This window comes from Streptococcus chenjunshii (genome assembly GCF_003086355.1).
Lineage (GTDB): Bacteria > Bacillota > Bacilli > Lactobacillales > Streptococcaceae > Streptococcus > Streptococcus chenjunshii.
Genome location: NZ_CP031733.1, coordinates 2,130,027 through 2,184,645 on the forward strand (window position 1 = coordinate 2,130,027; position 54,619 = coordinate 2,184,645).

Sequence of the window (54,619 nt, forward strand, 5' to 3'; positions counted from 1 at the left end):
AGAGCTCGTTTATGTCCTCTGTTTTTCGGACAAACTCGATATTATCGCCATCGCGCAAAACAACATCTTCCCTTAGCTTACCGACACCCTGTGTTTTATCGCCGTCATTTTGTTTGTAAAAGTGGACTTTAAAGTTTTTGATTTTACCATTAGCGGTTAACTCAATCTCAAATTCATGCTCCGCGTCAAAATTTTGAGCAATAGAGATTAAGCGCTTGAGCTTACTCTCCTCTGCCGTCCACTCTAACGTTAACTTTTTGTCTGCAACTTCGTTTTTACCAATCTGCAGGTTATTGTTAACGTTAACTATGTTAAGCTCTTTTAAGTACTCCGCTAACGATAAGGCTTTTTCAGCGGTGTACGCTCTAGCGTACTCATTGAGTAGTTCTAGATTTAACGCTTCAGACTCAATTTGCAGGCTATCGTCGTCCTCTTTAATGTGCATGATTTTAAAAAGATAGTCTTTATCTTTATATTTAAAAGACAAAAACGCCCCGACTTTTAAATGCTGGAAGGCATATTTACCGTTTTTATCAGTCGCTAACCGCTTTTTTAAAACCGTAACGTTATAAGTTGAGGAGCCGGTCTCTAAGTATCTGTGCCACTGGTCCGCCTCAAAGTTGAGCGTTCCTTGCTTGCTATTGTCTAAGGTGGTTACTTGATTAAGCTTATTATCATGTACGGTAATAATCATTTATAACCACCTTTCCTCAAAAACAACCTCTATTAAAGGTTTTGTTTTATTCCAACTAGACTGCCTGAATTGTAGCTCTGACGTGCCGGGTGGAATTGTCATAAATTCAGATCCGACAACACGCAAAGCCAGCTTATCAATGCCATCAACGCTTAGCGAGTTGTTCTCGCTGTTCATCACAACTTCAGAGGCTGGAGAAAATTTATTAGGCACATCTTCCCATACACTCATTTTGTCTTTTACATACTTAAACGCGTCGACGTACATATGAGTTACTCTATCAATCCCGTTAGCCTGTCCAAAGGTAATATGCACCTTTTTAGACTTCTTACCCTTGATACCCGGGACTGTAAAGTCTTTACGAGAGCCGAACCAATAAGCGCTGATTTTATCATCAGACCGGACAACATCAGAGTAACCGCGACCAGAATTAAAAGGATTGTCAACGTCTTTTTCAGTTGCGTTAAAATGCCAAGCATGCTGCACCTTATAAGCGTATGCTGCGCCCTCGTCTCTTACGATTAAAGCGTAATGCGTAGTGAGACCAGTTGACCGCTTCATTGTTTCAAAGCCGTACAGAAATTTGTCATCTTCGTCCGACACGGTGACTTTAATAAAACCGCGCTGTTTGAGGTCACCCGGATAGAAAATCTGCCGCCACCAGATATAGTCGTAAAGACTGCCTTTATCCCCGTTTTGGTCGGCTGGAATTTCCCAAGTGATGGACGAGGTAATCCATGGCTGGCTAGTAGAGACCCCTCTGTTCCAAATACCTATATGGTCCCGGCCAAAAGTGCCTTTAAAGGTCCCCATATCAGTCCGAGCGGTCTCTGTGCTGTTATCGTTGGTAATCCCAACCCTTTCTGTACCTTGTTTCAAAGAGTCGATGATTTTATCATTGGTAAAATTAAGCAGTGTTTGAGACTTTTGCACAATCTTTCCATCATCTTCTTCCCTATCGCCGGCCTCAAAGACGCCGTTTTTATTGACGATACCGATATATCCGTTTTCGTCAATGTTTCGATAAGTGATAACAGGCAACGCGTCTACGTTGCCCTGATTATCAATCTCAAAGGTGTATTTGCCGTTATCTTCGGTGTAATCTGTAAAGCGTCGGTACGTTGTACTGTGTGCCGTGCCGTCCGGGACTAAAAACTCCATAGAGCCTTGAGACCTGTAGTTAGACACCTCCAGCATCTCAATGTCATTAATCGGTAAAGCTAAATAGTACTTATCCGGCTCGTCCGAAAACATTAAGCGCTTAGGTTCGTCAACGTTAAATATGCCGGCTAAGTGGTGCTTAACGCGGTTACGGTCTTTAGACCAGATACTAAACTCAACAGTAATTGTTTTAGCCTCTGTATTGACTTTTTGGAGGTTAACCCCTAATTTTGGAGCGGCAGAACTGGTGATTGACCGTTCATTCCCTATGCCTCTTTGGATATCGTTAATCTCGATAGTTTCGTCGAGTTTTAACCCGTCAAAAGTCATAGTTACAATGCCCATGCTCTATCTCCCTCCAATCTTTTGGCTTGCGTCTCAGCTCGCTGCATTTCCTCTTTGAGGATTTCGCCGACCTTACGCTTATCCATGTAAATGGCTTGTGTGCCGTTCTTATCCTTTTTGTTAAGGACTAACAGCATTTGTCTTAACAACCGGATAACCTCATCATTGCCTTGATTATCCCCGGATACGACGGTAACATTTCTATCCGTACGCTCTAAGTCTTTTAAAAACTTAGCGTCCTCTGGTATACCTATACCGTTTTGGTACTTAGAGACACCCAACCGAGACATCAAGTCCCTTGTACGACTAGCCTTGAGGACTTTAGAGCCTTTAGGCAGTGGCAAGACTACGTCCCTGCCTTCTGGGATAAAGGACTGCCCAGATGGTAAAGTCACCATTTCTTTATACATAGGCCCCTTTTGGTCGTTAACCATTGCTAATCCGCCGGGGTGGTAATTGGTACCTGTAGCATTAGCAATAACACTTGCGCCGATGCTGATTAATTGACTGGATAAATTGGTTAGACTGCTTGCGATATTTGCAATTACGCTTGAGGCATTATCCCTAGCATTAATTGTTACGGTCTTATCTTTAACGCTATTAACGCTTTTAGTCGCTTTATCCACAGCGTCTTTTGTTAAATTGCTAGCCAAAAGCTTAACCGGTGTATTTTGCTTAGGTGAGTTAACGCTTTTATTCGCACTGCTTGCAGCCGCGCCGGTGTTATCCGTTGCGTTGATTGAGGTTGGGACCTCCTGTTTAACACCGTTAACCGTGATACCAGCCTCAAGTGCTCCTTGCTCTGTCTGGTTATCCGCGTCAATGATTACGCTTTTACCCGTCAGCGAGTTAATAGCCTGCTGCGCTTTATCCACATCACCGCTAGTCATATCTTTAGCCAGCAATTCTTTTTGTTGCGGTTGAAGCAGGTTCCATGTGTCCAGCGCTTTTTTAGCTGCATCTGCGTCATTCAAGAAGCTTTCGTTTTCAGCTAGTATCTTCTTGACCTCAACAGGTAAGCCGTTCCATTGCTTAAGCATGTCTTTGCTGGACATCAAAGCTTTAAGAGTTGGCTTGTTATCGGTAATAAGTTTTTTATCCTTTGGACTTAAGCTGTCCCACTGTCCAGTCGCGACTAGAGCTTCACCGATTGCTATTTTAGCGTTAGTTTCAAGGTTGGCGTTTTTAAGGTCGAACTTGAGATTCTCCCAGCCGTTCTCAGCCTCAAGTGCTTTTTGGATTTCGTCTTGAGCGTTAGTTTTGATTTCTCCTGTTTTAGGGTCTAACACAAGACCGTTCCAGTGCATATTTGCCGCTCTCATTTCGTCTGACATGTTAGCAACGCTTTTGGCGACTAAACCGGACGTGTTGTCCGCCGCATCCGCAAATCCCTCAAGCTTTTTCTGCATATCATCAAAGCTCAAACCTAACTTTTCCATGTCTTGTTCTACTGTGGTCCAATAGCCAGAGTTGTCAAGATTGCCTGTTACTTCAGCAATCTTCTTCCGCAAATCCATGTACTTATCACCGTAAGCTTCCATTTTGGCTAAGTGGTCCGCTTCTAGTTTTTCAAGTTCTTCTTTGTATGCCTTGTCACTTAAGCCTCCGTCCTTGTGCAGCTGCTTAAGCTCGTCTTTGGCGTCTTTGTAAAGCTTATTTTCTTTCTTTAGCCAGTCTTGCGTCGTGCTCAAAGCTTTGTTGAGCTGGGTTTCGTTAAGCTCGTCAAGTTCGCCGTTCATGGCTTTTTGGATTGCTGTCCGTTCTTTTTTAGACAAATCCATCATCTCAAGTTGTTTGCTGATAAGCTCTTTCTGGTTATTTAAGATGATTTCTTTTTCTTCTGCGGATAATTTCCGGTTGTTGTCACTGGCATTTTTATAAATTTCAATGACTTCATCAGACATGCGCTGAACGTTTTCTTTTGTCTGGTTAGCGTTATCTATCATAGCTTGCTTCTGCTCGTCTGATAGACCCCATTTTTCAGCCAGCTTTAAATCTTTCGCTAATTTTTCATCTGTCAATGCTGTGATTTCGTCTGCTAGCTCTTTAAATGCTTTTTTAACGTCATTAACATTTTGAGTACCGCCAGTCCCGAAGCCTTCCATAGCCCTTGAAGTTTCATCGACCTTATCTTTAAACTCGCTTAACTCGTTAGCTTGCGTTTTGCTAACTTCAGTCCCCCATTCCTGCGTCCGGTTTTTAGCTTCTCTGGCATGTTCAGACCAAGCGGTTATAGCCAATAAAGCACCACCGCCTAAAAGCACACCCCAAGTCACTGGGTTGCCAAGCAAACCAACAGCAGACGTAAGCCCGGTTGCTTCAGTGGTTACTGCTCCCATAGCCGGCGCTAAATCCTTAACTGCCATTAAACCTTTAAGCCCACCGGCTAACTTGCCTACGCCGTTCATCAGCTTACCAACCCCAGACGTTGTCGAGCCTAAAATTTTAAGTAAAGGAGACGCTGCAGCAGTTCCAGCAACCATATAAGCGATAAAACGTTTCATTTCCGGGCTGGCGTTAGAGTACGCCTTAGCCATGTTTTCAATGGTCTTAAACAGGGGCTTCATTGCGTCCAATGCGTCAGACGCCGCTTGCATTAACGGACCGCCTAGCTCAATACCTATATCATTAAGTTTGTTTTTAAAGATTTTTAACTTGCTCTGGAAGGTCTCATAGCGTTTCTCCGCCTCTTTAGTCAGAGCCGTATTTTCCTTGAAGCCTTTGTTTGCAGTCTCAAATGACTTGCTTAAGAGGTCTCCAGCGCCCGCTAAACGTTGCATGGTGTCTAACTCACGTACAGAGTTGATACCCATCTCTTTTAGCGCTCCGGTGACATCACCGCCGCCGTCTTTAATCTTGCCTAACCCTTTAACAAAGTCAGTGATCGCTTGCTGCGGGTCTTTCTTCCAGACTTCCGCAAATTGAGAAGCACTCATTCCGGCCGTCTCTGCGAATTTCTCCAGATTGCCACCGCCAGACATAACGTCAGAGTTAATCTTTTGCATGACTTTGCTAAAGGCAGACCCACCAGCTTCAGCTTCGATACCTACAGAGCTCATAGCGGTAGCCAGACCCATAATCTGCGGCTCTGTCAGTCCTACTAAATGCCCGGTACCAGCTAAGCGCAGACCCATGTTTACAATATCGCTTTCAGTCGTCGCAAAATTATTACCCAGCGCAACAATAGCAGAGCCAAGATTTTGGTATTTGCTCGGTGACATCTGGGTGATGTTGGCAAACTTAGCAAGGGCTTGCGCTGCGTCGTTAGCAGATAGGTTGGTGGACTCGCCCATGTCAATCATTACACGGGTAAACGCCAAGACGTCTTCTGTCTTAATGCCAAGTTGTCCTGCCGCCTCTGCTACAGCTGCAATCTCGGTTGTAGACGCCGGGATTTCCTTAGCCATGTTTCGGATACCTTGCGCCAGTTGCTCGTAAGAGTAAGTTACGTTACCGTTACTGTCTTTGACTTCGTCAACCGTCTTCTTGACCCCGGTAAACGCGCTTTCAAAGTCACTTGCTGACTTGATAGCAAAACCAGCACCCGCAGCCATACCTGCACTAACCCATTTAAGATTATCACCGGCAGTCTTTAACTTTTGCCCAAACTCATCAACCTTTTTCCCGCTGGATTGTAGCCAGCCAGTAAAGCCTGATTGGCTCGCTGCGTCCCTCATGGCTTTAGATACCGCCTGCAATTGACCCTCTAGGTCTTGCAGTTTGGCATTTTCACGCTCAATCTGCACAGCGGCCGCCTCCCATTTGGCAGTGCCGGGCTCAAGCTCATCAAAGTTAGCCTTTAGTCCTGTTAAGACCTTCTTCTGCGCGTCTATAGTTTGCTGCAAAGATTTGTATTTAGTCTGCAGCAGATTAACATTGTTACCGTTACCTTTTAGCGCCGAGTCCAGCGCTTTGGTTTCTGCTTTAAAAAAATTAACAGCGCGCTTAGCACCGTTAACATCGCTTGAAAATTTGCTGGTGTCTAACCCCAGCTCAATAAACATACTCCCTAAAGGTGTACCTGATGGCATAGCTCCTCCTTCCTATATTTGGCCGATAAATTCTTCTAGGCTCATAACTTCGTTGTTTTCTTTTGGTTTGCCGTCTGCCGTGTCTAAAATAGAGAGCAAGTCCCGCCAGTCTGTCTCCATAACATCTTTAATTGACATGCCAAGACCGGACTTCACGACATTACGAATAAAGCCGTAAAACTTATCCAGTGCTTCATCCGGCTTTATTTTTCGGCTTTTGGGTCAGGGTCGCCCCCTACCAGTTTGACAAAAACTGTACCGATAATTTTATTCAATTCGCTCATTTCTAAGCCGTTGTACATATCTTCAACGGTCAGACCCTCAAACAAACTAGCGATAAACTTTAATTGCACATCTAACTTTTCGGCTTCAGACCAACCTTTGTTAGCGATATCCGCCTCCATCTCTAAATATTCACGGTATTTAGAGACTGGCATATAATCATTTTCGTACGCTACTTTTTGGCCTTTTTCGTTACGCACCTTAATCTCAATAGTTGCCATGTTAACTCCTTAATATCAAAAAAACACTGAGTGGACTGCTCCACTCAGTACTAAAAAATTACGCTGCTGCAGTAAGTTTTACTTTTTGCCTCAACGTATCTACTGTTGCCTTACCTACGCCGATACCGACATACTGGCCGGCTGTGTCGCCATCGTCACTCGCAAGGGCTGTAAACGTAAGCGACTCTGTTTTTAGTTCTGGGTTTTCACCAGTCAGCGTTTCAATTTCGATACTCTCCATCGAGAATTGCCCCTTGAAGAAGCCGATCGCTACTTCCTCACCCTGTGCTGTCGTCGAAAACAGCGTTAACGAGCAGAACGGTGCTGTTGTGTCAGCGCCGATTGTAACAACACCATCTTCGCCTTTGGCACGGCCTAAAATCGTACTTTGTAAATCAAACGGCAGGTCAATCAAACCAAGTTCTGCCTTAACATCACCCACGCCTTTTTGAGTGGAGAAATAGGCAACGTCAGACCCATAAGTCTTTTGCGGTTCAGACGTCAGGCCAGTGATATTCGCTGTTTGAGTTGCACCCTTATCTTGCACACCAGCTACGGAAAAAACATTTTCATTTTCTGTAGGCTCTTTGCCGTCTAAAACACGGATTTCCATTTTCTTAAAACCAACTAAACTCATTAGTATCTCCTTTTATTTTTAATAATCTTCATAGAGTGGACTAAAACCGCGATAGGTCCTAGCGTCCACATAACGCTTAACATCACTAATAAAATCTTCCAGACCGCCAGCTATTTGGTAAAAGCCTAAGCTTTCCATCACCTTTTCAACCCGCCGCTGTAAGTCTTTAGCCTCTTTGCGGTCCACGCTTTCAACGTTTATTTGATAAACAAATTTCTTTGATAAGCTCGTGTTTGAGGCTCTCACGGCCTGTTCAGGGCTGATGATGGGTATGATGACAATGCTTGCCGCGTCCATAGCTAAGCCTTCCGGACGAACAAAGGACTTGATGGTGACATCACGCAAGGTCTTATCATCTTTTAATTTTGCATAAAGCGTTTCGAGCATGTCTTTAGTCACCGAACTCCTCCTTCAACTTCTCCGCAATTAGCTTAGGATAGACACCCTCCAGCTCGTTGGAAAAGCGCCTAATTACCCCAAATCCCCTAGGTGATGGGTTGCGTGAGTAACCCAATTCCTGCAAATGGACCAGATTCCAGCGCGGGCTGGTAAACCCTAGCTTAATACTAGGTATACCCATATCACGCTTAACCCCTGATATCACAACTGCATTGACAGTCGCGCCGGTGTCTTTATAACTGGACACAGCATCTTTAAAATCAGGCTCAATCAGCTTACTAGTCTCCCTTAAAGACTTATTAACCGCACGCTTAACCTTGTCTGGACCTAGCTTCTTTTCCATGTTACGGATTAACTCATCATAACCTTTTAATTTCGCACCGCTAGCCATCGATAGCACCCCCGACAACGACAGTTAAAAACTGCCGCTCATCAAAACTAGGTCTAATATCAATGATTTGATACTTAGTCCCAATTAAGCGCGGATCCCTAATCTCTATATAGTGCTTATTGCTAGGTTGATAAGCATTTAAAGGGTCTCGCATTTTAACCGTGTAACTAGCTTTGGTACTGATGGAATTTGCAATAGTGATGTCTTTGTTGCTTGGGTTATAAACTTCCGCAAATGTTGCATAAACTTGCTCATAGGCAACATCACGGCCGTCTATACCCTCATTAATTTTTGCTGAATAAAAAACAATAGGCGTCCGAAGGTCGCCGTTATTTGTTTGATTTCTTGGCATTAGTCTTCACCTCTTCCACATAAGAGGGTAATTTTGCTTTGATTTCATCAAAGCGCTTCTTGCTTGCCTCAAATTCTTCACCGGTACGCCGAATAAGATTTTCTTTGAGGTCTTTAAAATCTTTTAAAACCTTAACCTTCACTGTCTTCCTCCTTGTAAGTCGTCAGAGCCATTCGGGCAATTTCGTTTTTAAAATTATCATAAAACAAATCGAGGCTGTCATTATAAACATACCTAGCCCGTTCCATGATTAATTCCTTGCCTGCATCGCTGGACATCATATCAACGCCCAGAAGGCTGTTTAAGGCCTCTTCTGAGCTCTTTAACATAAAGGATAGGTTATAATCCTCCATGTCGTGAAAAACGCGCATACGGGGTTTAAAAGCCCCTAATAGCGCATGCAGTTGTTCAGCCATAGGCTTATGCTCCCGGAAGCGGTTCTGGAACATCTAATGTCCACACGGCCGCTGCGCGCTCATCTTTAGCACGGCCGTAAGCAAATTGCTTAGCAGTGTAAAGGTTGAGGTCTTCCATAGCGAAAGTTTCGGTGTAGCGGCCAAGCTCAATTCCGCCGGCCACATAAGCATCATAACGGCCTTTAACAAACGTAGTTACTTTCTTAGCCGTTTGAGCTACAGACTCAATCAGCGTCAAGTTGTAAGGCAAAGCAGTCACATACACACCTTGCGCGTTAAGCGATGTGTACTGTTTCTTAACGTCCCAAGCGTCAGCCGGATTAACAATCATAACCACATTGCCTTCAACAGCAACCGGTGTTTTACCGTCTTCCTTGACGGAGTGGTGTTTGTGTACCAGCGTCAATTCTTTAACAGTGGTTGCTGCGTCTGCAAACGTGAGGGTTCCTGTAGCGGCTTTATCGCTGTAAGTAGTAATTTCGCCTACCGCTTTACCAGTCAGAGATTTAGACAGGCCGATAGGTTTATTATTACCGTCACCATTAAGAAATGCTGCTTCGAGAGCTACTGCGAAGGCCTCGTTAATTTGAGTTGTAACAAAAGTTTGAATCCACGCAGGACCGAATTTTTCAGCGTCTTTAGGGATAACCACAAAAGCAGTCAGCTTGAGCTGGATTGCTTTAGACTGGCTGAATTTAGCAGTCAATTGACCTTTGATTTTGCCGTAAAGCTCACCCCATTCAGCCACTCCTGCTGTTTCAGAATCAATAAACTTCATGCGCAGGCCAGCGTTGCGAAGACCGATATGCTCCAGCAATGGGTGCTGTGTGACTAAGTCTTCAAAGATGCGGTCAACCGTTTCTTCTGGAATTAACTCAGTAAATCCAGGTGCTACTGTTTTGTCAATTTCATTAAAAAACTTACGTTCGCGGGCCGTCATTTTAGCTTCTTGCGGGGTAGTAGCAATTGCCGTTTCTACTTCTTTGTGCGCTACTTTCTTTGCTTCGTCAAACATAGACTCCAACATTTCACCGTAAAGTTCATTTTGTTTTTCTTGAGGCTCTCCAGCCGCCACCGCATCGATAAATTTTTGGCGGATTTCGTTAAATTCATTCGATAATTTCATTGTCATTTAAATTTTCTCCTTTTTTAAAACAAAAAAGCCTTAAATCCTTTAGGCTCTTCTTTTGGTTCTTTTTCATTTTCGTTTTGAGTAACCAGCTGTTTTTCCAGATTATCCAATCTAGCACTGACTTCTCGCTTAAAGCGGTCTAGTTCTTCACTTCTTAGCTTTTGAGCTAAGATGATTTGATTTGGCACGACATCAGATGCAGCAGCAACCAACTGCGCCAGCTCGTCTTCCGCAAACATCACTTTGTCCGCAAAACCTTTCTCAACCGCTTGACCGGCTGACAGCCAAGTTTCCTGAGCCATCAAATCTAATAGCTCGTCCGGCGACAGACCAGTCTTTAGGATATAAGCATTAGCAATAGACTTGTTATAATTCTCCAAGATTTCGGCTTCATGCTTTAGCTCCCTGTGGTCGCCTTCAGCAACTGTTGACACATTGTGTATCATCATTTGCGCTGTCGGGCTAATTTCCACACTGTCGCCTGCCATTGCTATCACAGAGGCAGCACTAGCTGCGATGCCAACAACCTTAATTGAGACAGCTCCAGAATAATCTCTTAATGCTGTATAAATCTCGCTGCCAGCAAACACATCACCACCGCCTGAATTGATGATGACTTCCACAGGCTCACCGTTTTCTGGCAAAACAATGTCTTTTGGTGCTGTTGCTGTTAAACCGTACTCATCATAAAACCATTTAACATCATTAGAAACAATCGTCCCTTTAATATCAATCTTCACCCTCTACCTCACCCCCTTTCCCTTCGTAAAATTCTTGATAGTTTCTAGTAATCAAAAACTCATCTCCGCCCTCAATAGCTGTATAGCCAAGCTCTTTTCTGACTTCGTTACGGTTAAAGGCACCGCTAGAAATCAGCTTATCAATGCTAGAGGCTAACTCGAAGAGGTCTCGACGTTCGACGCCGATTATCTCAATCTTAGCGCCCTTTTGATAATCTGCCGCGTCAATGATTTTAGAGTTTAGCTCATCTTCCACGCGCTTTATCAAGGGTTCAAGGCAGTACATGTTAAACGACTTTTGAGCGTCCTCAATACCAGCAATCTCACCATGCAGCAAGGCTACCGGGATACCTATCAAATCAGCGACATCATCTTCAAACTGCCGGCGCAGCTTTTTAAGCTCATCAATCGAGGTATCAGATACACCAACGCGGTTTGTCAGTTCGTCATACTCTATCTGATCTATCATAGGCACGATAGCAACTGACTTATCTTTAAACGCAGCAAACAGTCGCTCGCTATAATTCTTAAGCGTTTGAGTTTGCTCTTTGTTAAACTGGTTAGCACCTTTGACCTTAAGCGTCCCGCGGATTTGGTTATTTCTGGCAAGCGCCTCAACCATCCGACTATATAACTTTTGATAATCTTCAAACAGCTTATCTAAGTATAGACTTAGTCGGTTGTTGTTGTATTGCAGATAAATGACTTCGTCCATTTTAAAACTGCGCTTAAACTGATAGTTTTTTACAACCACAGATTCAAAGACATCACCATAAACTGCGTATTCCTTATGATTAAAAGCGTCCGCAATTAATAGCTGGTCGTCATCTGATAAGATAACCAGCACTTCATTTTGCGTGATTAACTTATAAACAAGTCTCTGCCAAAACCTAGAGCCGGCTTCGTTTTTATTTGGCTTAGCATTTAGGATATAAGACCATTGATTATCCATGCGCTCGTCATTGACCCGGTAATTAAATTCAGACCGCGAGAACACCCGAGATAAAAATTCAGCGTTTTTGTCAATCGCTAACAGCTTCAGGTGGATTTGCTGGAGATCAGAAAACAGCTCATCAAAATCATAGCTAACATCAGGGCTTTTGTTCTTCCTTATTAGTCCAAAGAAGGACTCGAACAAGGCCATTGCACCACCCCCTTTCTAGGTTTTTTTAGGCACAAAAAAAGCACCTAAACGGTGCTTAGGGTTATTTAACTTTTCCATGTAAAAGTCTTATCATCATAATCAAGACTAAATGTGTAAGACTTTGATATTACATCATCTTCACCGAAGACAGCCGTAAACACTCCCTTGCTGTAGGTACCTACAAAATCAGACTCACACACTTCTTCATCACCGTGCACTCCGTCAACCGTTCCTTTATCAAGTTCAATGCGTTTGAATTTAATATCATCACCATCAGCATTTTTCAACGTCATTTCCGGTCCGTACAGCAAAGGGCTCTTTGCTATTTCGCTTGAGTCCATTTCCACGTCAACCCTTACTTCGCCGGAGTCGTACTCTACCGCTAAAACTTTTACGTAAAAATGCGGTTCAAGCTCTTGTTTTTTCCCAATATCAGAGCAACCAGCCAAAAACACTGTAAATCCCAGTAAACATAAAATCCAACAAAACTTTTTCATTTCTTTTGCCTCCTAAAACAATTATAGCTCTAAAAATCCCAATCAGCAATAGCCTCCAAAAAGTCTGCTGCGTTTCCTTCCGCGATTAGCTCACGCTTATACAGTGCAGAGACTAAAGCATGGAACCCGTCTGTCTTGCGTCTAACCGGCTCTTTCTTGAGATATCGCTTGTTTCCGTTACCGTCCTCTTTAACAAACGTGTTATCTGTGTACCATAACATCATCTTGTCTTCAAAAAATACAAAGCGTTCATTCGCGAAGGCGTCCTCAATAATTGGTGCAACCTTAGACTGTATAGCGCCGGGATTACGCAAAAACTCATACTCAAAACCAGCGTCATCTAGTAGCGGTTTGAGCAAGTCCATTCTAAAACCATCAGCGCAGACAATTTCAATCTGGTACATCTCCCGCCACTCAATCAACTTATTAACTAAATGCCGGGGGTCTATGCTTGGCTCATTAACAATCGTCAACAGCCCCTGTTCCTCCCAGTCGCTGAGTGGTGCTTTTGGCCTAAAATCACGGATAAAATCTTGACGGACAAAACTGTGCTGCTTCCAGATAAACTCATCGCCATTCTTAAAGAGCAATCCTACACTGGCAAAATCTCGTATGCTGGCATAGTCAAATCCAGCGACACAAGACCGACCTGCCAAATCTATTTCAGGCTGCCTCAATGTTGCCAGCAGTTTTTCACGAGTCGTGACATCTTTTTCCAAGTCTGCTTCTGGCAAGTTCATGCGCTTTGTCATAAACTCTTGCCGCCCGCTAGGGTTAAGCTCCAGCTTATCATAATCCTTTTTGACTTGCGAAAAAAGCCGTTTGGCATAAGGCGTATCCTCGTCTAACATCGGATTTGCTTTAGGCCAGTTGCTGATATCGTCTACCTCGTCAGGCTCGTCTAGTTTGCAAATAAAAGGAAACAATTTAAAATCATCAACTTCACCTTTTAAAATCTGCATGGACTCTTCTACGAGTTTATCATAAAAACCACCGCGCACATATCCATTTGTCCCGTTGTAAAACGTGCGCGGGTGTGCAACCTTACCAAGTCCAGACCGCTGGACATCAACCGCTTTAGTATCTTCAAATTGGTGTATCTCGTCAAATTCCAAGCAGCCATCTCGGGCGGAGTCCATGGTTTTAGGATTATTAGTCCTAAAAGCAAAAACCGAGTTATTAGCCCGGCCTGTGATGCTCATTTTGGTTAAATAATAATGACTTTCAAGACCCTTTGCCTGTATCGTTTCATAAACTTCCTCAAAAGATACCTTTCCTTGCTTTTCGGAATTAGCAGTAATTGTAACATCGTAATTCTTTATCGGATAAAGCGGACTAATAAAAAACGCGCCCCGCGTTGACATAAAACCGTTCTTGCCACCACCACGCGCTAGGGTGATGAGGTATTCGTCGAAAAAAACTTCTCCTGTTTCTTTGTGAAACAAAAAAATAAAGGGCGTGATAAACTTTTGATATTTTGCTAGCGGAAAAAAGTTCTTTTCTGCAAATCTGACATAGTTATCTATCAGTTCTTCATCAAAATAAATATCATCACGAGACAGCACTTTTTCTCTCAACACATCAATCAACATTAAGCGTTCTTTGTTAACCTTAATTTCTCCAGTTTCAATCAGCTTAATGTAATCTTCAAAATAAGGGTGTGTTATCAAATCAAATCACTTCCGCTGTCATCAATTTTTGTTTCAACTTTAAAATCAAACGATCGTTCAAGTGCCAGAATTTGTGTGTTAATTTTGCCTTTCTCTTGCAAAGCAGGGTTGGTTTTTAAAAAGCGCTGACTGCCATTTACCGTTAAAACCAGCGGGCCTTCTGATTGGATATATTCATCAAGCTCATAAAAGAGCTCTACCAAATTCAAATACCGCTCAACCTTTTCAAGCTGTACTTGGCTTGATTGGTCTATCTTAGATAGCAGTTCTTTTTTCAACTTTCTTTGGGTAAACTTCATTCCTCTCCCCCCTTCACGTAAAAATTAAGCAAATATCTGTGCAATCGACCCCGTCCACCGGTACCCAAAAGCCTTTAACGACGCGGTTTTTCGAGACCGGGGGGATTGATTGCCAAAAAGTTATCCACAGAGTTATCCACAGGACTGTAAAGCGTGTCAACCGAACCACTCGTCCTCACGATAGGTCTTAGGTTCTTTCTCTTTCGTCCGCTTAAACTGGAACCGCTCATGCCTCATGTTGTGATGATACTTGCATAATGTCCTGAGATTTTCTAGCTCTAGCGCTTTGTCTGGGTGGTGCTCCAGCTCTGCGACGTGGTCCACCTCGAGTGCTGATGCTGTCACTCGTCCCTCACGCTTACACCACAAGCACTCGTAATGGTCGCGCTCCAACGCTCTTTGCCTAAGCCGCTTCCAAGCAGTGGATTGATAGAATTGATGGCGGCTTTCTGCGGTTGATGTATCAATGTGTATACTCTCACTCACTAGCTCCGCCCTCCTGCTTAATCTAAATATGATAAGTATTTTACTTAAACCTTTGCATCAATCCTATCCCTTAAGAAACCCCCAAAGGTCGATAGAGCTTTGGGGGTTATGCTTTCCGCCTCACTTACTATTGCCATGCTTAAGCAAGTATAGTATAATAAGGATAAGTATGATTTGTTCCACGCTATCACCTCCTTTCGCTCAGCTTAACCACGCTTGCGTGGTATGCTGTAAAGCGAAGGAGTGATGGCTGGAACTGTCACAAATCATTGTGGCGGAAAGCGTAAGAACTTACTTGCGCTTTTTTTGTTGCCAAATTTTAAAAACGTTTTTTAAAAGACAATTTTAAAAGGCGCGTGATTAAATAGTCCGGCAGGAATTGAACCTGCTTTCCTCCGGATGGAAAGAAACCTTTTCCAAACTACCTCGTGCTCTTCCAGCGCTAGAAAGGCCACTCACGCTGTATGTGCTTACCCTGATTGCACATGTTTTTTTGAAAAGAGCGCTTGGCCAATCTGCGTCACCTTTTCGCCCTTGTTTTTACGTACTCTTACTGCAGATTAGATATACGCCAGGGAATATGTGTTTGAGGCCCTGAACCCCATCTCCAGACTAAAGTCTAGCGTTTTACCTCTTACTTTAAACTAAAACACACAAAAAAAGTCAGCGGTTAAGCTGACTATAGATAATCAATGCGTAGAACAAAACAAAGAACAAAAAAAATAAAGAAAGACGAGGTCACACCATCAATTATCTATGTTACTATCTTACTACTTATCAAGCGTTAAAAAGTCCGCTTTTAGTCCGGAAAAAGTCCGCTTTTAGTCCGGTTTTGTCACGAGCAAAACCCCACTTCGATATAATTCAGCAAAAGCAAGCAGCGCATTATCGAGCATCTCATAATATTGCGTACGCTCGTAGCCTAACTCGGTATAGATTTGATAGTCTTTTTTTGGATAAGCGGCTAAATACTTATCAAACAATATACGCCTATGCATCGGCTCAAACAGTCCAGTGATAGATTGCCTAATAGCTAGCAGCTCACTCTCAGCATCCACTTTTCTGATTGCCAGCTGCTCTACTGGCTGGCTAGGTTTTGAGTGTCCGCCTTTTGGCTCAAATGTAAAGACTTGCGTTACCTTTTGCTCACCAACGTCATTTGCAATCCCTTCGCCAGCGTGGGTACTCTCTTAACTTGCGTTTGGCGTTAGCTTTAGTCTTACTGATGTTAATCTCAGGAAAAAACACGCTATCTATGCACTCGCTCAATATAGATCACCTCGCTATATATTTTGCTTTCAGCCAACAGCCACGCTTGATAATTCTTTGCTTCCGTCTCCGTTTCAAATTCAACGCTTTGCACTTCATGCCTCGGCCGGCCGAACTCCTGTTTAAATACTTTTACAATCCACATATTCACTCACTCTCTCCACCCGTTATAGATTTCAATGCACGGAATTTCGCTGTTTTCTGGGGATTTGCTAATGATTAAATTATAGCCGGTTTTCTCTTTGATTTTTAAAAGCTCTTCTAAGCTGTTGACTTCAATAAAACGGCCTTCTTCCATCCCTATTTCATGGCTTGTTTCCTTTTTCGTGACTGGGTATTTTCCAGTTAGGACGTCATTAAGATAGTAATCAACATTCCCTATCGTTGTTGTAATCATAAATTTCATTTTTCATTCTCCTTCCATTTTTTACTTTCGGCGGTTCTGGCAGCGGTGCCCAAAAGAGCCCATTCCCACCGTCTGGCTCGTTTTCTAGTCCTGCATTTTGGCTGTCAGCATAAACCCATGTATCTATCCAAACATCAATGCCGTTACTAACCAAAACCCGCTCATCTTCTTCCGGTACTGGTCCGTTCCAAACCCAATCACTGCCAAAAAATTCACGTTCTTCAGCGTCTGCCTCTCGCAGCCTTAATTCAGTCCACATTGTCCGCCTCCTACTTTTTCGTCAAATACAAATTAATAAACATTATAACGATTAAAACAATTACTGCTGTATCATTCATCTTCTTCCACCTCCAATAATTCCGGATTATCAAATTTATTTCCGACTATTTCCGCCCGCCAACAGTCTTTTAAATCTTTAGCGTACTCGTCAGTGCCTGCTATCCACGCCCCCCAAATCTCGTTGTACCAAACAACTCGGTGCCCGTAACCGTCTCGCAGTATATCTCCCTCAAAGACTTCATTTCCGTTTGCTAAAAAATCTGTTGACATGCAGATAGTCTCTTTGGCGACCGCGCACCATTTATCAATAGTTATGTACTCGTCTGTAGCCTCAAACACTCCGCCGAGTATATAAAATGTTCCATCATCACCTTCAATAGGTGTGCCATATATCCACTCGCCATTGTTTTCTTTTGCAATTGATTTTGCTTTAAATTTCGGTATCATCTTTTACCTCCTCACTCCTTAATGTCAAACCCGCCCGGACCTACTCCGGTACGTCCATAGTATTTTCTGCACGACAAAACACGCCAGCCTTTCTTGTTTTTTAACAACGTCACAAACTCTTTTGTCTGCTCATCATCAAAGACATACATCAAGCTTCCGCCGTATATCCCGTGCGACTGCTTAACTGCGTCTTTGTGCCCTGCGCCTTCTAGCGCGCTTTGGTAAGTTTTATAAAATTTAGTTGTATTTTTCATCATTTTTTCTTTTTCAAACCACGCCGCCATAGCCGGGGTCACGGCGGGTAACAAAGGAATCTAAGCAGGAGCTCTGCTTTATCAGAAAATCACCTTTCTTTATTTATTCCCCCGGCCATACTCAAGACAGGACTTGCACCTACCTAGAGCTAATGCTTGAGCCAATACTTACAATGCTTTGATGCACAAAGTCCCTGTGCCCGCTCTGAAAATAATTTTCGGCTGGCTGAACCTTAATGTCATGCTTACGAACGATCCGTTTAACTGTCTCAATGTCCACGTCAAGCTTATTCGCTATCTGCTCTCTAGTCAGTCCTTGTGCTGCAAGCTTTTTGACTTTTTCGATATCGGTAGGAACCCATTTAGCTATTCCCAGAGTTGTAATTTTGTGTTCAATTGCCTGCAGCGATTTGCCTAATTGCTGCGCTATTTCTTTGTTGGTAAGCTTACCGTGATAGTTTATTAATTCCTGCAGTTCTCTTTTCGTCCAACCATTCAGACGTGCGGTGTCAATTAAACCAGAGCGTCTAAGCTGATACGCTTTTTGAGTCACTGCGGAGCGTGTTCGTCCTAGGAAATCCGCTATCTTATCAAGTGTACTTTCGCCGTCTTGATAAGCTAGAATTAGGTAATCAATGTCATCTTGCGACCATTTAACCCGCTTATCTACCACTTCGGCAGTATTGACATTAAAGTACTCCCCAGACTGTACTTGTCCTAAAAAATTTCCGTCCAACTCATCAGTCATCACTCTGACTTTGATTGTGACGATATCGCCTGTTTTAATCATCGCCCTGCCCTACACTTTCCAATTTTTCAATCAGCCAATCCAAGTTTTGTCTGGCTTTTTTCAGGTCTTCCACCCCGTTCTTCGAGTGATACCGCAGCATGTACTTAATGGCATTGCCCCAATAGAAACCTTCCTCAAATTCTGGAGAGGCTCCAAAATTCTTAATGACATCTACTGCTTCTAAGCCATATCGGCCTTGATAATGTTTTGGCTTGTGGATAATGTCTTCAGTTTTCATAGTCTAACCCCAAATCTTTAAGTTCAGCTTTTAACTCTTTAATGTGTTCGTCTATCACTAATAAAATTTTAGCGGATAATTCAGGGCTGACAGTCATTTCTTTTGTTGCCCAAAACAAGCTTCTGATAACCAAATTTTTTTTGACTTTCACAGCGTTTGTGACTTCCCACTCTTTTATTTCATCAATTATTTTTGCGACTCTTTTAAAATCTCCTTTATTCATTCTTATACCTTCCTTTCAATTTTTTCAATTTTCCAATATTTGAAAGTTATCAGCAACAACTTCCATTCTTTGTTGGCTGATTTGAATTCTTCCTGTAAGTCCAATCAAATCACCTCTTTTACACCAGTTCGTCAAATTTTCGGCTGCTTGTCCCAAAATAACGCAGTTAATAAAATCAATCTCATGTCCTTCTGCACGGTTCACAGCCAAGGTAAAACTAGCTACTGCTTGCTCACTTTGAGTGTGTTCGAGTTCTGCGTCCCATGTCATGCGACCAACAAGTGTTACATTATTAATCATGTGATACTTTCCTCCTAAATAGTTATTTGTTTTTTTTATAAGGTTACCGGGTTACCGTTTTTTCGAAAAAGTAATATATTTTTTTATAAAGAATATTGATTTAATAGACTTTTTATTATATATATAAATTTTTACTACTTTTTTATAAAATACCGGTAACCGGTAACTTTTAATAAAATATATAGTTATAAACTCAATAATATCAATGGGTTACAGAGGTTACCGCAAAGTTACCGGTAAGCCCAAAAGTTACCGGTAGGAAGACAAAAGGTTACCGGTAGTTACCGGTAAAAACTCTAAAAGTTACCGGTTTAACCTACTTCAAAAATGATACTATTCTATGATTTTTCTAGTAAAACCTTTAGTCGCTTTGTTATTCTTTTTGAAAACTTTTTTCTCCCAATCCGGCAAACTATCCATCACCAGATTAATTTTCTTGGATAGTTTCTGATCATTAGAATTTTTTAGGAAGAGGTTATACATCATTTCGCGTGTAGAGACTTTCATCAACAGCTGGTTTCCGGCTTCGAAGTCTGGGGTATTATCAAAATACTTCTGAGTGTATTGATGTTGTTGCTGTGCTGACCACCGTTCCCAATTGCTCGGTACTGGCATATCCAGATACTCTAGGACTTGCTGTTCGACTTCATCGCGGTACATGAAGGCTTCACGGTAGATGCTTAATTCGTTTTCCGTTTCTTCATCAAACATCAAATCCACACCGGATTTATAGATGGTAACAGCCTCACCCCAAATTTGCTTGATGGTTTCCGGGGCAATTTGCATAGGATGTTTCTTTTGTCTTTTAGCATCGGCCAGTATTGGGAGGAAACGACGCTCACCGGTTTTATCTCTCAAATATTCTTTCTGGTTTGTAGTGCGCGCAATAACAAAGTTCTTAGCAAACTCTTCCGTTTTGGTCATATACGGTTTACGGAAACGCAAACTGGTTTTTGAGATAAAAGCTTTTGTTTCCGCAAAAGACATGCGGTTACTTGCGACCATCTCATCATCGTTAACAACTAGAGACTTCAGCATGATGTCATAATTATCTTTGTTTGAGAAGTCAGTAACAGCATCTGTGTACCACTCACCGCCTATTTTCTGAAGAAGAGAGGTTTTACCGACACCTTGACCGCCGACCAGATCTAAAACATAATCAAATTTTACATAAGGGGCATAGACTTTAGCGACGGCACCAACTAACCACATTTGGGCAATTTTCGAAATCAAGGGGTCATCTTTAGCACCTAAGTAAACTTGAAACATACGCTCAATACGCTTGTTCCCGTCCCAATTTTCAGCGGCTTCTTCCATGTATTCTTTAACGGGATTGTACGACCGTTCAGATAGAAAAGTTTCCATGCCGGCTTTAAAAGCATTATTAGAATAAGCAACACCCAGTGCATTTTCAAAGTAGACGGTAATTACGCTATTAAAATTAGCGGGCAACTCTCCTTGTTTGAAAAAAGTATTGCCAATTTTAACATCTTGCGTAAACTCATACTCCTGTGAAAAGTCATTTCGTCTGAGGTAAGCACCCAACTGTTCATCAGCTTTAAAACTCATCAGCACATTTGAAGGACTGGTGGATTTAATCGCACCATTGTCCGTCATAATCAAATTTGGTCTGCTGTCAATTTTTAGAATATCGCCAATGGTGATCACCTCCTATCTTTTTTAATCATACTTTCAACCGTTCGCACGAGTTCTTTATCCGGCAAAGGCTGCGCGCTATTGCTGTTTGCAATTTGGGCTAGAGTTAAGACATACTCATCATCAACAGCGCGTATCAGTAAGCCGCTCACAAAGCTAGCGAGTTTGTCATTGCGGCCGCCTTCATTTCCAAAACCCAAAGCGATGGTTTCAAATAAGTCTGTTGTTTTACTTTTACGCCTGCTGTAAGACCTCTGTCTGAGGTCTCGTAGGCCATCTAAACCATCATGCTTATAGCCGTGAGTTTCTTCATATTGCCGTTTTATCGCTAGGATTAAATCTTTGGAAGGCGTCACAATCGTACCGCCCTCCTTTGATTTTTCGAGGTCCCATTCATACTGCCCTTTTTCGGTTGCTGATGGAGCTACCAAAACATAATTATTTTGATGGGCTTTGATGTCCACCCCCGGTAGGAAACCAATCATCTGGCTGACGGGGGTATCTTCCCTTTTGAAGTAAAAGAGATGCTTCCCACCGCTGGCTGTTTTAGCTTGCAGGGTGGGTTCTAGCAATTTGAGATGCTGCCAATGCTTTAAAGACTCAAAACCATCATTCTTGCCGTGCCGGTCAATGTCAATCACAAAAAAGTTAGTGGTGCGCAGTGCGATGTTTGCGTTAGGCCAAGACGTCCAAATTTTCTTGATTTCGTCGGCTGTCATAGCCGGCTTATCCGCAAACTCAATCAATGGCATTTTGTTCTTAGGGTTAATAGGCACCACTGCAAAACCTAATTTTTGGTACTGCAAAGCGTACTCTTGCATTGATGGCATAAGCTAACTCCTTAGAAAGGTAAATCCGAGTCATCGATTTCAGCCGCTTTATCCGGTTGGAAACTATCTTCTTCCAAATCGTAATTTCTAAAGGAACGGCCGTCCCGGCCTTCGTTGTCTGTAATAACCAGATTATAGTACGAGCCTACAGCTTTACGCTGTAAAGCCTCTTCTAAGGCCTTTCCGTCTGTTTCATTCCCTTGTACGTTGTCACCTGCCAAAACCAAAGCTTTAATGAAGAATTTCATTGTACGTTCAACCATCCAGTTTAAGTTTTTGCCGTTCCATTCGTCGAGTGTGCCAAATGAAGCAAATTCTGACCGGCCGCTGTGATCGCCACCCCGGATTTCGAACTGATAACCGATGCTTTCCCAGCCTTTCTCTGAAATGTTAAACGTTGCCTTTTTCAAGACTACTGGGTAAGTCCCGGCCGGAATAGGTGCTGGACCGTTAGCACTGTCTTTACGTGGGTCGAAACCATCTTTTTTAATACTTTTTACAACATCTAATAAACTCATTTTTCAGTCTCCTTTTTTTTTAAAATAATCCTGCTTCTGAAGTAACTTTTTTCTTTTCTTTAGTCTTAGCGGCCTTTTCTTTCGCAGGCTCAACAGCTCCGCGGATAGTCGTTAAAATCTTAAGCACAGCCTTGTCATCGACCTGATCAGCGTAGTAAGTCTTGCGCTTGCGGTCAATCTCACGGGTGTAATGATTACCGATTTTTTCAGTTTTAATCATCAAGTCCGAGTTGCCGTTGATAAGGTTGACGTATTTATCTTTTAAACTCGGTTTGTCTTTGGTCGCATTGCCGTTATCGTCATATTCTGATACTTGCCGGCTGATGTAAATCACATTCATTGGCAAAGCCTTAAGGTCGATAACAAGCTCTGTAATAGCCTGATTAAAAAAGTCATAGCCTTTCCCATACGGAATTTCTGATAAAGATTTCAAACGTGGTTTACCCGGCGGGGTTAACTCATCACAAACTGCAATCTTAATCATTTCGATAACATCATCGATAACATCAATGACAACTGTTTCGTAGCTATGCTTTTGAGTTTGCAGCGCCAGAAGAATTTCTCCAAGCTGCTGGATAACTGAATGAATAATCCGCCCCGTGTCATTCTTGACGTTAACAAGCTGGATACTTGGGACGCTATTAGCTTCAGCATTTCCATCTGTATTTAGAACAATTGGGTTAGGAAACTCATTGGCTAGGTAAGACTTCCCGCTCATGGTTGCACCGTAAATAAAGAAGTTGCGCGGTGTGTCTTTTGGAATTTGAGGTCCGTTTTTGGGTAAAGTAAAAGTCATTTAGTCCTCCTTGAAATAAAATTCTATAACGTTAACATCATGCTGCTGCCGACTTCCTGTTATCCGCCAAAGCAACTGGCGGTAGTCGTCATACTCTCCGCTGTCCTTATTGACAGGGTCAAGCACAGCAATTGTTTTAAACTTATGCTGCAGACCGTCCACACCAACACCCAGCACTTGATTTGTTGCGACAACCACTTGCCGATCTAAACCCTCTTTTTTATCACCGGTCCATATACCGGTCTGTGGTTTGCGTTGGTGGATAATCTCAACAATCTGCTTCGATTTTGAAACAATCAGCATATCATGCGGTGCACGCTCTATCAAACCGTCCAATTCAAGCAAAAGCGGCGTATCTTTGTTTGTTGCTTTGAGCTTTGGAAAAGCCACGCTCACGCCTGTTTGTTTGAGGTAGCGCTCAAAGGTCTTGCGCCCGAAAGACTGCTTAGCCATCGCATACTTACCGTTGGCTTCAACGATGTTTAACTCGCGGAACTGTTTAAGTTTCGCAGGATTGCCAACCGGAAGCACTCTGGGATAAAAGATAATCTCATAACCATTGTTTTCAGTGGCGTTCTCGATTTCTTCGATTTCCTCCCACCTCATGAAGTTTGGCAGCCCCGATATGTAAGACTCATAATCTTTAAAATCCTGCCACTTTTCCTTTGAGTAAGCAAAGGGATCATAAACCATTTGCCCATGTGCTTTTTGCCAGTCAAATTTTCGGTTTGGGTTAGCCTTGCCAAAAATCGTTTTTTCCAACGGGTAGAAATTCTGTCCTTTTTTTCGTATTGGTGTAGCACTAAGACCTATCGTGTAATTGCGCTTTATTTTGCTATATAAGCGTGTTTGGCTATCACTTGAGTTATTCTGCCACTCATCAATAATAAGCACGTCACAGGACATTCTAGGGCTATTTTTAAGCTTGTTACGCAATGACCTGTCTGTAATCGTTAAAAAGGCTGTTTCACTATCGTATTTAAATTCAGCGATGGTTTTTTCCCAGCCCCTAAGAATAGATAAGCGATTGTTTACGATTATCACACTCTTAGCTTGCTTATGTTTACAAATTTCCAGCGCGCAGATGGTTTTCCCGCGGCCTCCAAGAGCCTCTAAGAAAATTCCATTTACTGGAAGGTCACTCCTAGTAATTGCTTCAGCTTGCCATTTTCTTAGTTGCAATTTTGCCAATATCCTGAACTACCTCCTCGATGTCATTTCTCATCGCATAAAACAGCCCTAGTCTTGCTGCCGCCCTGATATCTTGATGGTGTGACTTTTTGAATTTCCACAACCCAAGCACCTTGAGTAAAGTATTTGGGATATCTGACTGATAACCAGCATTACGCTGTAAAACACTATCTGGATAACACATCTGGATAGCTGCAACGGTTTCTAATACCGAGTTGTCTCTGGAACGATCATTATCCCGCGCAATGTATTCTTCAATCACACACACATCATATGCAAGTTCTTGTCCGATTTCAGAAAACCACCTGCGAAAGTTCCTAGCGCCGTAAGGGACTACCCAGTAATCAATCAATTTTGCATTATCCAATAAGACAATTCCTGTTGTGCTAGTGTCAATCCGATTACTGCTGGGGTCGATTGCTAAAATCTTCATAGTGTACCGACTTTCTCGCTTAGCACACCTTCGAAAAGTGCTGTATCAAACCAATTCTGCTTATTCTGCTTAGCAAATTCAAATAGTTTCTTGATTTCTTTGAGCTGATTAACAAAGGCTTTAACGTCCTCAATATCCTTGATTGCCATAATGTCATTTGTGTAAACAGCCGCATAAGCCAGCTGATATTCAGGTTCAAAGACGGCTTCTTTTTCCTCTGTATCCAAACGCTTTTCATCAACCTTAACAAAACGAATTTGAATATCAAATGGAAAGCCTTCTGTTTTCAGAACATCAATAGTGTTATTACCAACAATCACTGCTAAGTTATCTGTAATTTGTGTTTTACCAACTAATCCCATTATTTAATCACCAACTTTTCTGTCCTAATTAATTCTGCACCTCTTACCTTTTTGCCTGCTTTTAGCAAGCTTTTGATTGTTTTTTTATCCGGTGCAGTGGTTATTTTTTTAACGAAGTATTTTTTTGGGAGCAAACTCTCATCAACCTTCACAGACTCGGGATTTTTACGGATTTGAACGGTGAAAATTCCGCTTTTAATTTCTGTCTGGTTGGTCAATTTCATAGCATCAAAGATATTTTCTTGCAGCCAAGCAGCGGACTTTTTAGCCGCTTCTTTTTTAGCTTTGAACTTCTTTTCAGCCTCTTCAAACATCTTGGCTTCTGCCAGTTTATTTTCAATAACCTGAGCATAGCCTTCTACTTTTTCATTAAGACGTTCAGTCCAGTCTATGCTGTCCAGTGTGTCTTTCAGAGTATCATCATCTAAATTTAGGTCATATAAATAACGATACTCACCAACAAGGTCATACAATTTAGCCATATTTATCCTTTCGTTACCTCCCTTAATATTTCGTTCAGCTTGTCATACTCTAAATATTTGATGTAATTTTTTAACAAACCAATTTGATCGTCTCCTTCATAAGATGCATCTTCTAGAGCTTTTAAAGCTACAGCTGCTCTTTTTGAGTCATCGATAAAAGTTAACAGATTTTCTTGTAATTGTTTCACATCCATTTTCAGCCCTCCAGATAATATTTAACTGTTTCGTTTAAGTTATAAGTACCGTCCTCCAAAGCATCTGATATTACATAGCCTTGATAGATAGCATTAGCGATCTGTATCGCTTGGTCAGCCGTTGTGCCCATTACAATCATATTCCGCTCAGCAATCTTTTTTAAAATAGCGTGATACAATTTAACTTGACTATCAATATACTTGCTTTGCTCTTTGCTTAAAAGTTCATTTTCCATTTCCGCCTCCTAATCAATAAAAACTTCTCTTCTAGTCACCGGGTCAATCTCTACATATCGGCCTGTATCAAAGTCAATAAAACCTTTGGGATATTCTTTTTTAGGCCGTGGAACTTCTTTCTTGCTGCTAAAAATCCAATTAAATATTTTCATGTTATGCTCCTGTCTTCATCCAGTTTTCGTGGTACCAATCTATGACAGCGTCACGCGGGTATTTTTCTCTTCTGCCTTCAATCCGCGGAAAATTTTCGTGGCAATTAAAACGCATATCAAACGTCTTAACGTCAATTCCTAACATTTTGGCACACTGCTTTTTGTTGAGCTCTAGCGGATAAATCTGCTTTTCATCGCTAACCCTCTGTATGACCTTAAGCATCCGTTCCTGCAATCCAGCCTCGAATTGGTCATAAGCCTTTAAAAATAATTCTTCCATGGTTAAAATCTCCATTTCGTGCTATAATTAAGTAAATAGTTTTTGTTGTGCGGGTGATTTTATCACTCGCTTTTTTTCGTCCTTAAAGCACTGTATCCCCCAGGTCAGGTTTTTTCTCTTCCGACCCTTGGATAATTGCCGACTTTTTGGGTACAACCGTAAAAGTTAGGTTTTTCAACAGTTCTTGTTCTTCTTCTGTCAGTTTCTTTTTCCTCATGCTGGTTCCTTTCTAATTTTGATATAATCATCTCGAAAGGAGGTGATTATATGGACAGTAAAACAATACAAACAATCCTCAACAAGCATAATGTTGATAACTCTGAAAATCTAGCTAATGCACTTGCCGAAGTGCTGAAACGCTTTTCATCAGATACTCGAGCTGCTGAGGATCTTTCAAAGTCTATCGCTGCATACGATAGAACACAACGTCGATTACGTGGAGAAATCGACTAGTAACAGTGCCTCTAGTTTTCTAGGGGCTTTTATTCAATCAATCCTTGAACATCTTCATCTGTTAATTCAACACCTTTAGTCATGCGTTCCTTCTTTCTGGTTAACGCATCACGAAACGCAAAATTTAGATATTCCCAATCTTCGTCAGTGAATTGCTTTCTTAATTCCCAAAATTCTTTGCTTCCTTTTATGCTCATGTTAATTCCTTTCTGTTTTTTAAATCAATTTAACAACTAATTTCAAATAAACATCCGAATAGCTCTCATTAGCTGTGCTTTTTGTTTTGATTGCTTGTACGCCTTTTAATTTCTTACCATTCAAATAAATTCCGTCCTCACGAATTTTAATTTCTTCCATCCCGCTCCTTTCAAGCCCCTTCTTTTATTTTTACGAAATTTTCGTATTTTTTTCCTAAAAAAATATCATCAAATTTGATGTGAAATTTATTCATATATTTTCTCAAAAGTTTCAGACCAATGTCAGAGCTATCTTTTTCAAGTTTAGCAATCGTCTGGTCCGATACATCAAACTCTGCCGCTAGCTCTTTTTGAGTTAATCCGGCAGCAACTCGCATTGACTCAAGTGTCCACTGCACACTCCCACCCCCTTTCTAAATTCAAAACAATACAACTTTAAAACTATCTGAATTCATCTAGACTGACATCTAATGCATCAGCAATCTTTACCATGTTATCAAAATAGACACGCTTAGAACGCCCTGCCTTCAAATCAATCAACACATTCTGATTAATTCCTGCCTTTTTGCTGACTGCATACATTGTAGTCTTTTTTTCTTGCAATATTTTATTAATTTTCTCCCACATTTCACACTCCTTATTTTTTCGAAAAACACTATATATTGTGTTTGTTTGTTTTGTAGGCACAACATATTGACAAAATAATATAATTAAATTACTATATTATTATGAATTATAAACTAGAAATAAAATAAAAACGAATGGAGAGAACTCTCGTGTCACCTATTAATCTAAAAGGCGATTTAACCCCTCTTATTGAATCTTCTAATAAGATCTTAAAGCCTATCAGTGAGGGATTAGCAGGCATATTCGCTTTTGTTTTTCAGAAACCAAGACAATATAATATCACTTCTGAAATTGAATTAGAAGAACTCGCAAAATCTACTAGAAATAAGTATAATGAAATTCCTTATGCTAACCAAACCCTAGCAAATATGAGGCAAATTGGTAAAATTCTAGATGACTCTATCTATCAATTAGACAAAGAGCAATTTAGAGAATATTATGCTGGGTTAATTGCTTCTTCTTGCGATAATCGAAAATGCGTTAAGCCTTTCTACTCCTCTCTCATCAGAGAAATGTCTACTGAAGAAGCCGATTTATTTGAATATTTTTCAAAGTACACCTTTTTATTCGAGATACAAATAACTAGCAGCAATCACTTATTTTCTAACCCTGATTTATATAGGTGGTACTGGCCAAAACGCTACTTCAAAGCCAAAATCAAAGAAAATTTCACAGTTTTTAGAAACTACGATAGACAATCCTTAGAAGAAAACTCTACACCTCTCGAAGATATCTATAAATATGATGAAGCATATTCTGAAAGTTTAGGAATTGAAAGTGCTATTTTGTTCTTATTATCCAAAAAATTAATACAAGAAAATCCAGCATACACTTGTCACCAATTTATTCCTAGTATTAAAAAATTTGTCTTTGATACTGACGAACAAGCTCAGCAACTAGTCAGAGAGAACAAATTCTCTACCCCTAAGGTAAAATTTAATGTCAAACACAAAGTCTACACACTTACTCCAACAGGTGAAGAACTGAAAGATGCTCTCAGCCTTTAATATTCTTAATCGCGGATTCATATTCCTTCTGAGCTCTCCTATAACTATCAATTGAAATATGTAGCCAAGAAGCCGTTAACGTTTCAATTATATATTTCATTGTTAATAACGAAGATAAAATCGATACCATAAAAGAAACAAGAATAACGATAATAATATGCATTTTCTCTCTTTCCACTTAAAATACTAAGCTCCACAACCAAACCAACAGGCCTGCTGTTCCGAGCACTACTAACAAACTGGGTAATAGCCCACCTTTTAAACTAAAACTTACTTCTTTAGATCCGTCAGCTGCCTTATGACTATAGTTGATGTTACCAAATAGCAACTTTTTTAATTTCATAATCGCTCCTTTCTTATGGTTTTGCAGGAAGTCAGCAAATATGCTATACTTAAATATATCCCCCTTAAGGGGAGGGGGCTGCTAACCCCCTACTCAATCAAGTTACCGCTTGATTAAGTATTTGATTTTAAGCTTAAACCAGAGAATCTTTATTTCAAGTTCGAGCTCTCTGTGTTTAGGCTTTTTTGTTTTAGCCATCTGCTGACCTCCTTTTCATTGATTTGTAAGGTCTAGCTCAACCTTACGTAAATAATTATAATACGATTTTTTCGTATTGTCAATAGATTTTCTAAAAAAATATGTTTTTTTCGTATTTTTTTATTGTTAAACTATAAAAATTGTCATATAATGAATATAGTTATAGTTAATGACGGAGGTGAGGTTTTTGGAAAAAGAAGATAGAATGAAAATAATAGCAGATAACATTACTTATTATCGAAAATTAAAAGGAATGACACAAAAAGAACTAGCAGAAAAAATAGGTATTACCCCTAGTACGATGTCTGATTATATGAATTTAAGAAGTGCTCCTTCTTTTGGTATAATCCAAAAGATGGCTGATTTTTTCGGAGTACAGAAATCTGATATTGATACCACTTTTAAAGAAAAAGTTGATAAAAATTCCGATATCCAATCCATATACAATGAGCTTCACCCACCGCGCCAAGAGAAAGTGCTCAATTACGCTAATAAAGAGCTTAAAGAACAGAAAGCTGAAAGTGTAATTGAAGAACCTGTAGAACTATACGAAGTTTTAACCACCACTAAGCTAGCGGCTGGCCTAGGATACGCGTTTAACGACTACGACACGGAAATTGTGTACGTAGATAACAAACCACCTAAGCACGATCTAGCCTCTTTTGTTTACGGAGACAGCATGGAGCCTAAATACCACAGCGGAGATATTGTTTATTTAATCGATAAAGGATTTTCAAGTTATTACGGAGAAATCTGCGCCGTTGCTGTAGGGGATAAAACTTACCTTAAGAAAGTATATACGGAAAAAGGACAGCTAAGATTAGTGTCCATCAATCCGAAATATAAAGATATCATTATTGATTTTCCGCCCGCTGAAGACACGCACATACGCATTTTTAGTGTAGTTGGAACGGACTCTACTGTGGAGATTTAAAGGGAAAGGGTGAATGTAATTGGCGAGACAAAATAAAATGTCACACCGAGAACTAATCAATCATCTTGAAAATAAAGGCGTGACATTTCAGCAGTGCACAAAAGGCCAGGCTATTAATTTCATTGACAGAAATAATTACTACTACAAAATTTCTGCATTTAGAAAAAATTTTACAAAAAGAGGCGATAAATATCAAAATCTTGATTTTGAATATTTAAAAGATTTAGCTTCTCTTGATTTTAGAATTAGAAACATCTTACTCAATATATCAATAAACACCGAGCATTTTATCAAAACTGAGTTGACAAGACAAATTGATAATAATCCTAAAGAAGATGGCTATGATATCGTTAAAAAATTTAAAGATTTTGAAGGTGAGAAGTATTATAAAATAACTTGGCGCAAATTTAAAAAATCTAGATATCAAAATGATATGTATATAAAACGTCGTGATAATGTTCCGTACTGGGTACTTTTGGAGCATATGGATTATGGGTGCTTAATGCAATTCTTAAAAATGTATTATGAAAAATACAAACCGAAATCTCTCAAAAAAGCTTATGAATTAGGTGATAATGCTCGTTTTATCCGTAATGCTTGCGCCCATAATAGTGTCTTTTTGCTCAATATTTTTAAAGACGACAATAAACTAGAAAATGTGAGCGCCTCTGTTACTACACTTGCTTCACAGGCCAATTTACTAAAATACAAAAACTTTAAAAAGGTCAATGATTTATTATCTCTTTTTGCTTTGGCAAAAGTATATTGCTCTCCTGATGTATACAAATATCAAAAGGAGGATATAAAGAATTTTCTAATCCGTTGTCAACGACATAAAGAAGATTATAAGAAAAATATAGAACTCACAAAAATGTTTGTTATTTTTCAAAAAATCGTTGCTATTTTATAGTTAAGTATGTTAGAATGAATGTACGTGTAAGACTGATTAAGTTCAGCGCCCTATACTTCATGCGTGCGTGAAGAAGGGAATTCCACATTCACTGAGTTGGCTGATTAAACATCAGTCAACTTTTTTATGTCGTCAACAATAAAAAGCCCCACACTCTCCGCCGGCAAGCTTGAGTGTAGGACTTCATTCCGTATAGTAATAAAACCTGCTTTGCAGTAGGCCTTTTTACTATACCCATTTTAACAAGAAATGAGGTAGAAAGCAAATGGCATTCTTTAGAAAATTAGACTCAGGCTGGGAGTATCGGATCACCTATCGGGATCAGAGTGGGAAAAAACACGAAAAATCAAAGCGAGGTTTCAAGACTAAAACTTTAGCTAAGATTGCTGCTTCAAAGGTTGAGTCAGAACTTAATTCAAGCGTTTTAGAGCTTATGGATATGCTGTTTTATGATTATTCAAAACAGTGGGCGGAAGTTTATAAAAGGCCTCATGTCACGGCTAAGACCTGGCAAACATACAATAAGAATTTCAGGCACATTAAACACTATTTCGGAAACAAAAAAGTAAAAGACATCACACACACGTTCTATCAGCAGGTGCTCAATGATTTTGGTGCACTAGCAGCCCAACAAACGCTCGATAAATTTCACTACCAAGTTAAAGGAGCGGCTAAAGCTGCTGTCCGTGATGGCGTCATCAAATATAATTTTGCTGAAGGAGCTATTGTTAAATCCCAAAAGCCAAGACGAGCTAAAGAAGATATGTTTTTAGAAGAAAACGAATACTTACACTTAATTGATGTTGCCAGAAGTAAAATGAAATACGCTTCTTATTTCACCATCTATCTTATTGCAGTTACTGGTATGAGGTTTGCAGAAGTGCAAGGATTGACATGGAAAGACATTGATTTTGAAAGTGGATTTATAGACATCAATAAAACTTTTGATTACACGATTTCACAAGAATTTGCTCCAACCAAAAACGAAGCCTCTATTCGAAAAGTGCCTGTGGATAACCGTACAATTGAGCTTTTAAAGGTCTACAAAAACGATTACTACCAGCCAAACCGACTAGAAAGAATTTGCTTTGGCGCATCGAATAATGCCACAAATAAGGCCATTAAAAAAATGGTTGGCAGGACAGCTCCCACCAACCATTCATTGCGGCACACTTATGCTTCTTATCTGATTTTTAAAGGGGTAGATCTCATTTCTGTTTCTCAACTGCTCGGACATGAAAATTTGAACATCACTTTAAAAATTTATGCTCACCAACTCGAAAAACTGAAAGAAAAAAATGACCGTGTTGTTAAAGATATTTTTTCAAAAATCTAAAATTGACGGGTGAAAAGCGGGTGAACAGCCTCAAGTCATTGATATATCAATAGGATAAAAGGAGAGGAGGGGATTCGAACCCCCGAGCCCCGTTAAGGACTACACGCTTTCCAAGCGTGCGCACTCAGCCGCTATGCGACCTCTCCGTCAGAAAGCTGAAAAACAGCTTTTCCACTATTATATCATAATTATTCAAAATGAAAAGACCCGATTGAGTTATGACAGGCCGCCTATGCCATTTCAGTTAGTCAGTCCTCCTGCCCAGCGCCGCGTGCTGAAGCCTTTTACAAAAACTGGGCTTCAACACGATAGATAACCTGCCCCTTTTTGGAAAATTTTTCTTCATACTCGGTCATAACATTATCAGAAAAATCACTGTCATGCAAATCAAGCCAGACCTTATTTAGGAGCATCCCATACTGCGAAAAGCTGACCAGACTGTATTCGAAGAGCGAACGATTGTCTGTTTTAAAATGTATTTCTCCTTTTTGAGGCAAAATATACCGGTAAGTTTCCAGAAAAGTTTTGTAAGTCAGCCGGCGTTTTTCATGCTTTGTTTTCGGCCAAGGATCTGAAAAATTAAGGTAAAGCAGATCAACTTCCTGAGCTGCAAAGTAATTTCTCAAATCGGATCCATCAGCCAAAAGCAGACGGACATTAGCCGCCTGACTGGCTAAAACCTTATCCAGAGCATGACTGAGTACCGACACCTGCATATCAATCGCAATATAGTTGATGTCCGGATGCTTAAGGGCCATCCCCGAAATAAAAGCACCCTTACCTGATCCGACCTCAATATGAATCGGGTTGTCATTGCCGAACAGCTCCCGCCAGTGTCCCTTCATTGCTTCCGGTTGAGAAATGACGAACTGAGGATGACTTTCCAGATGCTCTTCTGCCCCTTTACGTTTTCTTACTCGCATCAGCTTTTCCTAAATAATTCTCTAAATTGCCGCAACCCGTAAATCTCTTGATTCACCTGTTCCATGTCCCGTTTGTCAAAAGATCTTAAAATTTGTGTCAAATAAGAGAGCTGTCCATACCAAAATACTTTTTGCATAACCTTTTCATTGTCTTTATAACCGTAATAGGACAGCCACTCATGCCAGTGTGTCTGCGGGATATAGTGACTCAGCAGATAGGCCACATCATACATACGGTCCGTCAGACGCACAGAGTCCCAATCTACTAGGTAAATCATACCGCTGGTTGTAATAATCCAATTGCTCCTCTTAATATCTCCATGAACAATTGTCGCCACCTCTGAGCGAAATTCCGGTAAATTCCGCTTTAGCTCTTTGACAATCGACTGCAAATAAGTATTTTCCTGAATTTGCAGTGGGGCATTATTCTCCCAGTCCACAAGCAGATCATAAGGGTTTTCAATTCTATAGCTTAACTGCAGAAGCTGGTTAACCAGGGCTCTTGATCGATGAAGCCTATTCAGAACATGAACAATCTGCTTGCTGCCCATATCTTCGCGAGTCAAAATACGGCCGTCAAGCCACTCCTGAGCGCTCATAGTGTCACCGTTGCCCATCCGCTTAGCCCATAATAGCTGCGGGGCAATCTGTTCCTTGGAGAGAGCCGGCAAAATCGGTGTTGTATTAATTTTGACAAAAACCCTCTCTCCATCTGGATAAGTGCCGACATAAGCCTTACCGCTTTCTCCTCTCAAGGGTGTTAAAGTTAAATCTTTATCTGACGAAGTCACTTTGTCCCCTCCTTTTCTTTGTCTATGAATTAGAATAATAATCAGTGTTTATTTTACTTGTTTTACCGTACTTAGTCAATCATCCGCCTTATTTTATAGGGCAGATAAAATTCCGTTAGGACAAGCATTACAGCAGTCAGCAGCCCAGCTCCCTGCCAGGAAAAAGTAAATATCAGTTCTGCCGCCAGCATGCTGTAGGCGATACGTCTTAAAAATTGTCTCAAATTTCTGGCTTTTAGTTCTTGATCAGCCGGAAAAAGAAGCGTGAAATAATTATAATCAAAGTGGTGGTACAGAGCCAACAGCTGAAAAAGCAAAAGATAATTGAACACTAAGGCTAAACCTGCGGCCAGCAAAGGGTTATCAATAAAAATAAGACTCAAAAGACTTAAAACCAGCAAGCGCAGAGCTAAGCTCAGATAATCTGAACTGCGCAGGAAAGCTCGCCAATAAAGGTTTTCCCACAAAGACAGAGCATCCTTTTTTAAAAACACCATCAGTCTGTCTAAATAAGAACGGCGTTTAACACTGACAGAAAGCCCTTTAACGGATGTAAAAAGCGCAAAAAATTTTAAAATTGATTGTTGGCGTTTCTGCTCATATTCAATAGCACTGTCCCATTTTAAACGTCCCTCGGCAGTCCAAAAAATCCCAGCCTTATGCTGGATAATAAACCACTTCAGGACAGCTAAAAAGAATAAAAGCAGGCCCGAATGCCAAAGTGAGAGTCCCAGCTTGAAAAAGACGGGCATCAAAAGCAATATTAAAAACGTCTGCAGAAAGAACCATGCCATAAAGGAGCGTTTCTGGGCCTGAAGAAGCCAAGCCTTTAGCTCAGTTTCCTTAGCCAGTAAGAATTGCTTATCCGCCGGCTCTAAATAGCTGGCAATAGATCCTAAATTCAGAACAATAAGCAGAACAGCTCCTATACCGGCTAACAGAAAGACCGGCCGGTCAGGAAAATCAGTTAGCACATTTCTGTACTGCACTAGAAGAAAACCCAACAGAAACAATAAGACGAGCACAAAATGGTCATTAAAAACATATCGTGCATATTTTTGCAGCCGGGAAAGAAAAAGCCGGCGGCGTTTTTTTAAAACCTGAAACATCCTACACCTCTTTTGTTAAAGCGACATAAATATCATTCAGGCTCGCCCGGTCATCCCCGAATTGTCCGCGAAGCGCCGACAGGGTCCCTGAGGCACGGACTTCCCCTTTATGCAGAATCACAAAACGATCACACATTCTTTCCGCAGAATCCAAAACATGCGTACTCATCAAAATGGATTTTCCTTTTGCTTTTTCATCAGCAAGCAGCTGACTCAGGTCAGCAATTGCCAAAGGATCTAGTCCCAAAAAAGGTTCATCAAAAATAAATAAATCAGGGTCAATCAAAAAAGCACAGATAATCATCACTTTTTGCTTCATTCCCTTAGAAAAACGGCTGGGGAACCAATCCAGTTTATCCTCTAAGCGGAAAAGTTCCAAGTATCTCTGAGCCCGTCTCAGCGCCTCATCTGTATCCATATCGTATGCCATAGCTGTTATTTCCAGATGTTCCTTCAAAGTTAATTCTTCGTAGAGGCTGGGAGTTTCAGGAATAAAGCCGATTTTTTTCCGATAAGCAGTCTGATCCTGATCCAAAGTCAGTCCGTCAATACTGATCTGCCCCTGAAAAGGCGTCAAAAGCCCGATAATTTCATTAATTGTTGTAGACTTCCCAGCCCCATTTAAGCCGATCAAACCCAGCAATTCTCCAGAGCTGACTGAAAAAGAAACATTTTTTAAGACAGGAAGGTGGCTGTATCCGCCTGTAACATTCTCAATTTTTAACATGCGATTTCCCATTAACTTTGATATACTTATACTAAACATTATAACAAATTCATATAGAGAAAGGGAAATAAAATGGAAAACTGCCTTTTTTGTCAGATTGCAGCCGGGCAAATCCCAGCAGCTAAGGTTTACGAAGACGATCAGGTTCTGGCCTTTCTGGATATCTCTCAAACAACCAAGGGTCACATGCTCCTCATTCCTAAAAAACATGTCCGCAATGTTTTGGAGATGGACGGAGAACTCGCACAGACTGTTTTTGCCAGACTGCCTAAACTGGCACGTGCCCTGCAGCAAGCCACTAAAGCCAGCGGCATGAATATCATCAATAATAATGAAGAAATTGCCGGACAAACCGTTTTCCACGCGCACATACACCTTATCCCACGTTATGGCCTTGATGATGGCCTGCAGATTCATTTCACCGCCCATGAACCCGATGGCTCAGCACTCAGCCGGCTGGCAGAACAAATCAGCAGTGAGGTCCGCAAATGAAAGTGAAAAACGTCCTTATGCTAAGTCTTTTGGCCTATACCGGCTATCATGCCTACGCAAACCGTGAGATTATCAAAAGCAGCGCTCTTTCTGCCAAAAAATCGCTGCTTGCGGCTAAAACAGACTGGCACAATATACAGAAAAGTCTGGAAAGAATCACCCAGCAAACGGAAAATCTGCAAGCCATCAATCAGGACTTGACATACAAAGGCCGTGTCTTTAACCAGGAACTTCAGGCACACCTTAAACAGATTGCTGCCGTTCTTGATAAGTATAAAAGCTAAAACCCGCCAACTTGTCTACCCCAAGTCTTTAATCAGGCACCTCTCCTATCTTCAGACTTCTATTAGTGATTTTCTTGATAAATTGGAACACTGCTTCGTTCCTTCCAAAAACGGAGGTAAGTATAGGAAGTCTTAGGGGCTTCTCTATGGTGTCATCGACTGCCTCAGGCTCTAATGCCGCATCGGCTGGCCTTCTGCCTATACTATGTGGAACCTTACCGATCTTTGTACCCTATTTCGAGGACTATTAAAACATACAAAAAAGGAACTGTGACGGTTCCTTTTTTGTATGTTGTTTTCCGCAGCTACCCGCTTTTTAGTAGCCATAACCATAGTAGCCGGAATCTGCTATCCCGCCACCCTGTTCCTGACTGTAACCATAGTCATTCCCAGCCGAGTATGTATCACTGTAAGCAGTGTCCTCTGAGGCACTGTAATCCAAGCCGCTGTCATAATCAGAAGAAGAACCGTAAAGATTTTCATAGAGAGTGGCAGTGGTTTTTGGCTCTTTACTTTCACTCAGACCTAATTCTGATTTTATCCGATTTTGAATTTCCAATATATGTTCACTTGTGACGACCTGATAAGAAGCTCCATCCAGCATAGCATCCTCGCCTTTGAGCTGCTGAGAGGATATATTCCTTAAAGCATCGGAATAATTCATCAGCTGGGGCAGTGTGCTGGTCGAAATTTCAATATTAGTCTGCATATTGCTGCTTACAGCCGAAAGAATTTTCTTATAGGAGCTGACACTATTAAGAGCCAGCAGCTTATCCATCACCTTTTGAATCACTTCACGCTGACGCTTCTGCCGGCCGTAATCGCCATCAGGATCATCGTAACGCATGCGGGCATAGACCAAAGCCTGCTCGCCATTAATCTTATGGGTTCCAGGCTCCACTGTAGCCGTATAAGCCGGTTCATTTTCTGATATAGAAATTGGAAAATCAAATTCATTTGTAACCGTGATACCGCCGACAGCATCAACTAAGTCCACAAGCCCCTGCATGTTAATCTGCATATAATAATCTATATCGATATCCAGTAAATCCTGAACCGTCATAATAGCCATCTGAGCTCCGCCCGAAGCATAAGCAGCATTCAGCTTGGCTTCCGCTCCAGTCATATCATTGTCCTCAGGTCCAGACAAAGTAATCAGAATATCCCGTTCGAGGCTGGTCATTGTTGTTGACTTGGTCTGCGGATTCACAGTAACTAAAATCATAGAATCGCTGTTCCCTTCCCACTGAGAGTCCCGGTCTGCGCTGCCAGTATCCACCCCCATCAGCAGGATTGAAAAAGGTTTTGTCTGCTGAATCGCTTCGCTGTTAGAACCTGTGTCAAAATCTTTGAAAGTCTTTGCCAGCTCACTGTTGGAAAAACTTAGAGCATCAGTAACATAGATGCCGGCAGCTACAAGAGTTGTCAGAAAAATAGCAAGCAGCATCAGCAAAATTTTTTTACCAAGTTTCATAGTCGTTTTTTAATCTATCAGTTTACTCATCAGATAAACATCAAGAAATTCTCCGTTTTCTGTTTTTATACCACGTTTTTTAGTGCCTTCTGTTACAAAACCAAATTTTTTATAAATGTGAACAGCCGCTGCATTGCGCTTCTGTACTGTTAATTCCAGCCGCCGAATCACTTGGCTGTGCTCTGCCCAGTCAACAGCCGCTTCCATTAACAGCTGTCCAACGCCGTATCCCCAATACTTCTGCAAAACAGCCGTAAAAAGGTAGCCAATATGGGCTGTACGATGATGGGAATCGCTGGAAATAATCAGAATACCTGCTAAATCATTGTCCAGTTTAGCTGTTAAACAAATCTCATTCAAACTTTCTGCTTTCTGTGAAAGAAAAGCGGCCATCTGAGCTTCTGTCGGCACAGTCTCTTCAGAAAATTTTGTTAAAAATTCTGTTTCGATCAAGACTCGGTCTAAAAGAGCAACAACAGCTCCAGCATCTTCAGGCTGAGCCTCTTCAACCAGTAATTCTTTTTGAGTCACTTCTAATCTCCTCAAGCAAGCGGCCTGACACGTCCCCATGACTGACAAAATCCAGTTCACGACCGGTTTCTTTTTTAGTGATCAGTACTTCTAAATAATCGTCCAATACAGCATCAGCTAAAAGCTCGCCCCATTCAATGACGGTCACACCGTCACCATAGAGAAAGTCATCCAAATCAATCGAATCTGGATCATCCCCTATCCGATAAACGTCTAAATGGTAGAGAGGAAGCCGTCCCTGATATTGACGGACAATCGTATAAGTCGGGCTTTTGACCATCTGACTGACTTCAAGCCCCAGAGCCAAGCCCTTAGTCAAGGTCGTCTTGCCGGCACCAAGCTCGCCTGTCAGAACAAGCACCTGTCCCTTTTGTAATTTTTGACCGATTTGTCTACCGATGGCAATCAATTCATCTTCAGTGCGACTGTAAAACATAGCCTTATTATATCAAAAAAAGACACTTCTTCCAACTCCTAGACAGCAAAATAAATCGTTTCTGAAACTTGGTTTACTTTTTCTTTTCTTGTACTGGGAGTGGTGCTGAACACTTCTTATTAACCGCCTCTACCTCGAATCTGCCGTTTTTATAAGAAGTTTCCGACAGACTTTTGCCTTTAATTCCACACAAAAAACTCCTTCTGACCGTTTTGCTTTCCAGCTCAGTATCAGAAGGAGGTCGTCATAAAAGTTAATCGAAAGGACAGCACCTGTCAAACAGTGGTGTTATTCTACAAAACAGCTAAACTAATAAAATTGAGAATAAAGAGGATATCCAAGATCCAGATAACAACAGAAACACTAGCGGCCTGCCCCTTAAAAATTTTAACCAGCGTATAGAAAATAAAACCAGCCGCAATGCCGTGTGTAATACTGTAAGCAAAGCCCATAAAGATCGATGTGAAGAAAGCAGGTATAGCTTCACTAATATCATGCCAGTCAATATTTTTAAGATTCGACAGCATCATTATCCCAACAATAATGAGAATCGGGGCTGTTGCAGCATTAGGGACTATAGCCAACAAAGGACTAAACAAGCTGGAAACAGCAAAGAGTACAGCAACTGTCAAAGCTGTTAGACCTGTCCGGCCGCCTGCACCAATCCCAGCAGCAGATTCAACATAAGTTGTAACATTTGAAGTGCCGGCAATGGCACCAACCGTTGTCCCCACTAAATCAGAAAAGAGTGCCCGATCCAGTCCTTTTGTTCCTTTTCCTCCCTCTTCTGCAGTCACAATTCCAACTTTTTCACCGGTCCCAATCAAAGTACCGATAGTATCAAAAATATCTGTCAGAGAAAAAGCAAGAATAGCCATTAAAACCTCTGGAATCCGGCCGGCATCTCCAAATAAAGAGCCTAGTCCCTGATGCCCTAAAGCCACTCCAAAAACAGATTTTAATTCACTAAAAGCTGTGCCAACATTATTGGAACCAAAATCAATACTGGAAAGGTCAACAACACCGGCAAAAATAGCAATGACGGTAGTTAAGGCAATAGAAATAATGACACCGCCCCTAATATTTTTAATCACAAAGAAAGCCGTAATAACCAAACCGACAATCGCGACCACAACAGCCGGATTGGTGAATTCAACCAGCCCGGGCGTTGCTGCTGAATTGGCAGTAATAGAAGCCAGACCTTCTTCAGCCCCCTTTCCGGCAACACTGTAAGTTCCCGGATCAATGGAAAATTTCAGCAGTCCGGCATTTTTTATCCCCACATAGGCCAAAAAAACACCAATCCCAGCTGAAATAGCGGATTTTAGTGCCGCCGGAATAGACTCGATAATCATTTTCCGAACTTTGGTTACCGTAATAACAATAGAGATAAGACCGCAGAGAAAGACCATAGCCAAGGCTTCTTGCCAGCTGTAGCCAAGCGCAAAAACGACAGTGTAAGTAAAAAATGCGTTAAGTCCCATACCAGGTGCCTGAGCATAAGGCATGTTAGCATAGAATGCCATCATCAATGTCCCTGCAACCGCACCGATAATAGTCGCCAGAAAGACACCTTGAGCAGGCATGCCGGTCTGTGACAGCATCGAAGGATTGACAAAGAGAATATAAGACATAGCAAAAAAGGTTGTCAGCCCTGCAGTGATTTCAGTGCGAACATCTGTCCCATGTTCTTTAAGCTTAAAAAACTTTTCCATTTTTTAATGATTTCTCCTTTATTTACGAACGATAAAATCATTTTACTACACAATCGTTCATTTTTCAACAAAGCAGGATAAATTTCTTTTGCTCACTTAAGCAGACTGTCCGCTAAAAAACAAGAGACTAATTTATTCTTCAGAGTTTCCTGCTCTGTTTATCCTAGTCATCCCCTAATAAAATGAGCAGCATTAGCTGAATGAAGGTCAAGCCTAGAATAAACGGAATATTGAGACTGGCAAACTGACCAAGAAACTGACTGAAGATGCCGGCGGGATTGCTGATAAATTCAGACCAGACGAGAAGACCGCTCCTGCCAGCTTCTATAAAAAAACTGGTTGTCAGGGCAAAAAAAGGCAGCAAGAAATAATATAAATACCGATTAGGTTTAAAACTTTTCAGCAGCAGCCGAAAACTGAGAACCGCAGCAATCAAAGTAAAAACAAGAGCTGCCAGATAAGTGAAGAAGGAAAAAGTCCCCTCTGAGCCCATTAACAGAGCACTGTCCCAGGACAAATCAGCTAGGCCAATTAAAGTATTAAAAATATGAGGGTAGGCAAAACACCAAATAAGCAAAGCCAGCAGCCGAAAAAGCCTTTTTTGAGAATACTGGGCAACAAAGCCCATTTCTAAACTGACCGCAGCAAAAATGAGGTCAGACAGCAGGTTTTCAGCAGGCGGCTGGTAGATAAAAACAGCGATGAAAACCGAAACAGCAAAGAAATGAACCAGAATAACTCTACGCATTAAAATACTCCAATCTGTACTGTTTATTATATCACAGAAAAAACGGCTTTTTCATTATTCTTCTTTTTCCTGATATGTTATAATTTTCAGTATGACGAAAAAAATGATTGCAATTGATTTAGACGGGACACTTCTGCACAGCGATAACACTATTTCAGCTTATACAGCTGAAGTTATCAGAAAAGTGACTGCCAGCGGCCATATCGTTGTCATCGCCACAGGGCGGCCGTTCTCTATGGCAGCAAATCACTACTATCATTTAGGATTAAAAACACCAATGATCAGCTTTAACGGGGCTTTGACACATATCCCCGACCGGCGCTGGTCGCAGGAGCTCAGCATAACGATTGATAAACGATATTTGTTTGAAGTATTAAACCAAAAGCAGGCTTTTGCCGCTGATTTTATCGCCAGCGAATATCGGAAAAAATTTTACATCACAATGGATAATCCTGGAAGTATCAGACCAGAACTCTTTGGTGTAAAAGAAATTACTGACAAAATGCGTCTGGATCCTCGAAAAATCACACAAAATCCAAAAGGGCTCTTAATGCAGACACGGCATGAAGACAAATATGCCTTGGCAGCTGAAATGCGCCGCTATTTCAACGATGAAATGGAAATCGATTCCTGGGGCGGCCCGATGAATATTCTGGAATTTTCGGCCAGAGGCGTCAACAAAGCTTTTGCCCTTAAGCATCTGCTGAATGTCTATAAACTGACTAAAGAAGAGCTGATTGCTTTTGGTGACGAACACAATGACACAGAAATGCTGGCTCTGGCCCGAACCGGCTATGCTATGAAAAACGCCAACCCTATCCTTCTGCCTTATGCGGATGAGCAGCTCTCCTTTACCAGTGAAGAAGACGGCGTCGCAAAACAATTAGAAAAATTATTTTTATAACCTAAAGTCAAGGCAGGCAGTCTGGCCGTTTAGCTTCCAGCAGCGCTTTTATCAATTTTCAGCAGGAAACAAAAGCCAGTTCATCACATTTACACACATGGTGATAAGCCCTCAGTCCCGCACAGCTGGCCGGCAAATACCAGAGAGAATAATAGCCAGTCAGCTGCTGTGAACTGTTATTAAACTGAGCACTGTAAGCGTAAGGCACTTGTCCCGCTTCCCGGTTTGTTCTCCGATTTCACTGTATGCTTTTTGAACAGTATTTATATTTTCAAGAGAAAAGCCGCTGCAAATAACATATTAATTTGTTATCTATCTTAGAATTTTTCAAAAACTTTCAAATAAAGACAAAACAGCTGCATGAAAATGATAGCTTTTTTTGTTTCTTGAAAATTTTTCTCAAAATTCTATTGCTTTTTCATTGAAAACGTTTTACAATTAATATGTTCTTAAATTTCCCTAAATTAAAAAAGAATTGCCAAAATAAGCTGCTTCCCGCTAAGAACTGGATAATATCCAGGGCTGCCGTTTACTTTGGAAGGAGATTATTCTTTTTCATTTTAAGGAAAAATATAAATAAGGAGGAAGAACAAGAATGGGTATCGGTATTATCATTGCCAGCCACGGTAAATTTGCCGAAGGCATCCACCAATCCGGTTCAATGATCTTTGGCGATCAGGAAAAAGTCCAAGTCGTCACTTTTATGCCAAGCGAAGGACCGGATGATTTGTATGCACATTTCAACGATGCCGTCGCACAATTCGATGCTGACGATGAGATTCTCGTACTGGCTGACCTTTGGAGCGGTTCACCGTTTAATCAGGCCAGCCGCGTCATGGAGGAAAATCCAGAACGCAAAATGGCTGTCATCACCGGCCTCAATTTGCCAATGCTTATTCAAGCCTATACAGAGCGTATGATGGACGCTGATGCAGGGGTTGAACAGGTTGCTGCAAATATCATAAAAGAGGCCAAGGATGGGGTCAAGGCTCTGCCTGAAGCTCTTAATCCTGCCGAAGCACCTGAAGCTGCTCCTGCTGCGCAAGAAGCTCCACAAGGAGCAATTCCGGAAGGAACCGTTATCGGAGACGGCAAGCTTAAGATCAATCTAGCCCGTGTCGATACACGTTTGCTGCACGGACAGGTTGCAACCAACTGGACGCCTGCTTCAAAAGCAGATCGGATCATCGTTGCTTCAGATACTGTATCACAGGATGAGCTGCGCAAAGGCTTAATCAAGCAGGCCGCTCCCGGTGGGGTAAAAGCCAATGTTGTCCCAATCAAAAAATTAATTGAAGCAGCTAAAGATCCACGCTTCGGTAATACGCATGCGCTTATCTTATTTGAAACACCGCAGGAAGCTCTTGAAGCTATTGAAGGCGGAGTTCCGATAACCGAACTGAATATCGGTTCAATGGCCCACTCGACCGGAAAAACAATGGTCAATAATGTCTTATCAATGGATAAGGATGATGTAGCCACATTTGAAAAATTGCGCGATCTTGGCGTTAGTTTTGATGTCCGCAAAGTTCCAAACGATTCTCCGAAAGACTTGTTTGAACTGATTAACAAGGCAAACGTCCAATAATCATTGTATATCGAAAAAGAAAGGATATATCATGTCAGATATTTCAATTATTTCTGCAATCCTAGTTATCATCGTTGCCTTTTTTGCAGGGCTCGATGGTATCCTGGACCAATTTCAACTGCACCAGCCTTTGGTGTCCTGCACACTTATCGGTCTTGTAACCGGACATTTAGAAGCCGGAATTATCTTAGGCGGTTCTCTGCAGATGATCGCACTCGGCTGGGCTAATATCGGAGCTGCAGTTGCACCTGATATTGCTTTAGCTGCCAGTGCAGCTGCCATTATTATGGTTAAAGGCGGGGACTTCACTCAGCGCGGTATCAGCGTCGCTACAGGCGTTGCCATTCCTCTTGCTGTTGCCGGTCTGGCACTTACCATGATTGTCCGCACCTTATCAGTTGCCGTTGTCCATACGGCTGATGCTGCTGCTAAAAACGGCAACATCAAAGCTGTTGAGCGTGCCCATTATGCTGCTTTGCTGATGCAAGGCCTGCGTATCGCTCTGCCTGCTGCCCTTCTGCTCGCTCTTCCGACTTCAAGTGTTCAAAGTATGCTTGGTGCGATTCCTGATTGGCTGGCAGACGGCATGACAATCGGCGGCGGTATGGTCGTTGCTGTCGGTTATGCTTTGGTTATTAACATGATGGCAACTCGTGAAGTTTGGCCATTCTTTGCCCTTGGTTTTGTATTTGCAGCCCTCAGCGAGCTGACACTGATTGGTCTTGGGGTTATCGGTGTGGCTATTGCTCTTATCTACCTTAACCTGTCTAAACAAGGCGGTTCTTCAGGAAATGGCGGCAGCAGCAGCGCTTCAAATGACCCAATCGGCGATATCCTGGAAGATTACTAAGAAGGAGGGAGATCAATAATGGCTGAAAAAATTCAATTAACACAATCAGATCGTCAGAAAGTTTGGTGGCGTTCAACCTTCCTTCAAGGATCTTGGAACTACGAACGTATGCAAAACCTCGGCTGGGCTTATTCCTTAATCCCAGCAATTAAAAGACTTTATACTAAAAAAGAAGATCAAGCGGCTGCTTTGGAACGCCACTTGGAATTCTTTAATACTCATCCATATGTTGCTGCACCTATCATTGGTGTAACGCTTGCTTTGGAAGAAGAACGTGCTAACGGTGCTGAGATTGACGATACCGCTATCCAAGGGGTTAAGATCGGTATGATGGGACCTTTGGCCGGTATCGGTGACCCAGTCTTCTGGTTTACAGTTCGTCCAATCCTCGGAGCGCTGGGTGCTTCTCTGGCTGCATCCGGCAACATTCTGGGACCAATCATTTTCTTCCTCGGCTGGAACCTCATTCGTATGGCTTTCCTATGGTATACTCAGGAATTCGGCTATCGTGCTGGTTCAGAAATTACCAAAGACCTCTCGGGCGGTATTCTTCAGGATATCACTAAAGGCGCTTCGATTCTCGGTATGTTTATTCTGGCTGCTCTGGTACAGCGCTGGGTAAGCATCAGTTTCACTCTTAATCTGCCGTCTACTCAGCTTTCTGAAGGTGCCTATATCGAATTCCCTAACGGTGCTGTAACAGGCGGTAAACTGCAGGAAATCCTCGGACAAGTGGCTGATGGTCTCAGTCTGACTCAAGAACAGACTAATACCCTACAAGGACAATTAGATTCCTTGATCCCTGGGTTAATGGGACTTCTTCTCACCCTCTTCTGTATGTGGCTGCTTAAGAAGAAAGTTTCGCCAATTACAATTATCATCGGACTCTTTATCGTCGGTATCGTCCTTCACGTTATCGGCTGGATGTAATCCATCTGAAAAGTGATGACAAAAAAGAAGGCTGCAGCCTTCTTTTTTTGATATAATAGAATGAGTGACAAGGCCGAAAATGGCAGACTGCCCTTATCTGTGCGGGCAGCCTCTTATTTTGTTCATTTCCGGGCATCCTTTCTATCTTAAAGGAACTGAACACGGCCTAAACGCTGTGTAAAAAAGAGACGCAGTCGCAGGAAGCGCAGGCTGGTGTACGAATGTGGCTACTCTGTGAGTAGGCCCACCCTTGAGTCTTTGGTGACTCGGCGGTCAGGCTCCTATTTTTACTTTGTGTTTTTCACGGCCTTTGTATCTTAATATAAGGAGAGTTTTATGGCACAATCTCTTAATACTAAAGTTGATTACAGCGGTAAGGGGGTGTCTTATCTGGGATTTGGCGGCAAAGTCGGAAAATTTTTAATCGGCGATAAGGCACTTGAATTTTATAATGATAATAATGTTGAGCATTACATCCAAATTCCTTGGTCATCTATTAATCAAATCGGGGCTAATGTCTCTCAAAAAAAGATTAGCCGCCATTTTGAAATCTTTACCGATAAGGGGAAGTTCCTTTTTGCCTCTAAAGATTCAGGGAAAATCCTTAAAATCGCCAGAGAACATATTGGCAATGACAAGGTTGTTAAGCTGCCAACTTTGTTACAAACTATTGGACAGTCCCTGAAGAAAATATTTAACTCAAAAAAAACTGAGTGAAGCCACCCCAAATTTTTTTCTAATGGAACTGAACACGGTCTAAAATCCTAATGAAAAAGACGCCTGCCATCATGATGCAGAGCATATTGCAAAACAACCCAGTCATAGATGTCTGAAGGCTTTGTCGTCTTGACAGCCGACCGCACCCTTCTAGTCATCTTGACAGAGGTGCGTCTGCGAAATCATAGATTTCGGACTTACCGCCAGTCGTAGACGTCTGAAGGCTTTGTCGTCTTGACAGGGGTGCGTCTGCGAAATCAAAGATTTCGGACTTACCGCCTTTTCATACGGATTTTTTCACGGCCTTTGTATCTTGTTATGAAATCATGTAAAAAGGGCTCATTGTCAACTGTAGTGGGTGACTTATAGCTAAGCACGAGAGGAGACAAAGTTCGTCTCCTCTTTTGCTATGTTCAAAGCGATAAGGATGCGAGTTTTAAAATTGTCAAAGTTCCGAAAACCAAAGGCATTACGCTTGATGTCCTTGATGAGTTTGTAGCCTCAAGTTTGGCGTTAGAATAGGGCATCTGTATGGCGTTTGTAACGTATTTTTTATAGCGAACAAGTGTGGCAAGAGTGGTTCTAAAGGTTTGATTAAGGTGTGGGAAAGCTTCTGTTATCAGGTCAAAGAAACAGTTAGCGTTTTTCTCTTGCAAGTGGAAAAGCAGGAGCTGATAAAGGTCATAGTAGCCCTGTAATTGAGGGACAAGCTGGAAGATTTTGGTCAAGCATTCTTTTGGTGTCAGGGTCTCCCTAAAAGTTCTTGAGTAAAAACGGTTCAAAGAACGTTTTCGGCTGTCTTTCAAGACCAGTTTCCAGTAGTATTTGAGGGCACGATATTCCAGAGATTTCTTGTCAAACTGTTTCATGAGTTGAATGCGAGTGTGATTAAGAGCTCGGCTAATATGCTGTACGATGTGAAATCTATCAAGAACGATTTGAGCATTAGGAAATAGAGTTTTGATAAGAGGAATATAGCTGCCAGACATATCAACGGTAACGCTTTTAACGCTGTTTCTAGCCTTTTTAGAGTACTTAAAGAAATGATTGCGAATGGTTGTTTGTGTCCGATTATCCAGGATCGTGATGATTTTCTTGGTTTCACAATCTTGAGCAATGAAGGCTAGTTTACCCTTTTGATAAGAAAATTCATCGATGGAGAGGAGCTCAGGCAGATGATAAAAGTCTTCTTTGAAGGTGAATTGCTTGAGCTTACGATGGACAGTTGACGTTGAAACAGCCAAGTTCTGAGCGATGTGTGTCAGAGCATCACGTTTGATCAAGCCTTGTGTGATCTTTTGTCTAACAGGTTCAGCGATTTGGCAGTTTTTCCGAACCAAGTTAGTCTCAGCGACTGTAACTCTGCGACAGCTTTTGCACTGGAAACGACGCTTTTTGAGTTTGATAAGACTAGGAAATCCAGCAATTTCAAGGTATGGAATCTTTGACGGCCTTTGGAAGTCGTATTTTATCTGCTTTCCCCCACAAGTTGGACAAGATTTAGGCTCATAATCAAGCCTAGCCCAGACCTCAATGTGTGTTTGACACTTAAAAACTTTATTCAGAGTAATGTTTTTATCTTTAATTCCAATCAATTCTGTAGTATGATAGAGTTGTTCCATATGAATCTTTCTAATGAGTTGTTTCAACGCTTTTCATTATAAGTCATATGGGACTTTTTGTCTGCATTAAAAAGCCCTATAATCTTCGCAGTGGATTTACCCACTACAGAAATTATAGAGCCATAAAAGTGAACCTTCAAACTGAGGTTCACTTTTAGTTTTTGCACAAATTGTCTGCTTTATACAACCTGTCTGTTATCTATTGGGCAGACAAATTCACTGTCCAAAGGGAAAGAGCCGGTCTAATCGAGCTGCCAGCTGCTGTATTCTCAGAAACCTAAATAGTTTTAAGCGAAAAAGTTCTACTAAAGCGGATATGGCAAAAATAAGAACTGCCGTTCCTAAAATCAGCAAGGGAAAGAGCATAATTGGGGCATCAACAAAAGGAATAAAAACATCACGCATCCAAAAGCGTACCATTAAAGGGTTGAGATGAAACAGATAAACCCCTAAGGTTGTTGGAGCAAATCGTTTAATAAAAGCAAAAAAACGGCCCCCTTCTTTTATTTCCAGATTCGCACAGAGGATAAACAAAGCGACAGAGCCTGCCAGCAAGCTCGGAGACGTGTACCAGTACCAAATATCGCCGATTAAAAATTTCATGGTAAAGGTCACCAAAATTGACGCGCTGTAAATCAAGATCAAGTTCTGTGTCTTAAATCGTTTTTTCAAGTCAAGACGGCTGAGATAGGCTCCAATAATATAAAGGACAATCAGCCAATTCATACTGAATCCCTTGGCAAAAGAAAACTCATCAACTTTAGTGTTGAACAAAGCCGGCATGACTGAGAAAAAAAAGATTGCTACAAAAACAAGGTGTTTCAAATCTTTCTTGCTCAGCTTTACAAGGGCAGTATTCAGCAGAGGCATAAAAACAAGGAGACCAAAATAAGCCGTAATATACCAATACTGCCCCGTTATCACTGGGAAAAAAGCGCCCAGCCAGTCACCGCCGCTGAGGGTCTGCCCAGCTGCAGCAAAGATTAAGGTCAGACCGATGGTGTAAAAAAACACCTGCAGCCACAAGGACAGCGCCTTAGAGTACCTGTAAGCAGACCTTAAGCCTACATAGCCGCTAATCAAAGCATAACAGTTAACAGCGCCGTAAGCTGTGACTTGAATCAGCCAGGTCACCCAGTAGTAGATATCAATATCACCTTGTACTTCATCTCGTATACCCCCTTTTCCCAAAATATGCGTAATAATAATCATTACCATAGCGAAAATACGCAAAAAATCAATTCCTGCATTATAAGAGGAAACTTTTAACTCTTTTGTCTTCATAATATCTCATTTTATCATAATCTGTTATTTTCAGACATATCAATCTGCTTACAATTTTTAAGTTTACTTTTCAGTAAATTTTTTATATAATAGCAACAACGGATAAGTAAGATTTTTTTCTTTTTCAGAAAATCTGCGTTTGCTGTGAGCAGATAAGAAAAAAATATGAAATTCTACCGTGAAAGCAGTTTAATAAGCAAGTAAGTGCACAAAAATGTGAAGCTGGATGGAACCGCGCAGAAGCGCTCCAGCACTGCCGTTTCTGTGTGCTTTTTTCGTTAGCAGCTAAACTTTTTAATAGCTTTCTTTGCCAAACTGCACTGCCAATGCGCTTTGGCGCAAAAATGCTCCCATCTATTTTTAGGAGGAAATATATGTTAGATCTGAAACATATCCGAACAAACTTTGATGCTCTTGCTTCTGACTTAGCCAACCGCGGTGTTGAAGTTGATATTTTACATAAGCTCAAAAAACTTGACGAGCAGCGGCGCAGTCTGCTTGTCAAAACGGAGACAGCTAAAGCTGAACGCAATACAGCCTCTGCCGCTATTGCACAGGCCAAGCGTCAAAAAGAAGACCCGTCAGAAGCCATTTCAGCCATGAAAAAACTAGCTGCAGAAATTAAACAGTTTGACCATGAATTGGCTGAAATCGAAGAAAAACTTCAGACCATTCTCTGGGAGCTTCCTAATATCCCTGCTAAAGATGTTCCGGTTGGGGCAGATGAGTCAGATAATGTCGAAGTACGCCGCTGGGGAAAACCGAAAGACTTTGATTTTGACATAAAAGCGCATTGGGATATCGGTGAAGCATTAGAAATCCTTGACTGGGAAAGAGGCGGTAAAGTAACCGGCTCACGTTTTCTTTTTTATAAAGGGCTAGGCGCCCAGTTAGAGAGAGCTGTCTACAACTTCATGCTGGATGAGCATGCTAAAGAGGGCTATACAGAGGTCATTCCTCCTTACATGGTTAATCATGAGTCGATGTTTGGCACTGGTCAGTATCCTAAATTTAAGGAAGATACTTTTGAATTAGCGGCATCTGATTATGTTCTTATTCCTACCGCTGAAGTACCTCTGACCAACTATTATCGAGATGAAATTCTAGATGGTAAGGACCTTCCGGTTTATTTTACAGCTATGAGTCCTTCATTTCGCTCAGAAGCTGGTTCAGCCGGCCGCGATACTCGGGGATTAATTCGGCTGCATCAATTTCACAAAGTCGAAATGGTTAAATTCTCCAAGCCGGAAAACTCCTATGATGAGCTGGAAAAAATGACAGCCAATGCCGAAAATATTCTTAAAAAACTTGGCTTGCCTTACCGAGTTATCGTGCTCTGTACTGGTGACATGGGCTTTTCAGCTGCTAAGACTTATGATTTAGAAGTTTGGCTGCCAGCCCAAAACACTTACCGAGAAATTTCCAGCTGTTCAAATACGGAGGATTTCCAAGCCCGACGCGCGCAAATCCGCTACCGAGACGAAGCAGACGGTAAAGTGAAATTGCTGCATACCCTCAATGGTTCCGGATTGGCTGTCGGCCGTACTGTAGCAGCTATTTTAGAAAATTACCAAAATGAAGACGGTTCTGTCACAATACCGGAAGTCCTGCGTCCTTACATGAAAGGCACAGACAGGATTCCCCTAAAACCATAAGTGGCTGACAGTACTGACACAAAAACAAAGGAATCTATGACAAAGTCCAGATTCCTTTTTACGGCTCTATAATTTCTGTAGTGGGTAAATCCACTGCGAAGATTATAGGGCTTTTTAATGCAGACAAAAAGTCCCATATGACTTATAATGAAAAGCGTTGAAACAACTCATTAGAAAGATTCATATGGAACAACTCTATCATACTACAGAATTGATTGGAATTAAAGATAAAAACATTACTCTGAATAAAGTTTTTAAGTGTCAAACACACATTGAGGTCTGGGCTAGGCTTGATTATGAGCCTAAATCTTGTCCAACTTGTGGGGGAAAGCAGATAAAATACGACTTCCAAAGGCCGTCAAAGATTCCATACCTTGAAATTGCTGGATTTCCTAGTCTTATCAAACTCAAAAAGCGTCGTTTCCAGTGCAAAAGCTGTCGCAGAGTTACAGTCGCTGAGACTAACTTGGTTCGGAAAAACTGCCAAATCGCTGAACCTGTTAGACAAAAGATCACACAAGGCTTGATCAAACGTGATGCTCTGACACACATCGCTCAGAACTTGGCTGTTTCAACGTCAACTGTCCATCGTAAGCTCAAGCAATTCACCTTCAAAGAAGACTTTTATCATCTGCCTGAGCTCCTCTCCATCGATGAATTTTCTTATCAAAAGGGTAAACTAGCCTTCATTGCTCAAGATTGTGAAACCAAGAAAATCATCACGATCCTGGATAATCGGACACAAACAACCATTCGCAATCATTTCTTTAAGTACTCTAAAAAGGCTAGAAACAGCGTTAAAAGCGTTACCGTTGATATGTCTGGCAGCTATATTCCTCTTATCAAAACTCTATTTCCTAATGCTCAAATCGTTCTTGATAGATTTCACATCGTACAGCATATTAGCCGAGCTCTTAATCACACTCGCATTCAACTCATGAAACAGTTTGACAAGAAATCTCTGGAATATCGTGCCCTCAAATACTACTGGAAACTGGTCTTGAAAGACAGCCGAAAACGTTCTTTGAACCGTTTTTACTCAAGAACTTTTAGGGAGACCCTGACACCAAAAGAATGCTTGACCAAAATCTTCCAGCTTGTCCCTCAATTACAGGGCTACTATGACCTTTATCAGCTCCTGCTTTTCCACTTGCAAGAGAAAAACGCTAACTGTTTCTTTGACCTGATAACAGAAGCTTTCCCACACCTTAATCAAACCTTTAGAACCACTCTTGCCACACTTGTTCGCTATAAAAAATACGTTACAAACGCCATACAGATGCCCTATTCTAACGCCAAACTTGAGGCTACAAACTCATCAAGGACATCAAGCGTAATGCCTTTGGTTTTCGGAACTTTGACAATTTTAAAACTCGCATCCTTATCGCTTTGAACATAGCAAAAGAGGAGACGAACTTTGTCTCCTCTCGTGCTTAGCTATAAGTCACCCACTACAGTTGACAATGAGCCCTTTTTACATGATTTCATAACAAGATACAAAGGCCGTGAAAAAATCCGTATGAAAAGGCGGTAAGTCCGAAATCTTTGATTTCGCAGACGCACCCCTGTCAAGACGACTAGAAGGGTGCGGTCGGCTGTTAAGACGACAAAGCCTTCAGACGTCTACGGCTGGCGGTAAGTCCGAAATCTTTGATTTCACAGGCAGCACTTCTGCCAAGACGACTAGGGAGGGGCAGAACCCCAAACTATAAGGTCCCCAGTCAGCTTGGCAAGCTGCTTGGATTCTAAGATTGTCCGTTAGCTAGCTTGTAATAAGGCAAGAGGACTTTAAAACCTCGGTTTAGATTTTCAATCAATTCAGTTAAGGTTTGATTCTCCTTGATGGGAAAATCATATTTGACTAAAACTTTCCGAACCTCGCCTTGTTTTACTTGCTTTTTCAGCTGCTGACGGTTTTCTTCTGTCCCAGTTAAACGGTAGCTCTTCCCCTTCTCCTGCACCAGATAATAAAGCGGTGCATCAATAGGAAGCTCTAGAACCTGATGCTGCTTAGCCAATGTCCGCTCCGATTTTTGCCGTTCAATAAAGCTGACCTCTGCAGATATTCCAAAATCATTCTTTTGACCGTACAGACGAATAGCAAAACCGACATCATCCGATTTATCTTCAGGAGCTTTATAGTAGCACCAAAAATGAGGGCGGGCAATTTGGGCTTGATTAGCCCAATTGCTCACCCTGCCCATTTCCCAAGGACTGATTTTTAGAGCCAGAGCTTTAGCGATTTCAGTGAAACTGGCTCTAGCTGCTTGTCCAGCTTGTTTTAGGGACAGCATATCATCAGCCAAGGGACCGGCTTTTTCCGGCTTAATGTATCTGACTCCTCGAAAAGCAAGATAGTGATTTATTTCCTGATACATCTTTTCCCTCACAGCCTTTGTTATAAAATCTTTCGTGAAAACACTTGAGAGAACAGCTGGTATGAAGACAGCCGTGCTATTAAAGGCAAGCTGGCTTTTCAGTATTTTCTAAAACGCCGATACCGCTTTTCAAGCAAGTCTTCAAGAGGAAGCTGGCTAAGTTTTTCTATCTCTGCTATCAAGCTGGTTTTGATGCGTTCAATGATTTCGCTGGAAAAGTAGCCGTGTTCGGGAATGATTTGGTCAATTACTCCCATATTAAGTAATTCTCCTGCGGTAATTTTCATCAATTCAGCTGCTTCTGTAGCCCGGCTGCCATCCTTCCAGAGAATTGAGGCAAAACCTTCCGGACTGAGGACTGCGTAAATCGTATGTTCCAGCATCCAGACCTGATCAGCTACAGCAAGTGCTAAGGCACCGCCGGAACCGCCTTCGCCGATAATAATGGCAATGATGGGAACCCGCAAATCACTCATCTCAAGAAGATTTTTGGCGATAGCTTCGCCTTGGCCCCGTTCCTCAGCACCAATCCCAGGATAAGCACCGGCTGTATTAATAAAAGTAATAACAGGACGGCCGAATTTTTCAGCCTGCTTCATCAGCCTCAGTGCCTTACGATAGCCTTCAGGATTAGGCTGACCAAAATTACGCTTCAAATTGTCCTGCAAATTTTTCCCTTTTTGAATGCCGATAACCGTAACCGGACGGCCGTCCAAACGGGCAAGGCCGCCGACAACAGCGCCATCATCTGCAAAGTGACGATCACCATGCAATTCCATGAAATCATCAAAAATGAGTTCTGCATAATCAAGAGCCGTCAGCCGTCCTTGATTCCGCGCTTCTTTTAAAATTCTAGCGACATCGCTCATTTGCTGCTACCTCCGTGGAATTCAAGTAATCTGGCGATTGTATCCGGCATTTCCGTTCGTTTAACAATAGCATCAATAAAACCATGATCCAGCAGAAATTCTGCCTTTTGAAAATCATCCGGCAGACTTTCCCGAACAGTAGTCTCGATGACACGCCGACCAGCAAACCCCACGAGTGCCTGCGGTTCTGCTAAAATAATATCACCTTCCATAGCAAAACTTGCAGTTACGCCCCCGGTCGTCGGATCCGTAAGAACAGTCAGATAAAATAGGCCAGCATTTGCGTGGCGCTTAACCGCCGCCGAAATCTTAGCCATCTGCATAAGACTCATAATGCCTTCCTGCATGCGGGC

At 41.6% G+C, this 54,619-nt stretch carries 69 protein-coding genes, 1 tRNA gene and 4 pseudogenes (2 of these 74 only partly in view); 14 read left to right on the forward strand and 60 right to left on the reverse strand.

Going from position 1 to position 54,619, the window contains the following annotated elements; translation table 11 throughout:
• The 40 genes and pseudogenes from DDV21_RS10200 to DDV21_RS12010 all read right to left on the reverse strand — a co-directional run.
• Positions 1-694, reverse strand: partial view of a glucosaminidase domain-containing protein gene (locus tag DDV21_RS10200; RefSeq protein ID WP_116878170.1) — the 5' end (the start) only. 2,723 nt of this gene lie to the left of the window's left edge; only the first 694 of its 3,417 coding nucleotides appear in the window; the start codon lies at positions 692-694; the stop codon falls past the left edge of the window.
• Positions 695-2,200 (reverse strand): distal tail protein Dit, encoded by a 1,506-nt coding sequence (locus tag DDV21_RS10205; protein ID WP_116878169.1) that lies wholly within the window; start codon positions 2,198-2,200, stop codon positions 695-697. It lies immediately after the preceding gene.
• Positions 2,188-6,231: a phage tail tape measure protein gene (locus DDV21_RS10210; protein ID WP_116878168.1), complete on the reverse strand. Its 4,044-nt coding sequence runs from the start codon at positions 6,229-6,231 to the stop codon at positions 2,188-2,190. The genes DDV21_RS10205 and DDV21_RS10210 overlap by 13 nt, the downstream gene beginning before the upstream one ends.
• 12 nt (positions 6,232-6,243) lie before the next feature.
• The gene (locus tag DDV21_RS12005; RefSeq protein ID WP_259293363.1) at positions 6,244-6,369 is read right to left on the reverse strand and encodes a hypothetical protein; all 126 of its coding nucleotides are present in this window, start codon (positions 6,367-6,369) and stop codon (positions 6,244-6,246) included.
• A gap of 65 nt (positions 6,370-6,434) precedes the next feature.
• Positions 6,435-6,734 (reverse strand): phage tail assembly chaperone G, encoded by a 300-nt coding sequence (gene gpG, locus DDV21_RS10215; protein WP_116878167.1) that lies wholly within the window; start codon positions 6,732-6,734, stop codon positions 6,435-6,437.
• Between the two features lie 58 nt (positions 6,735-6,792).
• The gene (locus DDV21_RS10220; protein WP_116878166.1) at positions 6,793-7,371 is read right to left on the reverse strand and encodes a major tail protein; all 579 of its coding nucleotides are present in this window, start codon (positions 7,369-7,371) and stop codon (positions 6,793-6,795) included.
• 18 nt (positions 7,372-7,389) lie between these two features.
• Positions 7,390-7,770 carry a hypothetical protein gene (locus DDV21_RS10225; RefSeq protein ID WP_241964674.1) on the reverse strand — a complete coding sequence of 127 codons (381 nt, stop codon included), beginning with the start codon at positions 7,768-7,770 and terminating at the stop codon, positions 7,390-7,392.
• Entirely contained in the window at positions 7,763-8,161 is a 399-nt protein-coding gene (locus DDV21_RS10230; protein ID WP_116878165.1) for a hypothetical protein, read from the reverse strand. The genes DDV21_RS10225 and DDV21_RS10230 overlap by 8 nt, the downstream gene beginning before the upstream one ends.
• Positions 8,154-8,513, reverse strand: coding sequence for a phage head-tail adapter protein (locus DDV21_RS10235; protein ID WP_116878164.1), 360 nt, complete (start codon positions 8,511-8,513; stop codon positions 8,154-8,156). Before DDV21_RS10235 ends, DDV21_RS10230 begins: the two co-directional genes overlap by 8 nt.
• Entirely contained in the window at positions 8,491-8,655 is a 165-nt protein-coding gene (locus tag DDV21_RS11795; protein ID WP_162886313.1) for a hypothetical protein, read from the reverse strand. Before DDV21_RS11795 ends, DDV21_RS10235 begins: the two co-directional genes overlap by 23 nt.
• Entirely contained in the window at positions 8,645-8,929 is a 285-nt protein-coding gene (locus tag DDV21_RS10240) for a phage gp6-like head-tail connector protein (RefSeq protein ID WP_116878163.1), read from the reverse strand. The genes DDV21_RS11795 and DDV21_RS10240 overlap by 11 nt, the downstream gene beginning before the upstream one ends.
• Positions 8,930-8,933: 4 nt before the next feature.
• Positions 8,934-10,061 (reverse strand): phage major capsid protein, encoded by a 1,128-nt coding sequence (locus DDV21_RS10245; protein WP_116878162.1) that lies wholly within the window; start codon positions 10,059-10,061, stop codon positions 8,934-8,936.
• Positions 10,062-10,078: 17 nt separating this feature from the next.
• A complete protein-coding gene (locus DDV21_RS10250; RefSeq protein WP_116878161.1) occupies positions 10,079-10,801 on the reverse strand; it encodes a head maturation protease, ClpP-related in 723 nt (240 codons plus the stop codon).
• Positions 10,791-11,945 (reverse strand): phage portal protein, encoded by a 1,155-nt coding sequence (locus tag DDV21_RS10255; RefSeq protein WP_116878160.1) that lies wholly within the window; start codon positions 11,943-11,945, stop codon positions 10,791-10,793. The genes DDV21_RS10250 and DDV21_RS10255 overlap by 11 nt, the downstream gene beginning before the upstream one ends.
• 65 nt (positions 11,946-12,010) lie before the next feature.
• Positions 12,011-12,442, reverse strand: a complete 432-nt coding sequence (locus DDV21_RS10260; protein WP_116878159.1) for a hypothetical protein — start codon at positions 12,440-12,442, stop codon at positions 12,011-12,013.
• Positions 12,443-12,471: 29 nt separating this feature from the next.
• Positions 12,472-14,112 (reverse strand): terminase TerL endonuclease subunit, encoded by a 1,641-nt coding sequence (locus DDV21_RS10265; RefSeq protein WP_116878158.1) that lies wholly within the window; start codon positions 14,110-14,112, stop codon positions 12,472-12,474.
• Complete coding sequence (locus DDV21_RS10270) at positions 14,109-14,411, reverse strand: P27 family phage terminase small subunit (protein WP_116878157.1); 303 nt, start codon at positions 14,409-14,411, stop codon at positions 14,109-14,111. The genes DDV21_RS10265 and DDV21_RS10270 overlap by 4 nt, the downstream gene beginning before the upstream one ends.
• A gap of 156 nt (positions 14,412-14,567) precedes the next feature.
• Positions 14,568-14,897, reverse strand: a complete 330-nt coding sequence (locus tag DDV21_RS10275; RefSeq protein ID WP_374936037.1) for an HNH endonuclease — start codon at positions 14,895-14,897, stop codon at positions 14,568-14,570.
• 821 nt (positions 14,898-15,718) lie between these two features.
• Positions 15,719-16,145, reverse strand: a pseudogene (locus tag DDV21_RS10280) (ArpU family phage packaging/lysis transcriptional regulator).
• A gap of 172 nt (positions 16,146-16,317) precedes the next feature.
• Positions 16,318-16,572 (reverse strand): hypothetical protein, encoded by a 255-nt coding sequence (locus tag DDV21_RS10285; RefSeq protein WP_116878155.1) that lies wholly within the window; start codon positions 16,570-16,572, stop codon positions 16,318-16,320.
• A complete protein-coding gene (locus DDV21_RS10290) occupies positions 16,535-16,831 on the reverse strand; it encodes a hypothetical protein (RefSeq protein WP_116878154.1) in 297 nt (98 codons plus the stop codon). The genes DDV21_RS10285 and DDV21_RS10290 overlap by 38 nt, the downstream gene beginning before the upstream one ends.
• A 71-nt stretch (positions 16,832-16,902) precedes the next feature.
• Positions 16,903-17,298 carry a YopX family protein gene (locus DDV21_RS10295; RefSeq protein ID WP_116878153.1) on the reverse strand — a complete coding sequence of 132 codons (396 nt, stop codon included), beginning with the start codon at positions 17,296-17,298 and terminating at the stop codon, positions 16,903-16,905.
• A gap of 11 nt (positions 17,299-17,309) precedes the next feature.
• Positions 17,310-17,582 carry a hypothetical protein gene (locus tag DDV21_RS10300; protein WP_142917738.1) on the reverse strand — a complete coding sequence of 91 codons (273 nt, stop codon included), beginning with the start codon at positions 17,580-17,582 and terminating at the stop codon, positions 17,310-17,312.
• Positions 17,583-17,691: 109 nt separating this feature from the next.
• Positions 17,692-18,342 (reverse strand): enolase-like domain-containing protein, encoded by a 651-nt coding sequence (locus tag DDV21_RS10305; RefSeq protein ID WP_116878151.1) that lies wholly within the window; start codon positions 18,340-18,342, stop codon positions 17,692-17,694.
• Positions 18,335-18,580 carry a DUF3310 domain-containing protein gene (locus DDV21_RS10310; RefSeq protein WP_116878150.1) on the reverse strand — a complete coding sequence of 82 codons (246 nt, stop codon included), beginning with the start codon at positions 18,578-18,580 and terminating at the stop codon, positions 18,335-18,337. Before DDV21_RS10310 ends, DDV21_RS10305 begins: the two co-directional genes overlap by 8 nt.
• Positions 18,570-18,803, reverse strand: a complete 234-nt coding sequence (locus tag DDV21_RS10315; protein WP_116878149.1) for a hypothetical protein — start codon at positions 18,801-18,803, stop codon at positions 18,570-18,572. Before DDV21_RS10315 ends, DDV21_RS10310 begins: the two co-directional genes overlap by 11 nt.
• Before the next feature lie 27 nt (positions 18,804-18,830).
• Positions 18,831-19,103: pseudogene (ssb, locus tag DDV21_RS10320) on the reverse strand (single-stranded DNA-binding protein); the annotation flags it as partial.
• Between the two features lie 333 nt (positions 19,104-19,436).
• On the reverse strand, positions 19,437-20,720 hold the full coding sequence (locus tag DDV21_RS10325) for a VapE domain-containing protein (protein WP_116878186.1): 1,284 nt from the start codon (positions 20,718-20,720) through the stop codon (positions 19,437-19,439).
• A gap of 47 nt (positions 20,721-20,767) precedes the next feature.
• Entirely contained in the window at positions 20,768-21,589 is an 822-nt protein-coding gene (locus DDV21_RS10330; RefSeq protein ID WP_116878147.1) for a bifunctional DNA primase/polymerase, read from the reverse strand.
• A gap of 11 nt (positions 21,590-21,600) precedes the next feature.
• Entirely contained in the window at positions 21,601-22,107 is a 507-nt protein-coding gene (locus DDV21_RS10335) for a hypothetical protein (protein WP_116878146.1), read from the reverse strand.
• Positions 22,108-22,126: 19 nt separating this feature from the next.
• The gene (locus tag DDV21_RS10340) at positions 22,127-22,903 is read right to left on the reverse strand and encodes an AAA family ATPase (protein ID WP_116878145.1); all 777 of its coding nucleotides are present in this window, start codon (positions 22,901-22,903) and stop codon (positions 22,127-22,129) included.
• Entirely contained in the window at positions 22,904-24,094 is a 1,191-nt protein-coding gene (locus DDV21_RS10345; protein WP_374936035.1) for a DEAD/DEAH box helicase family protein, read from the reverse strand.
• Positions 24,060-24,527 (reverse strand): hypothetical protein, encoded by a 468-nt coding sequence (locus tag DDV21_RS11965; RefSeq protein WP_241964676.1) that lies wholly within the window; start codon positions 24,525-24,527, stop codon positions 24,060-24,062. Before DDV21_RS11965 ends, DDV21_RS10345 begins: the two co-directional genes overlap by 35 nt.
• On the reverse strand, positions 24,524-24,889 hold the full coding sequence (locus tag DDV21_RS10355) for a hypothetical protein (RefSeq protein ID WP_116878143.1): 366 nt from the start codon (positions 24,887-24,889) through the stop codon (positions 24,524-24,526). Before DDV21_RS10355 ends, DDV21_RS11965 begins: the two co-directional genes overlap by 4 nt.
• Positions 24,889-25,371, reverse strand: coding sequence for a siphovirus Gp157 family protein (locus DDV21_RS10360; protein WP_116878142.1), 483 nt, complete (start codon positions 25,369-25,371; stop codon positions 24,889-24,891). The genes DDV21_RS10355 and DDV21_RS10360 overlap by 1 nt, the downstream gene beginning before the upstream one ends.
• Positions 25,372-25,373: 2 nt before the next feature.
• Positions 25,374-25,565, reverse strand: a complete 192-nt coding sequence (locus tag DDV21_RS10365) for a hypothetical protein (RefSeq protein WP_116878141.1) — start codon at positions 25,563-25,565, stop codon at positions 25,374-25,376.
• 2 nt (positions 25,566-25,567) lie between these two features.
• Entirely contained in the window at positions 25,568-25,801 is a 234-nt protein-coding gene (locus DDV21_RS10370; RefSeq protein ID WP_116878140.1) for a hypothetical protein, read from the reverse strand.
• A gap of 9 nt (positions 25,802-25,810) precedes the next feature.
• Positions 25,811-25,954, reverse strand: a complete 144-nt coding sequence (locus tag DDV21_RS11800) for a hypothetical protein (protein WP_162886314.1) — start codon at positions 25,952-25,954, stop codon at positions 25,811-25,813.
• A 1-nt stretch (position 25,955) separates the two neighbouring features.
• Positions 25,956-26,234: a DNA-binding protein gene (locus DDV21_RS10375; RefSeq protein WP_116878139.1), complete on the reverse strand. Its 279-nt coding sequence runs from the start codon at positions 26,232-26,234 to the stop codon at positions 25,956-25,958.
• Positions 26,235-26,316: 82 nt separating this feature from the next.
• Entirely contained in the window at positions 26,317-26,451 is a 135-nt protein-coding gene (locus DDV21_RS12010) for a hypothetical protein (RefSeq protein WP_259293361.1), read from the reverse strand.
• A 50-nt stretch (positions 26,452-26,501) separates the two neighbouring features.
• On the opposite strand from DDV21_RS12010, the gene DDV21_RS10380 reads away from it, so the two are divergent.
• Positions 26,502-26,687 carry a hypothetical protein gene (locus tag DDV21_RS10380; RefSeq protein ID WP_116878138.1) on the forward strand — a complete coding sequence of 62 codons (186 nt, stop codon included), beginning with the start codon at positions 26,502-26,504 and terminating at the stop codon, positions 26,685-26,687.
• 29 nt (positions 26,688-26,716) lie between these two features.
• Here the strand turns inward: DDV21_RS10380 and DDV21_RS11805 are convergent, their stop codons facing one another.
• From DDV21_RS11805 to DDV21_RS10390, 4 genes are read right to left on the reverse strand one after another with little or no spacing between them, the layout of a single operon-like run.
• Positions 26,717-26,884, reverse strand: a complete 168-nt coding sequence (locus tag DDV21_RS11805; protein ID WP_162886315.1) for a hypothetical protein — start codon at positions 26,882-26,884, stop codon at positions 26,717-26,719.
• 19 nt (positions 26,885-26,903) lie between these two features.
• Positions 26,904-27,044: a hypothetical protein gene (locus DDV21_RS11810; RefSeq protein ID WP_162886316.1), complete on the reverse strand. Its 141-nt coding sequence runs from the start codon at positions 27,042-27,044 to the stop codon at positions 26,904-26,906.
• Between the two features lie 10 nt (positions 27,045-27,054).
• On the reverse strand, positions 27,055-27,282 hold the full coding sequence (locus tag DDV21_RS10385) for a helix-turn-helix transcriptional regulator (protein ID WP_116878137.1): 228 nt from the start codon (positions 27,280-27,282) through the stop codon (positions 27,055-27,057).
• Positions 27,283-27,325: 43 nt separating this feature from the next.
• A complete protein-coding gene (locus tag DDV21_RS10390; RefSeq protein ID WP_116878136.1) occupies positions 27,326-27,511 on the reverse strand; it encodes a helix-turn-helix domain-containing protein in 186 nt (61 codons plus the stop codon).
• Between the two features lie 149 nt (positions 27,512-27,660).
• Here DDV21_RS10390 and DDV21_RS10395 point away from each other — a divergent pair, with 149 nt between their 5' ends.
• A complete protein-coding gene (locus DDV21_RS10395) occupies positions 27,661-28,518 on the forward strand; it encodes an Abi-alpha family protein (RefSeq protein ID WP_162886317.1) in 858 nt (285 codons plus the stop codon).
• A gap of 178 nt (positions 28,519-28,696) precedes the next feature.
• Here the strand turns inward: DDV21_RS10395 and DDV21_RS11815 are convergent, their stop codons facing one another.
• Complete coding sequence (locus DDV21_RS11815; RefSeq protein WP_162886318.1) at positions 28,697-28,861, reverse strand: hypothetical protein; 165 nt, start codon at positions 28,859-28,861, stop codon at positions 28,697-28,699.
• Positions 28,862-29,246: 385 nt separating this feature from the next.
• On the opposite strand from DDV21_RS11815, the gene DDV21_RS10400 reads away from it, so the two are divergent.
• The 3 genes from DDV21_RS10400 (at position 29,247) to DDV21_RS10410 (ending at position 32,239) form a co-directional block, all read left to right on the forward strand.
• Positions 29,247-29,993 (forward strand): LexA family transcriptional regulator, encoded by a 747-nt coding sequence (locus DDV21_RS10400; protein WP_241964677.1) that lies wholly within the window; start codon positions 29,247-29,249, stop codon positions 29,991-29,993.
• Positions 29,994-30,012: 19 nt separating this feature from the next.
• Positions 30,013-30,903 (forward strand): Abi family protein, encoded by an 891-nt coding sequence (locus DDV21_RS10405; RefSeq protein WP_116878133.1) that lies wholly within the window; start codon positions 30,013-30,015, stop codon positions 30,901-30,903.
• Between the two features lie 265 nt (positions 30,904-31,168).
• Positions 31,169-32,239 (forward strand): site-specific integrase, encoded by a 1,071-nt coding sequence (locus tag DDV21_RS10410; protein WP_116878132.1) that lies wholly within the window; start codon positions 31,169-31,171, stop codon positions 32,237-32,239.
• Between the two features lie 59 nt (positions 32,240-32,298).
• Here DDV21_RS10410 and DDV21_RS10415 read toward each other — a convergent pair.
• The 5 genes from DDV21_RS10415 to DDV21_RS10435 all read right to left on the reverse strand — a co-directional run bounded on the left by DDV21_RS10415 (position 32,299) and on the right by DDV21_RS10435 (position 35,789).
• Positions 32,299-32,385, reverse strand: a tRNA-Ser gene (locus DDV21_RS10415).
• 138 nt (positions 32,386-32,523) lie between these two features.
• Positions 32,524-33,162: a tRNA (guanosine(46)-N7)-methyltransferase TrmB gene (gene trmB / locus DDV21_RS10420; RefSeq protein WP_116878131.1), complete on the reverse strand. Its 639-nt coding sequence runs from the start codon at positions 33,160-33,162 to the stop codon at positions 32,524-32,526.
• Entirely contained in the window at positions 33,162-33,953 is a 792-nt protein-coding gene (gene ccrZ, locus DDV21_RS10425) for a cell cycle regulator CcrZ (protein ID WP_116878130.1), read from the reverse strand. Before ccrZ ends, trmB begins: the two co-directional genes overlap by 1 nt.
• 71 nt (positions 33,954-34,024) lie before the next feature.
• Positions 34,025-35,062 (reverse strand): ABC transporter permease, encoded by a 1,038-nt coding sequence (locus tag DDV21_RS10430; protein ID WP_116878129.1) that lies wholly within the window; start codon positions 35,060-35,062, stop codon positions 34,025-34,027.
• A 1-nt stretch (position 35,063) separates the two neighbouring features.
• On the reverse strand, positions 35,064-35,789 hold the full coding sequence (locus tag DDV21_RS10435) for an ABC transporter ATP-binding protein (protein WP_116878128.1): 726 nt from the start codon (positions 35,787-35,789) through the stop codon (positions 35,064-35,066).
• A 72-nt stretch (positions 35,790-35,861) separates the two neighbouring features.
• Here DDV21_RS10435 and DDV21_RS10440 point away from each other — a divergent pair, with 72 nt between their 5' ends.
• Positions 35,862-36,281, forward strand: a complete 420-nt coding sequence (locus tag DDV21_RS10440) for an HIT family protein (protein WP_116878127.1) — start codon at positions 35,862-35,864, stop codon at positions 36,279-36,281.
• Positions 36,278-36,565 (forward strand): chemotaxis protein, encoded by a 288-nt coding sequence (locus tag DDV21_RS10445; protein WP_116878126.1) that lies wholly within the window; start codon positions 36,278-36,280, stop codon positions 36,563-36,565. Before DDV21_RS10440 ends, DDV21_RS10445 begins: the two co-directional genes overlap by 4 nt.
• A gap of 316 nt (positions 36,566-36,881) precedes the next feature.
• On the opposite strand, the gene lytR is transcribed toward DDV21_RS10445, so the two are convergent.
• The 5 genes from lytR to DDV21_RS10470 form a co-directional block, all read right to left on the reverse strand.
• Positions 36,882-38,039 carry a glycopolymer--peptidoglycan transferase LytR gene (lytR, locus tag DDV21_RS10450; RefSeq protein WP_116878125.1) on the reverse strand — a complete coding sequence of 386 codons (1,158 nt, stop codon included), beginning with the start codon at positions 38,037-38,039 and terminating at the stop codon, positions 36,882-36,884.
• A gap of 9 nt (positions 38,040-38,048) precedes the next feature.
• On the reverse strand, positions 38,049-38,570 hold the full coding sequence (locus tag DDV21_RS10455) for a GNAT family N-acetyltransferase (protein WP_116878124.1): 522 nt from the start codon (positions 38,568-38,570) through the stop codon (positions 38,049-38,051).
• A complete protein-coding gene (tsaE, locus tag DDV21_RS10460) occupies positions 38,545-39,006 on the reverse strand; it encodes a tRNA (adenosine(37)-N6)-threonylcarbamoyltransferase complex ATPase subunit type 1 TsaE (protein ID WP_116878123.1) in 462 nt (153 codons plus the stop codon). Before tsaE ends, DDV21_RS10455 begins: the two co-directional genes overlap by 26 nt.
• 293 nt (positions 39,007-39,299) lie before the next feature.
• The gene (locus DDV21_RS10465) at positions 39,300-40,721 is read right to left on the reverse strand and encodes an NCS2 family permease (protein WP_116878122.1); all 1,422 of its coding nucleotides are present in this window, start codon (positions 40,719-40,721) and stop codon (positions 39,300-39,302) included.
• A gap of 163 nt (positions 40,722-40,884) precedes the next feature.
• Positions 40,885-41,469: a hypothetical protein gene (locus DDV21_RS10470; protein WP_116878121.1), complete on the reverse strand. Its 585-nt coding sequence runs from the start codon at positions 41,467-41,469 to the stop codon at positions 40,885-40,887.
• Positions 41,470-41,560: 91 nt separating this feature from the next.
• Here DDV21_RS10470 and DDV21_RS10475 point away from each other — a divergent pair, with 91 nt between their 5' ends.
• From DDV21_RS10475 to DDV21_RS10495, 5 genes are all read left to right on the forward strand, one after another.
• Positions 41,561-42,373 carry a Cof-type HAD-IIB family hydrolase gene (locus DDV21_RS10475; protein ID WP_116878120.1) on the forward strand — a complete coding sequence of 271 codons (813 nt, stop codon included), beginning with the start codon at positions 41,561-41,563 and terminating at the stop codon, positions 42,371-42,373.
• Positions 42,374-42,968: 595 nt separating this feature from the next.
• Complete coding sequence (locus DDV21_RS10480) at positions 42,969-43,961, forward strand: PTS sugar transporter subunit IIB (protein WP_116878119.1); 993 nt, start codon at positions 42,969-42,971, stop codon at positions 43,959-43,961.
• 31 nt (positions 43,962-43,992) lie between these two features.
• Positions 43,993-44,811, forward strand: coding sequence for a PTS mannose/fructose/sorbose transporter subunit IIC (locus DDV21_RS10485; protein ID WP_116878118.1), 819 nt, complete (start codon positions 43,993-43,995; stop codon positions 44,809-44,811).
• A gap of 18 nt (positions 44,812-44,829) precedes the next feature.
• A complete protein-coding gene (locus DDV21_RS10490; protein WP_116878117.1) occupies positions 44,830-45,741 on the forward strand; it encodes a PTS system mannose/fructose/sorbose family transporter subunit IID in 912 nt (303 codons plus the stop codon).
• A 336-nt stretch (positions 45,742-46,077) separates the two neighbouring features.
• Positions 46,078-46,458, forward strand: coding sequence for a DUF956 family protein (locus tag DDV21_RS10495; protein WP_116878116.1), 381 nt, complete (start codon positions 46,078-46,080; stop codon positions 46,456-46,458).
• 369 nt (positions 46,459-46,827) lie between these two features.
• On the opposite strand, the pseudogene DDV21_RS10500 reads toward DDV21_RS10495, so the two are convergent.
• Both DDV21_RS10500 and DDV21_RS10505 read right to left on the reverse strand, forming a co-directional pair.
• Positions 46,828-48,080 (reverse strand): annotated as a pseudogene (locus DDV21_RS10500) (ISL3 family transposase).
• Between the two features lie 216 nt (positions 48,081-48,296).
• Complete coding sequence (locus tag DDV21_RS10505; protein ID WP_116879144.1) at positions 48,297-49,364, reverse strand: acyltransferase; 1,068 nt, start codon at positions 49,362-49,364, stop codon at positions 48,297-48,299.
• A 374-nt stretch (positions 49,365-49,738) separates the two neighbouring features.
• Between DDV21_RS10505 and serS the strand changes: the two genes are divergently transcribed.
• On the forward strand, positions 49,739-51,019 hold the full coding sequence (serS, locus tag DDV21_RS10510; protein ID WP_116879143.1) for a serine--tRNA ligase: 1,281 nt from the start codon (positions 49,739-49,741) through the stop codon (positions 51,017-51,019).
• 184 nt (positions 51,020-51,203) lie between these two features.
• Positions 51,204-52,456: pseudogene (locus DDV21_RS10515) on the forward strand (ISL3 family transposase).
• A gap of 308 nt (positions 52,457-52,764) precedes the next feature.
• On the opposite strand, the gene DDV21_RS10520 reads toward DDV21_RS10515, so the two are convergent.
• The 3 genes from DDV21_RS10520 to accD form a co-directional block, all read right to left on the reverse strand.
• Positions 52,765-53,397, reverse strand: coding sequence for a ribonuclease P (locus DDV21_RS10520; RefSeq protein WP_116879047.1), 633 nt, complete (start codon positions 53,395-53,397; stop codon positions 52,765-52,767).
• Between the two features lie 98 nt (positions 53,398-53,495).
• Positions 53,496-54,266, reverse strand: a complete 771-nt coding sequence (locus DDV21_RS10525) for an acetyl-CoA carboxylase carboxyl transferase subunit alpha (protein WP_116879046.1) — start codon at positions 54,264-54,266, stop codon at positions 53,496-53,498.
• On the reverse strand, positions 54,263-54,619 hold the 3' portion of the coding sequence (gene accD / locus DDV21_RS10530) for an acetyl-CoA carboxylase, carboxyltransferase subunit beta (protein WP_116879045.1). The gene runs 513 nt beyond the window's last position; 357 of the gene's 870 nt are visible here — the last part of the coding sequence; the start codon falls outside the window, past its right edge; the stop codon is at positions 54,263-54,265. The genes DDV21_RS10525 and accD overlap by 4 nt, the downstream gene beginning before the upstream one ends.

Bases quoted from the DNA above. Each gene is read 5' to 3' on its own strand.
- DDV21_RS10245 (WP_116878162.1), bottom strand. From the start codon at position 10,061: ATGACAATGAAATTATCGAATGAATTTAACGAAATCCGCCAAAAATTT.
- DDV21_RS10495 (WP_116878116.1), top strand. From the start codon at position 46,078: ATGGCACAATCTCTTAATACTAAAGTTGATTACAGCGGTAAGGGGGTG.
- DDV21_RS10220 (WP_116878166.1), bottom strand. From the start codon at position 7,371: ATGAGTTTAGTTGGTTTTAAGAAAATGGAAATCCGTGTTTTAGACGGC.
- DDV21_RS11805 (WP_162886315.1), bottom strand. From the start codon at position 26,884: ATGAGCATAAAAGGAAGCAAAGAATTTTGGGAATTAAGAAAGCAATTC.
- DDV21_RS10470 (WP_116878121.1), bottom strand. From the start codon at position 41,469: ATGCGTAGAGTTATTCTGGTTCATTTCTTTGCTGTTTCGGTTTTCATC.
- DDV21_RS10325 (WP_116878186.1), bottom strand. From the start codon at position 20,720: ATGACGGACAATGGTGCGATTAAATCCACCAGTCCTTCAAATGTGCTG.
- DDV21_RS12010 (WP_259293361.1), bottom strand. From the start codon at position 26,451: ATGAGGAAAAAGAAACTGACAGAAGAAGAACAAGAACTGTTGAAAAAC.
- DDV21_RS10290 (WP_116878154.1), bottom strand. From the start codon at position 16,831: ATGTGGACTGAATTAAGGCTGCGAGAGGCAGACGCTGAAGAACGTGAA.
- DDV21_RS10505 (WP_116879144.1), bottom strand. From the start codon at position 49,364: ATGAAGACAAAAGAGTTAAAAGTTTCCTCTTATAATGCAGGAATTGAT.
- DDV21_RS10240 (WP_116878163.1), bottom strand. From the start codon at position 8,929: ATGGCTGAACAACTGCATGCGCTATTAGGGGCTTTTAAACCCCGTATG.
- DDV21_RS10525 (WP_116879046.1), bottom strand. From the start codon at position 54,266: ATGAGCGATGTCGCTAGAATTTTAAAAGAAGCGCGGAATCAAGGACGG.
- DDV21_RS10230 (WP_116878165.1), bottom strand. From the start codon at position 8,161: ATGGCTAGCGGTGCGAAATTAAAAGGTTATGATGAGTTAATCCGTAAC.
- trmB (WP_116878131.1), bottom strand. From the start codon at position 33,162: ATGCGAGTAAGAAAACGTAAAGGGGCAGAAGAGCATCTGGAAAGTCAT.
- DDV21_RS10355 (WP_116878143.1), bottom strand. From the start codon at position 24,889: ATGGGATTAGTTGGTAAAACACAAATTACAGATAACTTAGCAGTGATT.
- DDV21_RS10475 (WP_116878120.1), top strand. From the start codon at position 41,561: ATGACGAAAAAAATGATTGCAATTGATTTAGACGGGACACTTCTGCAC.
- DDV21_RS10430 (WP_116878129.1), bottom strand. From the start codon at position 35,062: ATGTTTCAGGTTTTAAAAAAACGCCGCCGGCTTTTTCTTTCCCGGCTG.
- DDV21_RS10285 (WP_116878155.1), bottom strand. From the start codon at position 16,572: ATGAAATTTATGATTACAACAACGATAGGGAATGTTGATTACTATCTT.
- DDV21_RS10410 (WP_116878132.1), top strand. From the start codon at position 31,169: ATGGCATTCTTTAGAAAATTAGACTCAGGCTGGGAGTATCGGATCACC.
- DDV21_RS10440 (WP_116878127.1), top strand. From the start codon at position 35,862: ATGGAAAACTGCCTTTTTTGTCAGATTGCAGCCGGGCAAATCCCAGCA.
- DDV21_RS10300 (WP_142917738.1), bottom strand. From the start codon at position 17,582: ATGGCGGCGTGGTTTGAAAAAGAAAAAATGATGAAAAATACAACTAAA.
- DDV21_RS10380 (WP_116878138.1), top strand. From the start codon at position 26,502: ATGGACAGTAAAACAATACAAACAATCCTCAACAAGCATAATGTTGAT.
- serS (WP_116879143.1), top strand. From the start codon at position 49,739: ATGTTAGATCTGAAACATATCCGAACAAACTTTGATGCTCTTGCTTCT.
- DDV21_RS11965 (WP_241964676.1), bottom strand. From the start codon at position 24,527: ATGAAGATTTTAGCAATCGACCCCAGCAGTAATCGGATTGACACTAGC.
- DDV21_RS10445 (WP_116878126.1), top strand. From the start codon at position 36,278: ATGAAAGTGAAAAACGTCCTTATGCTAAGTCTTTTGGCCTATACCGGC.
- DDV21_RS10315 (WP_116878149.1), bottom strand. From the start codon at position 18,803: ATGAATAAAGGAGATTTTAAAAGAGTCGCAAAAATAATTGATGAAATA.
- DDV21_RS10205 (WP_116878169.1), bottom strand. From the start codon at position 2,200: ATGGGCATTGTAACTATGACTTTTGACGGGTTAAAACTCGACGAAACT.
- DDV21_RS10310 (WP_116878150.1), bottom strand. From the start codon at position 18,580: ATGAAAACTGAAGACATTATCCACAAGCCAAAACATTATCAAGGCCGA.
- DDV21_RS11800 (WP_162886314.1), bottom strand. From the start codon at position 25,954: ATGAAAATATTTAATTGGATTTTTAGCAGCAAGAAAGAAGTTCCACGG.
- DDV21_RS10390 (WP_116878136.1), bottom strand. From the start codon at position 27,511: ATGTGGGAGAAAATTAATAAAATATTGCAAGAAAAAAAGACTACAATG.
- DDV21_RS10335 (WP_116878146.1), bottom strand. From the start codon at position 22,107: ATGAGTTTATTAGATGTTGTAAAAAGTATTAAAAAAGATGGTTTCGAC.
- DDV21_RS10210 (WP_116878168.1), bottom strand. From the start codon at position 6,231: ATGCCATCAGGTACACCTTTAGGGAGTATGTTTATTGAGCTGGGGTTA.
- DDV21_RS10295 (WP_116878153.1), bottom strand. From the start codon at position 17,298: ATGATACCGAAATTTAAAGCAAAATCAATTGCAAAAGAAAACAATGGC.
- DDV21_RS10435 (WP_116878128.1), bottom strand. From the start codon at position 35,789: ATGTTAAAAATTGAGAATGTTACAGGCGGATACAGCCACCTTCCTGTC.
- DDV21_RS10375 (WP_116878139.1), bottom strand. From the start codon at position 26,234: ATGGAAGAATTATTTTTAAAGGCTTATGACCAATTCGAGGCTGGATTG.
- gpG (WP_116878167.1), bottom strand. From the start codon at position 6,734: ATGGCAACTATTGAGATTAAGGTGCGTAACGAAAAAGGCCAAAAAGTA.
- DDV21_RS10260 (WP_116878159.1), bottom strand. From the start codon at position 12,442: ATGAAAAAGTTTTGTTGGATTTTATGTTTACTGGGATTTACAGTGTTT.
- DDV21_RS10370 (WP_116878140.1), bottom strand. From the start codon at position 25,801: ATGGAAAATGAACTTTTAAGCAAAGAGCAAAGCAAGTATATTGATAGT.
- DDV21_RS10330 (WP_116878147.1), bottom strand. From the start codon at position 21,589: ATGCCATCAATGCAAGAGTACGCTTTGCAGTACCAAAAATTAGGTTTT.
- tsaE (WP_116878123.1), bottom strand. From the start codon at position 39,006: ATGTTTTACAGTCGCACTGAAGATGAATTGATTGCCATCGGTAGACAA.
- DDV21_RS10480 (WP_116878119.1), top strand. From the start codon at position 42,969: ATGGGTATCGGTATTATCATTGCCAGCCACGGTAAATTTGCCGAAGGC.
- DDV21_RS12005 (WP_259293363.1), bottom strand. From the start codon at position 6,369: ATGTCAATTAAAGATGTTATGGAGACAGACTGGCGGGACTTGCTCTCT.
- DDV21_RS10255 (WP_116878160.1), bottom strand. From the start codon at position 11,945: ATGGCCTTGTTCGAGTCCTTCTTTGGACTAATAAGGAAGAACAAAAGC.
- lytR (WP_116878125.1), bottom strand. From the start codon at position 38,039: ATGAAACTTGGTAAAAAAATTTTGCTGATGCTGCTTGCTATTTTTCTG.
- DDV21_RS10365 (WP_116878141.1), bottom strand. From the start codon at position 25,565: ATGGATGTGAAACAATTACAAGAAAATCTGTTAACTTTTATCGATGAC.
- DDV21_RS10340 (WP_116878145.1), bottom strand. From the start codon at position 22,903: ATGACTTTTACTTTACCCAAAAACGGACCTCAAATTCCAAAAGACACA.
- DDV21_RS10465 (WP_116878122.1), bottom strand. From the start codon at position 40,721: ATGGAAAAGTTTTTTAAGCTTAAAGAACATGGGACAGATGTTCGCACT.
- DDV21_RS10490 (WP_116878117.1), top strand. From the start codon at position 44,830: ATGGCTGAAAAAATTCAATTAACACAATCAGATCGTCAGAAAGTTTGG.
- DDV21_RS10485 (WP_116878118.1), top strand. From the start codon at position 43,993: ATGTCAGATATTTCAATTATTTCTGCAATCCTAGTTATCATCGTTGCC.
- DDV21_RS10305 (WP_116878151.1), bottom strand. From the start codon at position 18,342: ATGATTAAAACAGGCGATATCGTCACAATCAAAGTCAGAGTGATGACT.
- DDV21_RS10520 (WP_116879047.1), bottom strand. From the start codon at position 53,397: ATGTATCAGGAAATAAATCACTATCTTGCTTTTCGAGGAGTCAGATAC.
- DDV21_RS10360 (WP_116878142.1), bottom strand. From the start codon at position 25,371: ATGGCTAAATTGTATGACCTTGTTGGTGAGTATCGTTATTTATATGAC.
- DDV21_RS10270 (WP_116878157.1), bottom strand. From the start codon at position 14,411: ATGAAGTTTACCCAAAGAAAGTTGAAAAAAGAACTGCTATCTAAGATA.
- DDV21_RS10235 (WP_116878164.1), bottom strand. From the start codon at position 8,513: ATGCCAAGAAATCAAACAAATAACGGCGACCTTCGGACGCCTATTGTT.
- DDV21_RS11815 (WP_162886318.1), bottom strand. From the start codon at position 28,861: ATGAAATTAAAAAAGTTGCTATTTGGTAACATCAACTATAGTCATAAG.
- DDV21_RS11810 (WP_162886316.1), bottom strand. From the start codon at position 27,044: ATGGAAGAAATTAAAATTCGTGAGGACGGAATTTATTTGAATGGTAAG.